Here is a 57,671-nt window from a genome sequence, read left to right as displayed (position 1 = left end):
TGCTGCCGGACCGTGATTGGGTCCGGCTGCAGAATATCTGCGGCGAGTAAGCCGGTTACTTGGTGCCGAACATCCGGTCGCCGGCATCGCCCAACCCAGGCATGATATACCCTTTTGAGTTTAACTCGCGATCCAACGACGCTGTGACAATCTTTACGTCAGGATGTGCCTCTTTCATGCGGGCAACGCCTTCGGGCGCGGCCAGCAGGCAGAGGAAACGGATATCGGTCGCCCCGGCTTCTTTCAGCAAATCAATCGCCGCAGCCGAGCTGTTGCCGGTTGCCAGCATCGGATCAACCGCGATGACCAGCCGATCCTTCAGACCTTCAGGCGCTTTGAAGTAGTATTGCACAGGCTTCAGGGTTTCTTCGTCGCGGTACAGCCCGACAAACCCGACACGGGCCGAGGGGACCAGTTCCAGCACCCCGTCCAACATTCCGTTTCCGGCACGCAGGATCGACACCAGAGCCAGTTTTTTACCCGCCAGAATGGGGGCATCCATTTCCTCCATGGGGGTTTCGATGTGCCGGGTGGTCAGCTTCAGCTCACGTGTGACCTCATAGGCCAACAGCAGCGTGATCTCGCGCAACAGCTGGCGGAACACGGCGGTCGAGGTGCCCTTATCCCGCATGAGCGTCAGTTTGTGCTGCACCAGCGGGTGGTCAACGACGGTCAGGTGTTCGCTCATGTTCTCTCCAGTCTTTTCTTGACCCGTTCGCGGGTGCCATCATCGCAGAAGGCCGCATTCAGGGCTGTGTCGTTCAGGGCCGCAAAATCCTCGGCGTCCCAGCCAAAGGCCTGATGCAGCATCTCATATTCGCGCCGCATGGTGGTATGGAAAAACGGCGGATCGTCGGTGGAAACTGTGACGTTTACACCCTGATCGCGCAACCGGGCAATCGGATGTGCCGCAAAATCTGGGAACAGGCCCAGAACCACGTTGGAACCGGGGCAGACTTCAAGCGTGACTTCGCGGTCAACAAGTTCCCGGATCAGATCGTCGTCCTCAATGGCCCGCACGCCGTGGCCGACCCGTTCGACACCGAGGTCCCGAACAGCATCGCGAACGCTTTCGGGGCCGCCGAACTCTCCGGCATGGGTGGTCAAGCGCAGCCCAGCTTCGCGGGCACATTCAAAGGCCCATTTGAAATCGCCCTGCGTCCCGACGCCCTCGTTTCCGCCCATTCCAAATCCGGTGATCCAATTACCAGCGGTTTCCGCCGCGCAAAAAGCGCTTTGTTTTGCCTGCTCGGGTCCGAAATGACGAACACAGGTGACAACGCCGCGCAGGGTGATATCGAACTTGCGCTCGGCCTCGTCCGCCGCGTCCTGAATGGCGTTCAGATAGTCACGCCAGGCGTGCACATCCCCGCCGCCGCAGAAATCTGGGCTGAGGAAGGTTTCCGAGTAGACCACCCCATTCGCAGCGCTTTCCTCTAGAATGGCCAAAGTCAGGCGACGGAAATCCTCGGGCGATTTAAGTACTTCGCAGGCGGCCTCGTAGACGCTGAGAAAGTGGGCGAAGTCGCGGAAGTCATAACTTCCGTCTGATTTAAAGATACCGCTCAGGTCTATGCGTTTTTCATGCGCAAGCTGGCGGATGAAATCAGGCGGCGCTGCACCTTCATGGTGCAGGTGCAACTCGATTTTTGGTAGGTCTGCGACGGTCATAGAAAACTCTTCCCCGGCCCTTGTGCCGGAATGTTCAGATGGTGTGCGATACTTGCGGCGACATCGGCAAAATCGACGGCCCCGATTTGGTCCGTGCCTTGCCCGGCGATCAGAACGGGCACCTGTTCGCGCGTGTGGTCGGTGCCGATCCAACTGGGATCGTTGCCGTGATCGGCGGTCAAAAGCATAAGATCGCCCGGGCGCAGTTTTTTCAGGATCACACCGATTTCGCGGTCGAACCGTTCTAGCGCGCGGGCATAGCCGCTGATATCGCGGCGGTGGCCATAGAGGCTGTCGAATTCAACAAAATTGGCAAAGGTCAGGCTACCCTCTTCGGCCACATCGACCAGATCAGACAGGTGACCCATCAACTCGGCATCCGACCCTTTTCGCAGCGTGTCGATTCCTTGCATCGAAAAGATGTCACCAATCTTGCCCACGGCATGAACCTGACGGCCTGCGTCTTGTGCCCAATTTGTCAGAACTGGCGCGGGGGGTAGGATCGCGAAATCCTTGCGGTTGGTGGTGCGGGTAAATCCCTCTTCAGGTGTACCAACAAACGGCCGTGCGATAACGCGGCCAACTTTCATCTCATGCAATCGCGGGGCGAGCGCTTTGCACATCTCCAGCAGACGGTCGAGGCCAAAGCTCTCTTCATGCGCGGCGATCTGAAACACGCTGTCGGCGGAAGTGTAGCAGATGGGCCAGCCGGTCCGTATATGCTCGGCCCCCAAATCGGCGATAATGGTCGTGCCCGAGGCGTGACAATCACCCAGAATACCGTCTGTTCCAGCCGCCTGTGCCGCAGCCCGGCTTAGGTCGGCAGGGAATGAAGGCGTGGTATCCGGGAAATAATGCCATTCCCACGGCACCGGCAGACCGGCCAGCTCCCAATGGCCCGAAGGTGTATCCTTGCCCAGTGAATGCTCTCTCGCGCACCCCCAGCGCCCAGACGGATCGACCTCCAACCCCGGCGTTTCAGCTCCTGATGCCAACCGCGTTGCCGCCCCCAACCCAAGCGCATCCAAGTTTGGCAGGTGCAGCGCGCCTGAGCGCCCGTCTTCTGCCCGTCCTTCGGCGCAAGCTTGTGCAATATGGGCAAGTGTGTTTGCACCCGTGTCCGGCACATCGCCATTGAAAAACCGATCAGCATCCGGCGCGCCGCCGATGCCAACCGAGTCCATTACCACAAGAAACGCGCGGGTCACGGCGTAATCCTTTCGTGGACAAGGATGGGCTCTGCCGGGGCATCGGCGCCTACCGTGATCGCGCCGAGAACGGTCTCCGCGGCCTGCCGCGCGGCATCCTCCCGGGACGCGTGGATTACTGCTAACGGCGCACCCTTCTCGACTTTGTCGCCTAGCCGGACGATGTCAGACAGACCCACGGCCGGGTCGATGACGTCGTTTTCAACCTGCCGCCCGCCGCCCAGCGCAACTACCGCCAGGCCCAGCGCTTCGCCGTTAATCGCAGTGATGTGTCCGTTGGTCGGTGCCGGAACTTCAAGGATCACGCTGGCCTCTGGCAAGTACCGGGACCAGTTTTCAACAAACTGCAGCGGCGCGCCTACGGCTGCCATCATACGCCCAAAGTGTTCCGCCGCGCGACCGTCGCGGATGACATCCGTGATCTTGTCGCGCCCTTCTTCGGCGGTTGCGAACATCCCGGCATCCGCCAGCAGAACCCCGCCCAACTCGGCCGAGATTTCGGCCAGCGGGGCATAGGGGTCTTGCGTCATGACCTTCATCACCTCGGCCACTTCCAACGCATTGCCCAGCGCAGGCGCCAAAGGTTGGTGCATATCGGTGATGACCGCCGAGGTCCGGCAACCTGCTGCATTCGCAGTTTCCGACAGGGCCTTTGCCAGTTTGCGCGCATCTTCCAGCGTCTTCATGAACGCACCGCTGCCGACCTTGACGTCCAGCACCAAAGCCTCGGGGCTGGCGGCCAGTTTCTTGGACAGGATCGACGCTGTGATCAGGTCCAGGCTTTCAACGGTCGCCGTCACATCACGGATCGCATAAAGGCGTTTGTCTGCCGGGGCGATCTGCCCCGTGGCCCCGACAATGGCCGCGCCGGTTTCGCGCAAAATCTGCGTCAGGCGGTCCTGACCGATCTGGGTGCTGACACCGGGAATGGCCTCAAGCTTGTCCAGGGTACCGCCAGTATGCCCCAGACCTCGGCCCGAGATCATGGGGACATAAGCCCCCAACTCGGCCAGTGCAGGGGCGAGCACAAGGCTTACGCTATCCCCCACCCCACCGGTCGAGTGTTTGTCGATTACCGGGCCATCGAAATCCCAGCTGAGCACATCACCGCTGTCGCGCATAGCGATCGTCAGATCGGCGCGCCCTTTGGTGCCCAATCCACCCATGCAGACGGCCATGGCAAAAGCGCCCGCTTGGGCGTCGCTGACACCACCATCGGCCAACCCTTGCGCGAACCAGTTCAGCTCATCTCCGGTCGGCACCTCGTTCCGGCGCAGTTTTGCAATGATCGAACGGGCGTCCATTGGATCAGACGTCCTCCATGTGCGAGGCGTCGAAAGCGCCCGGCAGCAATTGTCCAATCGTGGTTACAAACTCGGCGCCATCCACGGTCGCCAGCGTCACCTTGACGTCCCGCTTGCCAAATTCGGCCAGCTTTTGCCGGCAACCGCCACAAGGCGGAACCGGTTGCGGACTTGAGGCAACAACATAGACCTCGGACAATTCCTGTTCGCCCGCAGCGACCATCGCAGCGATTGCCCCGGCCTCGGCACATGTGCCTTCGGGATAGGCCACGTTTTCCACGTTGCAACCCGCGTGGACCTCGCCGGATGCGGACCGGATCGCCGCCCCAACCTTGAAGTTGGAATAAGGCGCATAGGCTTTTTCCCGAACAGACAGTGCTGCATCTTTCAAAGTCATGGCGATTCCCCGTTTTTGATCAACTGGTCAGAAAATCATACCCTAAAGGAAAGAGCGCAGGGAGTTGAACCCCCGCGCGCAAGATTCCTGGGCTAAAATCCTCTTAGCCCAGCTTGGTATTGAAGATCCCCGGAAGCGTAACCTCAAGCAATTCGACATCATCGGAAGGATCGGACAGTTTGGTGCGCATACCGGGCGGGATCACGAACGCATCCCCTTGTTCCAAACGGAACGGATCGCGCCCTTCACCTTTCAGAGTTACCTCGCCCGTCATGACGAAGGTAAAATGGATATCCGTGTCATGCGTTGCCCAGATCGGTTCACCCTGCCCTTTTCGTACGACCTGCACGCCTGCAACACCTTTGGTATTCTCGGCAATCGTCGTGTCGCGACAGATGTATCCTGGCAGGCGAAATGGTCCCCACGCTGATTTCTCGGCTTTGTTATAAACAAAACGCTGCCCTTGCCATTCGCGGTCCGGGCGGAAATTCGGCGTAGGCAGGTCCATCTCGTGGTCGATTTCGGTGACATGTTCGGCGGGAACACCGATTTCGATCACCTGAACATTATTCGAGGCTTCAAGAACCCGGTGGCGGATTTCTGGGGGTTGGATAAAGCAATCCCCAGCTGTCAGGCGCATTTTGTCGCCCTGATCCTCGTAGACGACGTCGACCCAACCATGGATGCAGAAAATCAGTTGAAACCCGACCTTGTGGAAATGCACCATATCCGGCACCGGGCCCCCATCGGGTATACGGATATGGCTGGCGATGATCGATCCACCTAGCCGATCCGGCACAAGATCGCGGTAATGCATCCCTGCCCGCCCGATGATCCATGGGGCCTGATCCTTGAGCCTGCGCACCACGAAGGAATGCACCGTTTCGGGCATCACCATCGGAGGGTTCATTTCATCAATCTCAACCCGCGTGCCGTTGGGCGCGACCAAAGTACGCTGCCCATCAGCAAAACCGTCAGGATCGTCTGTCAGGATACGGATCGTACCAGCGGCCTCGGGCGCGTCCTTCTCGACCCGAAGGCGCAACCCGTGGCCGGAAAACACGGCAACACGCGGATCGTCGGCGGGATAGATCATATCCATCTTCATACCGAGCACTTTTGTGTAGAACGGGATGTCGTCGCGCAGCTCGCCTGTCGGCAGACGGATTTCAGCGCGTGTCTGGCAGTTGTTTCTGGTTGAGGTCATTCAGCGTCTCTTCGGCATCGGATTTTGGCCATCCGATCAGAACAGAAGCCAAAATGCCAATCGAAAAGAACATCTCAAGCGTTTCTTCCAAAACAAAGAGCCGTACTGTCATAAGTGTGGACAGATCTGCCTGGTAAATTCCGGAAACTTCCTCGAGCAGCTGAGCGGTTACCGCCAGCAATCCCGCCAGCACGAAAATCACGAAAAAAGGCGCCCGTCGCTTTACCGCCTGCCAAGCCGCCGGGGCTCCATGCCATAGGGCACCTCCGATCACGATGACGGCCAGAACCACCCGGATCAGCGTCATATCAAGCAAATTATCCAAACCGTTCAGGACCCAATATGGCAGGCTGTCAACTGGATAGATTTCCGCCTCAAGCTCTCTTTCCGCCAGCAACAGACAGACCAGTGCGATGTAAAGACGAGTTATGCCGGGATAGCGCCAGAGCGCAGCCAGGCCCGCGACAAACAGCGCAGCGGCCGAGATCGTTTCGAACAATCCGCCCTCTTCGTTCAGAGCAAGGGCTAGAACCGGCCAGATACCGACGGCGGCAAGGACAAGGATGGCGATCAGCAAAACCGATATGTAAACGGCGCGATCCGGACCAACAACAACCTGGTCCGCCGGGAAGGCGGTCCCGGCCTGAAATTCATCTTTATAGCTCATTTATGGCTTTCAGTGCTCGACAGGTCTAGGTTGGCTCCAAAGTTGCCCGAATGTAAAAGCAATACGACGCTTTTCAACGGGACGTCGGTGAACTTTAGCAAAACTGTTGCAAAATGACGTAGCGTAGCCAAAGCCGGGGAAATAGTTTAACACTAAATCAAATTTTCTGAGGAGTTGAGTCGCCGATGTCGGACACACCCAGCCTGCGGCAGGCCGCGCTTGAATATCACGCCCACCCAAAGCCCGGTAAGCTTGAAATCAAAGCGACCAAACCAATGGCAAACGGCCGCGATCTGGCACGCGCCTATTCACCCGGTGTGGCCGAAGCCAGCCTGGAAATCAAAGCGGATCCTGCAAACGCCGAGCTGTATACCGCACGCGGGAATCTGGTTGCGGTCGTCTCAAACGGGACAGCGGTTCTGGGGCTGGGAAACATTGGCGCGCTTGCATCCAAACCGGTGATGGAAGGCAAGGCCGTCTTGTTCAAGAAATTCGCCGGGATCGATTGTTTCGACATCGAGGTCGATCAACCCGACCCCGAGAAACTGGCGGATATCGTTTGTGCATTGGAGCCGACCTTTGGCGCGATCAACCTTGAAGACATCAAAGCGCCGGACTGTTTCATCGTCGAAAAGCTGTGCCGGGAACGAATGAACATCCCTGTCTTTCATGACGACCAGCACGGCACCGCCATTGTCGTGGGTGCCGCGGCCAAGAATGCGCTGTTCGTTGCGGGCAAGAATTTCGAAGACGTCAAAGTGGTCTCAACCGGTGGCGGCGCAGCGGGAATTGCCTGCCTGATGATGCTGGTCAAGCTGGGCGTCAAGCGCGAGAATATCTGGCTGTGCGACATTCACGGGCTTGTTTATGAAGGCCGTGAAGAGGACATGAATCCGCATAAGGACCAATTCGCGCAAAAAACGGACTTGCGGACACTGGACGATGTGATCGGGGATGCAGACTTGTTCCTTGGCCTCAGCGGGCCGAACGTCCTGAAGCCCGAGATGGTTGAGAAAATGGCCAAGCGCCCGATCATCTTCGCGCTGGCCAATCCGAGCCCGGAAATTTTGCCGCAAGCAGCACGTGAAGTCGCGCCGGACGCGATTATTGCCACGGGCCGCAGCGACTTCCCCAATCAGGTCAACAACGTTTTGTGTTTCCCTTTCATCTTCCGAGGCGCGCTGGACGTGGGGGCGACCGAAATCAACGATGAAATGCAGATCGCCTGCGTGGACGGGATCGCTGAGATGGCCCGGGCGACGACCAGCGCCGAGGCGGCAGCGGCCTATAAAGGTGAGCAACTGACTTTTGGCCCCGATTATCTGATCCCCAAACCCTTTGACCCGCGCCTTGTCGGCGTCGTGTCCTCGGCCGTTGCCAAAGCCGCGATGGAAAGCGGTGTGGCCAAGCGCCCGATCACGGACATCGAGGCATACAAAGAGCGGTTGAATCAGTCCGTATTCAAGTCTGCCCTGCTAATGCGCCCTGTCTTTGAGGCTGCGGCCGTGGCCTCGCGCCGGATCGTGTTTGCCGAGGGTGAGGACGAGCGCGTTCTGCGCGCAGCCCAGGCCATTCTCGAAGAAACAACCGAAACCCCGATCTTGATCGGCCGCCCCGAAGTGATCAACGCACGATGCGAGCGGCTGGGGCTGACGGTCCGTCCCGGCAAAGACTTCCAGATTGTGAACCCGCAAGACGACCCGCGTTATTACGACTACTGGAACTCGTATCACGAGATTATGCAGCGCCGCGGTGTCACGCCGGATCTGGCCAAGGCGATCATGCGCACAAACAACACCGCCATTGCGGCCATCATGGTGCAACGTGGTGAGGCAGACAGCATGATCTGCGGTACCTTCGGCGAGTATCGTTGGCACCTGAACTACGTAGAACAGGTTCTGGGCGATGGCGATCTTCACCCGCATGGCGCGCTGTCGCTGATGATCCTCGAGGACGGACCGCTGTTCATTGCCGATACCCATGTTCGGCAGCTGCCAACCCCAGAAGAGCTGGCCGAGTCGACCATTGGCGCCGCGCGTCATGTTCGGCGTTTCGGGATCGAGCCTAAAATCGCCTTCTGTTCTCAGTCGCAGTTTGGCAATCAGGCTGAAGGATCGGGCAAAAGGTTGCGGGCGGCACTGGATATCCTCGACGCCGAGCCGCGCGATTTCACATATGAAGGTGAAATGAATCTGGATCTGGCCCTCGACCCTGAACTGCGTTCGCGGATCTTCCCGAACTCACGCCTGAAAGGAACAGCAAACGTTCTGATCTTTGCCCATGCGGATGCGGCGAGCGGAGTGCGCAATATCCTGAAAATGAAGGCCGATGGCTTGGAGGTCGGCCCGATCCTGATGGGCATGGGCAACAAGGCGCATATCGTGACACCGTCGATCACAGCGCGCGGATTGCTGAATATGGCGGCGATCGCGGGTACACCCGTAGCGCATTACGGTTAATAAACCTGAGCACAGTATTCAGGGCGCCAGTATCGGCGCCCTGTTTGATTCACAGCAGGCAATAATTTGCACGCCAAAATATTCAACTTTGCAAAAGTGCATTATTGATCGCAAAAAGTCAGCAAAAAGGCGATGATTTGCAACAATTTGCAGGCCAGCCTGCGGATTCCTGCAAATTTTTTGCGATAAAGTGACGCTCCGTCACAGCGCTCGCTTGTGCGGTGCCCCCTGGCCACATAACACATTTCTCAAGGAGATTTAGGAGGAGTTCACTGTGGCATATCAGGACATTTACGAAGGTTGGAAATCGGATCCAGAGGCTTTTTGGATGAACGCTGCAAAGGCAATTGACTGGGTTCAACCGCCGACCAAAGCCCTGTTTGACGATAACGCCCCTTTGTATGAGTGGTTCAGCGATGCCAAAGTGAACACCTGCTGGAACGCGGTCGACCGGCATGTCGAAAATGGTCGCGGCGAACAGGCCGCAATCATCTATGACAGCCCGATCACGCACACCAAGCGCGAGATTTCATATGTCGAACTGCGCAATCGCGTGGCCAATCTGGCCGGGGCATTGCGTGCCAAGGGCGTGGAAAAGGGCGACCGGGTCATCATCTATATGCCAATGATCCCCGAAGCGCTGGAGGCCATGCTCGCCTGCGCCCGTCTGGGGGCCGTGCACTCGGTGGTATTCGGCGGCTTTGCCAGCAATGAGCTGGCTGTCCGGATCGACGACGCCAAACCCAAGGCGATCATCGCCGCATCCTGCGGGATGGAACCGGGTCGCGTCGTGCATTACAAACCCCTGCTGGACGGGGCCATCGACATGGCTAACCACAAGCCCGAATTCTGTGTGGTCTTCCAGCGCGAGCAGGAAGTGGCGCAATTAATTGAAGGGCGCGACTACAACTGGCACGGCTTCCAGTACGGAGTCGAACCGGCCGAATGCGTTCCGGTCGATGGCAATGATCCGGCATACATCCTGTACACCTCGGGCACGACCGGCGCGCCCAAGGGCGTTGTGCGTCCGACCGCAGGCCATTTGGTGGCGCTGAACTGGACGATGAAAAATATCTACGATGTCGATCCGGGCGATGTGTTCTGGGCAGCGTCGGATGTGGGCTGGGTCGTAGGACACTCCTACATTTGTTATGCTCCGTTGATTCACGGCAACACGACGATTGTGTTTGAAGGCAAGCCCGTTGGCACGCCCGACGCAGGCACGTTCTGGCGGGTGATTTCCGAGCATAAGGTCAAAAGCTTTTTCACCGCCCCAACCGCCATCCGCGCCGTCAAACGCGAAGACCCCAAGGGCGAGATGTTGGCGAAGTATGACCTCTCCTGCCTGCGCGCGTTGTATCTGGCGGGCGAGCGGGCTGATCCAGATACGATCGAATGGGCGCAGGACGCGTTGAAAGTGCCGGTGATCGATCACTGGTGGCAGACCGAAACCGGCTGGACCATCGCCGGCAACCCACTGGGGATCGAGGAACTGCCGGTCAAGCTGGGTTCACCCGCCAAACCGATGCCGGGCTATGACGTGCAGATTTTGGACGAAGGCGGTCATCCGATGAAGCCAGGTGAGCTGGGCGCAATTGCGATCAAGCTTCCCCTGCCCCCGGGCACCTTGCCAACGCTATGGAATGCCGAGGATCGGTTCAAAAGTTCATACCTGAACCAATTCCCTGGTTATTACGAGACCGGCGATGCAGGCATGGTGGACGAGGATGGTTACCTTTACATCATGGCGCGCACCGATGACGTGATCAACGTCGCTGGCCACCGCTTGTCGACCGGCGGGATGGAGGAGGTTCTGGCCGCCCACCCCGACGTGGCCGAATGTGCAGTGATTGGTGTGACGGACCAGTTGAAGGGTCAAATGCCGGTGGGGTTCCTATGCCTGAATGCGGGCTGTGACCGCGACCATGGCGAGGTGGTTCAGGATGTGGTCAAACTGGTGCGCGAAAAGATTGGGCCGGTCGCTGCGTTCAAACTAGCCGTGGTGGTAGACCGCCTTCCCAAGACCCGCTCGGGCAAGATCCTGCGTGGAACGATGGTGTCGATTGCGGACGGCAAGGAATACAAGATGCCTGCCACCATTGATGACCCCGCCATTCTGGATGAAATCACTGACGCGTTGAAATCTATTGGCTACGCGCAATAACAGATCAGCGGGCGACGATCCGTCGCCCGCCGCCTGTCTTTCTCTTGCAACCTGAAACAAGCCCCCTACTGTCATCCCAAGACAGCGAGGGCCCATGACACAAACCGATATCTGGCGTCTGAACGCCACCGACCTGACCGCCTTGACCCGCAGCGGTGAGTTGAGCGCGCTGGAGGCTACTCAGAATGCAGTCGACCGAATGCATCAGGCCAACCCAGACCTGAACGCGGTGGTCAAAGACCTGAGCACCGAGGCGTTGGAGCGTGCGCGTGAACTGGATGCGGCCGTGGCGGGCGGTGCACCCGTGGGGCCGTTGCATGGCGTTCCCGTCACTATCAAGATCAACGTCGATCAAAAGGGGTACGCGACCTCGAACGGTGTTGTTGCCCTGAAGAATGTGATCGCGCCCGACGACGCGCCGGTTGTGCGCAATCTGCAGAATGCCGGGGCCATCGTGATCGGGCGGACCAACACGCCCGAATTCTCATTCCGCGCCGATACAGACAACCCGCTGCATGGTCGGACACATAACCCGTGGGGCCGCCATATCTCGCCCGGTGGGTCTTCGGGCGGGGCCGGTGCGGGCGTGATGGCTGGGATCGGCGCGCTGGCGCATGGCAACGACATCGGTGGCAGTCTGCGGTTTCCCGCGGCGGCCAATGGCGCGGTCACGGTTAAACCCGGGTTGGGGCGTGTCCCCGCTTGGAACCCCAGCCAACAAGCCGAACGCGGAATTCTGGCACAATCCATGTCGGTGCAGGGGCTGATTACCCGCTCTGCCGCCGACCTGCATCTGTCCATGCCCAGCTTGGTCGCCGCCGACCCGCGCGATCCGTTTCACGTTTCAATGCCGTGGCGCGGGGAAGCCTTGGAAGGCCCCATAAAAGTGGCCTTCACCAAAAACACCTTCGGCTATGCGCTGCACCCCGAGGTCGACAAGGCGCTGGACACGGCCCGCGATGCGTTGGTCGACGCTGGCTATCTGGTGGAAGAGATCGACCCGCCGGATGTATTCGAGTGCGGTCGGTCTGGGTATCGCGCCTTGATGGGCGAAGTTCTGACCCTGATGCAAAGCGACATCAAGGCAGCAGGATCTGAAACCATCCGCGAAATCTTTGATGTCTATTTCCAAGAGTTCCCACCCATCGTGGACACCGACCTGATCCGGATGCTGGCCAAGCGCAGCCACTACGCCCGCGAGTGGTCACTGTTTATGGAAGACTATGCTTTGGTCTTGTCGCCCTTCCTGCCGCAACCATTCTTCAAGCCGGATCGGGACACCGAAGGTGCCGAAGGGGTGCACGAGGTTCTTGGCTGCGCCGTTTATTCCTATGCGATGAACTTCCTTGGCCTGCCCGCCGCTTGCGTTCCGTCCCGGCTGGCGGATTTGCCCAGCGGCCCGCAGCCGATCAATGTCCAGATCGCTGCCCGCCGCTGGCGCGAAGATATGGCCGTGGATGCCGCCGCTGCAATTGAGGCGCGCGTCGGTCAGATGTGCTTGCCGTTGTGGGAGAAGATGGGCACGTAGTGCGACCCAAAACGAAAATAGACCCCGGGTTTTTGTGCCCGGGGTCCGCTTACTAAAATAAGCCCAGATATCATTAACGAGCGTAGCACCACCTACCCTCGCCAGCGCGTAAACTGCGCTATCGTTCGAAAACGTCGTTTGGTGGCCACTCACTCCCACCGAGACGTGTTCTCCGGGCAAGATCAGATTAGCGGAAAGTTAATGAAGCTCATGTGAACTGCTTCACACAACTTCTAAAAAATTCGTAAGTCCCAAAATTTAGGTGAATTGCTCGGATATCAGGCGCTCTTCCAACCCATGCCCTGGGTCGAATAAAATGCGGTGCTGGATTGCAGGTTCAGAGCGGATCTCAACCCAGTCGATATCAGCGAAAGACACCGAATCTGCATCCGCCATGACCGGGCGCTTGTCCGCATCCAGCACATCAAAACGCACCTTGGCGATCTTGGGCAACAGCGCGCCGCGCCACCGGCGTGGCCTGAATGCAGCAATAGCCGTCAGAGCAAGAACATCTGATCCAATTGGCAGAATCGGGCCGTGAGCCGAGTAGTTGTAGGCGGTCGATCCGGCGGGCGTAGACAGCAGTGCACCATCGCAGACCAGCTCATCCATACGAACACGGCCATCGACGCTTATCCTGAGGCGCGCAGCCTGTGGTCCGGCGCGCAGCAGCGACACCTCGTTGATCGCCAGCGCCTCGTGCATCTTACCTGACTGATCCATCGCACGCATGGCCAGTGGGTTGATGACTTCTTCCTCGGCTTCCCCCAGACGGGCCATAAGGTCCCCCTCGTGGAATTCGTTCATCAGAAAGCCGATTGTGCCGCGATTCATGCCATAAACCGGTGTATCCAGGTGCTGCATGCTGTGCAGCGTATGGAGCATGAACCCGTCACCGCCCAGTGCAACGACCACATCGGCATCCCGCGGTGCCGCGTTTCCATAACGTTTCACCAGCACGTCGCGGGCTGTTTGGGCCACTTTGACGTCGCTGGCGAGGAAAGCGATTCTCTGGATCATTTGTTGCGGTTTCCGGTCTTGCACATTTGGTTCCGAAACAACCATACCTTTCCCCGATAAGCCAGACTTGACGCCACAGCGGGCCAATTCGTCGCTTTAAAGCTTTTGCGCATGTACCGTTTCCGATAGGAAATCCGCAAGATTCTTACCCAGCCATGTGGAGCCCCCATGAACGCCAATCTCCGTGATACCGGATTTTTCACCCAGTCCCTGTCTGACCGTGATCCCGAGCTGTTCGGCTCGATCACATCCGAGCTGGGTCGTCAGCGCGACGAGATCGAGTTGATCGCATCCGAAAACATCGTCTCTGCCGCTGTGATGGAAGCACAAGGCTCGGTGATGACCAACAAATACGCCGAAGGCTATCCCGGTCGTCGCTATTATGGCGGCTGCCAGTACGTGGACATCGCCGAGAATCTGGCCATCGACCGCGCCAAAGAGCTGTTTGGCTGCGGCTTTGCCAACGTGCAGCCGAACTCTGGCTCTCAGGCCAACCAGGGCGTGTTCCAGGCACTGATCCAACCCGGCGACACCATTCTGGGCATGAGCCTGGACGCAGGCGGTCACCTGACCCACGGCGCCCGTCCCAACCAGTCGGGCAAGTGGTTCAATGCGGTGCAGTATGGCGTCCGCAAAGAAGACAACATGCTGGACTATGATCAGGTCGAGGCGCTGGCAAAAGAACACCAACCCAAGCTGATCATCGCCGGAGGCTCGGCCATTCCGCGACAGATCGACTTTGCCCGCATGCGCGAGATCGCCGACATGGTCGGCGCCTACCTGCACGTGGACATGGCGCACTTCGCCGGTCTGGTGGCAGCGGGTGAGCACCCCAGCCCCTTCCCGCATGCGCATGTGGCAACCACCACCACGCACAAAACCCTGCGCGGTCCGCGTGGCGGCATGATCCTGACCAATGATGAAGATATCGCTAAAAAAGTGAATTCGGCGATCTTCCCCGGCATTCAGGGCGGCCCGCTGATGCATGTGATCGCAGCCAAGGCCGTGGCCTTCGGCGAGGCGCTGCAACCCGCGTTCAAGGACTACATCAAGCAGGTTGTGGTGAACGCACAGGCGCTGTCGGACCAGCTGATCAAGGGTGGTCTGGACACGGTGACCCACGGCACCGACACCCATGTGGTGCTGGTCGATCTGCGACCCAAAGGCGTGACCGGCAACATTGTCGACAAGGCTCTGGGCCGGGCGCACATCACCTGCAACAAGAACGGCGTGCCGTTTGATCCGGAAAAACCGACCATCACCTCGGGCATCCGTCTGGGCTCCCCCGCCGGCACCACCCGCGGCTTTGGCGAGATCGAATTCCGCCAAATCGCTGACTGGATCATCGAAGTGGTCGACGGTCTGGCCGCCAATGGCGAAGACGGCAATGGCGCCGTCGAAGCCAAAGTCAAAGCCGAGGTTGCAGAGCTTTGCGCTAAATTCCCGATCTATCCAAACCTGTAATCCACACAGGGATCACAAATCAGAACGGCGTCCAATGGGCGCCGTTTTTTTTGTTGGGAATGCAGTCAGATGTAACCGCGCCAGCGCAGGACAATAACTGCCAAAGCCGCCAGCGCCAGAAATCCCAAAGCGACCGCCCCCAGAAAATTCAGGAACCAGCCCCAGCGGCGATCGGCCAGGTTTATACCGCTCAGATGGGTCTGAACTTCTTCCGATGCCTTGGCCAGTTTCGGAGCGTCCAAAACCAACCGTAACTTGGGGTGCGAGGCCATTTGCTCGGCACCCGCCAGCAACATTGCCTGCTTGTATACGCGGCGCGGCAATCGGCGCTTGGCCTTGCGGACCGAAGCCGTCAGCGTCTGGTCCTTTACACCCAGTTTTTCACGCAGCAATTGCACTGTCTGCGCGATCTGGCTTTGGATATCTGTGGTTTGCGACATGACGTTGCCTCCTGCCTGCGCAATCTAACCTCAGCCCGCAGGGGCGACAATGGGGGCTGGTCGTTTCAAACGCACGCAGGTATCAAACCAGAATGCTGAACACGATCATTCACGGTGAACCGACCTCAAACCCTCCTCTGCTGATTGCGCATGGGCTGTATGGATCAGCCCGAAACTGGGGGGTTATTGCGCGCCGACTATGTGACGAAAGGCAGGTCGTTGCAGTCGATATGCGTAACCACGCCTACAGCGAATGGACAGATCAGCACGGTTATCCCGATTTGGCCGAAGATCTGGCCGAGGTGATCCTGCACCTTGGCGGCAAAGCGGATGTTGTCGGGCATTCGATGGGTGGTAAGGCTGCGATGATGTTGGCGCTGAGCCACGGAGAATTGGTGCACAAGCTGGTTGTGGCGGACATTGCGCCCGTTACTTATTCGCACAGCCAAATCCAATTCATCGAAGCCATGCGAGCCGTGGATTTTTCAACGATTGAAAGACGCTCGGACGCCGAGGGACAGTTGGCAGCGCAGGGCGTCGAAAAAGCTTTGCAGAGCTTTTTCACGCAATCTTTGGACGTCAAAGGGAAGCGTTGGCTTCTAAACCTTGACACGCTGGCGGCCGAGATGCCCAAAATCATGGGCTTTCCGGAAATTGATGCATCCTGGAACGGCCCCGCCCTGTTTTTGTCCGGTGGCGATTCCGATTACGTCCTGCCCGAACATCGCAGCACCATCCGCGCGCATTTTCCCGCCGCACGATTTGCGAAAATCCCCGGCGCAGGCCATTGGCTGCACGCCGAGAAACCTCGTGAGTTTGAAGCCGCTGTCAGGACCTACCTGAACGCCTGATCAGGCTGTGTTCTGGTACAGTTTCTTCGCCACCAACCAGGACACTGGCAAGGCCGCCACACAGCCAGCCGCGGCTGCTGAAACGATTGCAACCGTAGACACCAATCCCGCGCAATAACGCCTGACCCCGCCAGAGCGGTTGCGATCAAAGTATATAGGATGGAGGCAAGGCGTAGCATCGTCAGTTGTCCTTTTGTCAGAAGCCCGATTATCGCTTTAGACAACTGGTCTGCTATACGCCTTGATCTGCGTCAGATTTCAACGGACAGAGGTCAGAAATCAGGCCACTTCGCCGCCACCGTTGACCCAGTCCGGCAACCCACCGATGTTGTAGACCTTTTCATACCCCATATCTTTCAACAGCTTGCCCGCCAGTGCCGCACGACCACCTGCCGCGCAATACAGCACGATTGCGCGGTCCTTGCGCAGCTCGGGGTCATGGGATTTCAGCGCGTCGTCAGCGCGGAATTCAAGCATACCGCGTGGGATATGATGCGCGCCTTGCGCACGGCCGGTTTGCTGCAGCTCGACCGCGTCGCGTACGTCCAGCAATAATGCACCCTGCCCCATCAATTTCTTTGCTGTGTTTGTGTCGATCCGTTCGACGGCAGCGTTTGCTGCCTCCATCATCTGGCCTACGGTTAATGGCATAAAGCGTCCCCTCTGGTGAATTTCACCAGAGGCTAACACGGTAAACCGGGAAAGAGCAGGTCTATAGAGCGATCAGTGCTCGCGGAAGGCGCGCGACATACTGTCTGTCACAGGCTTTGCAATATAGGCCGCAAAGGTGCGTTCCTCGGTCTGGATCATGATCTCGGCGGGCATTCCGGGTGTGGGAACAAATCCACGCACGCGGTCCATCTCATCCGGTTCCAGCGAAATGCGCGCCAGATAAACCTCTTGCGGAATTCCTCCAGAATCTTCCACCAGCGCGTCCGCCGAGACATAGTAGACCTCGCCGCTCAGCACAGGAGTGGTACGCTGGTTAAGCCCGACCAGTCGAACCGTTGCTTGCTGCCCCATCACGACGCTGTCGATTTCCGTTCGGGGGATCTGCGCCTCGATAATCAGGGGGGCATCCGAAGGCAGGATTTCCGCGATAGGCTCACCAGTTTCGATAACACCGCCAGCCGTATGATAGTGCAATCGCACTACGGTTCCCGTAACCGGGGCGCGCACAACCGCACGGTCCAGAACGCTTCGGGCCTGCCGGGATTTTTCGCGCACACTTTCCAGATCAGCCGCAATCACGCTCAATTCATCCAACGCAGCCTCGCGATAGGCTGATCGCGTGCGGGAAATCTGTTCTTCGTATTTCAGAAGCATCTGGTTGATTTCAGCCGTTTCAGCCGTCAACCGCGCCAGTTGGCCCTCGGCCTCGGCCTGCACGCGGCGGATCGTGTTGATGTCGCCCTTACGCACCAACCCTTTTTTGAACAGTGCTTGTTTGGTTTCGAACTCTTCCTGCAAAATTTCCGAACGCCGAACCATACTTTCCAACTGCGCCTCGAACCCGCTTGAGCGAATTTTCAACGCTTCCATGTTGCGTTCCAGCAAAGCGATGTCGTTTAGCAACGTCTTACGGGATACATCAAAGCTTATTTTTTGCCCGTCAAGGATCGCCATCACCTCGACATCGTTCGACGCTTCAATCAGTTCCGGCGAGAACTCAAGCCGATCGCGCTCATTGTTTTCAGCGGACAAGCGCTGGGACATGGCTTGCAGGCGAATTTTGCGGATGAACAGTTCGCGTTCGTTTGACTCGGCCGAAGTCTGGTCGAGGGTCATAAGAACTTGCCCTTTGATAACGGCTTGACCCTCGATGACTTTGATATCTTCGATGATCCCACCTTCGAGGTGCTGAACAATCTTATTGCGACCTGTGGCAACAAAGCTGCCCTGCGCAATGACCGCCGCGGCCAATGGCGCACTAAAGGACCAGATGCCAAACCCGCCAAAGCAGACAACCAGCAAGATCACACCGATGGTAACAAAGCGGTGGATCGACCGCGGCACCTCGGCATACCAAACTGCTGGATCCTTGGGGTCATTGTTTACGGGTACAACTTCGTTCATTTTGGCCCCCCCTGCTGCGACTGAATACCTGGTTTGTTCCCACGCGAGGCGTTCAACTGTTGCAGCACCTGTTCACGGTGACCAAACAGCGCCACACGACCATCTGTCAGCAGCATAATTTTGTCGACAACGCTCAACAGCGTCGGTTTCTGGGTGATCACCACGACGGTAATCTTGCTTTCCTTGGCCTGTTCAATCGCCCGCGACAGCGCCTGATCACCGGCAACGTCTAGGTTCGAGTTCGGCTCGTCCAGAACCACCATGCGCGGATTGCCAAAGAAAGCGCGGGCCAGTGCGATACGCTGCTTTTGCCCGCCCGACAGCGGTGAGCCATCTGCCGCAACCACAGTTTCATACCCTTGTGGCAACGTGGCAATCATGTTGTGCACATCAGCCAGAACAGCGGCGTCGTGGATTTGCTCATCTGTCGCGTCGGCACGCATCCGGCCGATATTGTCTTTGATCGTACCGGGGAACAGCTGAACATCCTGCGGCAAATAACCGATGCTCTCACCAAACTGACGTGGGTCCCAGTTGCGGATATCCATCAGATCCAGACGAACACTGCCGGAGGTCGGCAGGATCGACCCAACCAGCGTTTTGCCCAACGTGGTTTTTCCCGCCCCAGAATTGCCGATAACGGCAAGTGTTTCGCCGGGATTAAGCGAAAAACTGATGCCGTTCAGGACAACACGTTTGGTGCCACCCGGAACATAAAGAAGGCGCTCCACATCCATGCGCCCCTCGGGACGCGGCAGGCGCAACTTTTCAAATTGCAGGGCCGAATTGGACAAAAGGTTCTTGATGCGCCCAAAAGCGGCACGTGTCAGCAGGAATGCATTCCAGCCTTCGATCGACCCTTCGATAGGTGCAAATGCGCGCCCGGCGATGATCGAAGCGGCGATGACCATACCGCCAGTGATCTCGCCCTGCAGCGCCAGATAAGCGCCCCAGCCCAGAATGGCAATTTGTGTCAGCAGGCGTATCGCACGCGAGATGGCCGCGAAGATCACGTTCCTGTCCTGCGCCCGTACTTGCCATGTCAGAGATTGTGCCGTGTCGCGACCCCAGATGCGCACCGCCTCGGGGATCATCGCCAGAGCGTTGATGATCTGGCTGTTACGCGCCATCGAGTCGAGGTGCAGGTTCGCCATTGATTGGGATCTGTTCGCCTCGGCAAATGGCTTGGCAGTCATTTTCTGGTTAATCACCGCGATAATCATCAGCAACAGCGCGGTTACGATAACGATTGATCCCAGCTGCGGATGCACCAGGAAGATCATCAAGATGAACAGCGGCGCAAAGGGAACGTCGAGAAATGAGATCAATGTGCCTGACACCAGAAATCCGCGCACTTGCTGAAGATCGCCCAGCGTCTGGTATTCCCGGCCGTTGCCGTGCAGCGACGCATGTGCTGCCGCACTTAGAACGGGCGCGCCCAATCGCGCGGCAACCTCGACCGCTGTACGCATCAGAATAAAACGGCGCACCGCGTCAAATGCCGCCTGAAAGATCACAGCCCCTGCAACAATGGCGGTCAGCATGATCAGCGTATCCAAAGACCGGCTGGTCAGCACCCGGTCACTGATTTGAAACAGGTAGATCGGGATCGCAAGGATAAGGATGTTGGTCGCGCAGGTCAGAACCAGGACAAATGCCAGATTGCGCCAGATCGCCTTTAGAGAGGTGCGCAGAGTATTTTGGAAATCCTCTGGCGGCGTGCGTTTGTGGAATGTCTGGGGTGGCCCGTTGCCGTCACCTCCGCCCGTTTGTCGGAGTTGCATCGGCTCGTTCGCCTTGGCCTCGATAGTGGCACCTAAGTGTTCACCGCCCTTCGAGCGCGTTTGGGGGGTCACCCGCGCAGTCGTTTCTGTGGCGGTGTTAGGATCGGGGCTTTGGGCTTCTTCGGCCACCCCAGCGTCGCGGCCCTGGGCATTCTGATCTTGATCGGGCTGCGACTGTTCGCGCCGGGGCGAAGCCGCGGCACGAGTTGGTGGTTCCGACCTGGTTTTGGTCGCCTGCTTTTTGGGCTTCACAGCTTTTGCGGCAACCGCATCGTCCTTTTTCGCAGTCATCTTGGGACTGTCCTCTGGATCTGGTACACGCATTTCTTTGTTCAAACGCAAACTTGGCGTCTTAGCTGCTTTTGGTAGGGATTTATCGCTGCCATGCGGCTGCGTGGGCGTGCCAACGCCCTCAATATCAAGCGGGCTGGCATCAGAAGAACGACGCGACGAAAATACAATCGACATTTTATAACTTTCGGAACACTCGTAACAAATACAGTCATTACGCTAACACGAATTGACCAAATCAGGTAGAAATTTCACGCCAGCATCGTTTGCATCGCATCATCGTTGCTAGCATTTTCAGAAGGCGTAAGGTTCGATTGTGCCTGTGCGATAGCGTTTTCGCCAATCCCAGCCGTCTCTTCCATTATTATGGCAATGACTTCATTGGCCAACTCCGAAGCGTCTGGCACTTCGGGGATGTCAATCAGTGCTGCCTGATGCAACAGCAGGTCCGAATATTCGCCGCCCGCTGCCATAATGGTTGAGTCGACACCAGTCTTGGTGATGTTGGCTGCATTCAACAGGGCGTTTCCGGCTCCGTTGACCGCGGCATCAACAGCAGCTGCTGCTTCAAGCGAAATATCGTCTTGATCCTGCAACAATGTGACCTGTTCGACCGAATTGACCTGCAAAAGATCGCCGTCGATCTTCAGTACGCGAAGCAACTCCATGCCGGCGTAGTCCGGATTGGATGTCAAAGCGTCTTCAAAGGCCTCGCGATCAATCTGCTGCAACGGCATAGCCTCGGCATGGGCCATGTCCAATTCTTCCACCGTGTCCTCGCCGGTCGTCGTCAGATTGGCCTGGTTCATAACCAGATTGTCGTCACCCTCTTCCGGCTTGCCGGCGCCATAGACGTCATCGTCCAACAGCGCGATGGTCTGGTGCAGCATATCGACCGAAATCATGTTTCCACCGATCATGATCAGATCGTAGAAATTGCCCAGTTCAACGATGTTTGTAACATTGGTCAGAATGTTGTCACCCAATGTGAACAGGCTGGTCGAAGCCGTGACTTCCGTGTTGATCTTGTCGATATCTGTGGCGTCGATCACCTGCTTGATGAAGTTCGTGACCCACAAATCGCCTTGTATCCACGTGACCGAGACAATCGGATCCGCACCCGGCTCTGCTACATTGTCGTCCTGCCACCACTGTTCGCTGGCTTCGGTCCCGATAAATGACGCCTGAACCACATTGGTGTCACTTTGAACACCGGGTTCACCCTGATCGATGTCGGACACCACCGCCACCTGACTGATCACTGTCAGGTTAACGGACTTGCCGCCCACTGCGATGACGGGCGCGTCGACCCAGGCCACAGTGATGTTAACCTCGTTGACCGCAAGGTTTCCGCCCGCGATAACCGTATGGCCCTCGCCGAACTCATCATCATCCGAGCGATCCCATTCGTCCGGGGTCATGTCTGGCGTATCGTCTTCTTCCTCGTCTTCTGTCTGGTGATGCGCGGGCAGAAGATCGTCCCAATCCGGAATTTCTTCGACCATTTCGCCATTCACAATAACGCCCAGCGCGTCCTCGCCGTGGAACTGGTGAATGGTCACGCCTTCGATTTGAGATATCATCGGCGACTGCATCTGTTCAGCCAGACTTTCGAGGTATTCCAGCGACTTATAGTCTTCAATGTTCAGAGATGGCGTTGCAATTGCGTGCATCGACAACGCGACATCCAGCATCTGCTCGCCTTGCGCAATCTGGATTTCGATATCGCGAAAATCGCCGTGACCGATGACATCGTTGTCGTTCAGGACAATCGCCTGGAACGTGTAGGTCACGGCCGAGCCGATGATGAGTGGTGGGACTTGTGGATCCAGAATTAATACTGCTGTCTGCGCCGTCCCCAACTGAACATCCGGAATATAGGGATCGGGTCCGAAGCTGGGACCGACATATATCTCTGACAACGCAAGCGGCCCATCAGGCACGGGCGGCAAAGGAAGATCGGCAGGAGGAGGCAGAAGTTTATAAGGGAGTGGATCATATTCTCCTGGTGGGAGATCTAATTCAGTAGCGATCCGTATGGATATCGGATCGTCAAGTTCATCCAGTTCGACTTTGCGCCGAAGCGCCGTGAATTCTTCGTACTGATCTCTCAGCCGGGCCTGTTCAATCGTAAGCTCAAAGGTTCCAATAAAATGCGCTATCGTTTCTGTAATACTGTCGAGAGACATATCGGTTTCCTTTTCCCCGCCCCGGCCTAAAATTTCCGCTTTGGGTTTGTTGTGCCGAGGCCACTTGTCGCGGCCTCGGCGGTTTCGTCAGAAGGTCGGGGCCCGATAATTCGGGCCCTGACTGCGACTTACACGTCGGTGTCGTCGCTTGCGAAGCTCGAATTCATCGCACCGCCAACCATCGTGGTGTCGACCGAGTTGCCAAGAACATTGGCACCCATGACGATCGACTGGTTGAAGGCCGAAGTATCGACAACTGCGGCTGCAGATGCATACGACTCGCCGTTGATGATACCGTCGCCACCGTTGTTAGAGCCCCAGGTTCCTGCGTTTCCGCCAGCTCCGCCGTCGCCCGAGTATGCGCCGGCCGAGCTACCGCCCATGCTGTCACCACCCATGGAATCCCCGGACATAACGTCGACAGTGGCCTGGCCGCTTGAGCCGCCCGTTGCCGTTCCGGCACCGCCTGCACCGCCAGCACCGCTAGTAGCAGTACCCGTGGCTTCGTTCATAGCGGACGAATCCGAGTCATTATCGGATGCCGACGCGCCGCCGTACCCGGCGATTGCTTCAGCCAAGCTGTCTGCCGAACCATCGGCTTCGAACACGGAGTCGAGTGCACCTGCACCACCACCGCCGCCAACCGCGTCAGATTGTGCTGTACCGGCGCCATCAGCGTCAGCATCAGCCGCCGAAGAGCCTGTTCCACCTGCACCACCATCACCGTCAGCTGCTGAGCTACCGGTGCCAGTTCCATCGCCGGCACCGCTAGCTGTATTGGTTCCACCGTCGCCACCATCTGCATCCGCATCAGTAGCGTTATCGGCAGCACCAGCAACGTCGCCCGAGGTCTGGTCGACATCCGGGCCAGAAGCGGATTGATCGCCTACACCCTGGCCATCGACATCTGCAGCGGCGTCTCCAGCATTGCCATCACCACCGTTGCCATCACCGGCTGTCGACGAACCGCTACCAGAATCCGCTTGGGAATTACCGGTGTCGGCATCTGCGTCGCCTCTTCCGCTTTCCGAGATTTCCTGTTGGAGGCGCGCAATGGCTTCTTCTACGAGACGCGAGAAGCCGCCTTCTCCGTCACCGCCGGCCGCCGAGGTATCGTTGTCGGATTCACCACTGCCTGTACCGTCAGCAGTATTATCACCCGCATCATTGTCACTGGCGTCGGTGTTGTTGTCGCTGGCGTTGTCAGCAGAGCCGTCTGCATCTGCGTCACCATCGCCACCATCTGCTCCGGAGGCGTCACCATCGTTGTCGGTTTCGCCGTAGCCTTTGGCTTTGGACGCGGACTCGTTGTCACCACCATCGGCTTGTGCATTCGAGTCGCTGTCGGCATCAGCAGTCCCAACTCCCTCTGCGTAAGAGTCTACATAACCACCGTCACCGCCTGCATTGTCTGCATCGTTGTCAGCGTCGGTCGAGTTGTCAGCGTTCGAGTCGCTACCCGCTTCGCCACCATCGCCACCGCCGCTTTCACCATCCGCTTCTGAATTCGAACGCGCTTTACCGGTGTTTTCATTGTCGGCATCGCCAGTATGGCCACCATAACCGCCTTCTGCGTCTGCATCTGCGTTGCCGGTCTGACCGCCTTCGCCGTACGCATCGCTACCGATGGTTTTGCCACCATAGCCGTCGCCACCGCGGCTGTCGCCGCCCATGCCGGAGCTCGCGCCATTTGCTGCGGAACCGATACCTTCCTTAGCGTTGGCTTCACCGCCATTGGCATCGCCATTCTGCTGGAAGTCGCCGTAGTTTCCGACCTCAGCGTTGTCGAGGTCGTCATTGTCTTCAAGGCTTGCCAACTGATTGCTGACAAAAGACATATCGTTTCCTTCGCCATCCAACGAAATGTTGAGGTTCATGTCGTCGCCGGGATCATAGTCAAGATCGCGACCAGCAATTATTACGTCACCCATGCTGGCGTTGTCGCCCAGATCCAGGTCGACTTGATCGTCATCACGCGGGATCCACTCGCCACCACCAAAGTCAATGTTCACAGCATTGCTGTTCGAGTTGTCGTTGCTGTCGTCACCACCGTTTTCATTTGATTGCGACTGTGTTTGATCCTGGTCTTGACCCTGATCCTGATCCTGACCCTGTTCGTTTTCGACCTTGTTCTTTTGCTGTTGTTGCTGGTTCTGTTCGTTGTCGACGCTGTTGTCGTTGGTTTGCTCTTGCTCATTTAGATTTGCGTCAATCTGAGCTTCTTCGACTGTAATATCGGCATCGATATCAACATGGGCCTCTTCGACCTCAACTTCACCGATTGCAGTAATGTCGTTGTACGGTTGGTTGCGTCTACTCATAATAGTTCTCCACTTATGAAGCGCGCTGACCGTCACTCATCTCTAAAACGGTTACTGGCGCAGTTGAATAATAAGAGCCGCACTCATGCGCAAAACGCGCGTGTGCGGTTTCGTTCAGTGAATTTTACCCACCCTCCTTTCTCGGCTTAGCCGACGCCGTGTCTGCGGAAGTAGCTCGCGGAAATGCGCGATTCGCGGACACATCAGGAATTAAGGCTTCAGAATAGAAGCGGGATCATGGTTACAGGCAGAGCGCGTCGTGAATAGCTACCTTAAAGGACTAGAACGCCCAGGGCCTTGATTTCATTACTGTAATGCTCGTGTGATCGAATAGCAGTCGCAGCAATGGCCAATCGCGCGGGTCAAATCTCACAATTTGGGAAACCCATTGTTTTCCACCACTTACGCGAGAGGAAGTACTGCCGACCTAAACGAAAGCATTAGAACTGAATTTTCGGAACGGCGCACATCATTGATAAAACTTGTACTTTCAGCTATAGTCGTGCGCCAATAGCGTAAGTTACTTTAATTCTGTTCTACCAGTACTGGTTACAATTTCGCCGTTATTTTTCGCGGCGTGGGTTAATTAAAAGGGGGCGTGGCAATGGGCATTCCGATTCAGGAAGATGCTGTTCAAAACGATTACAATCCCGAAGAATTCTCGATCAATTTCGTCGGCAAAGAACTCTTCTATTCAAATCAAACGATCCATGGTGTCCGATCCGAATTTGGCGTGATCACGCGCCGGATCGAAACAATTGACGCGCTGTCTGCGCCCAGCGGCTCGGACGTTGGGGCCGGAAAGGTCGTCGTCGTCGACCAGATGATGCTGGACGACCTGTTGAACCGACCGCAGGCCTATATGGAAGTCGCGGGATCAGGCAGCTTGGCCTTTGCTTACCGCAAGGAAGAATCTGCCCGGCTTGCATTCGAAAAGTGGGATCGCAGCAAATTCGGCGACATCGGATACCTTCCGATGAACGTCGCGCCAGATGTATGGCGATCTATTTTGCGCCTGCTGTTGCATGAAGAACTGTACCTGCCGTGTTTTCTTGCGGATTGCGTGCCACATTCACCCACGCCGTCGAATGGTGCGCCAGCAGCGACTTCAAAGCCCAGCGACCTCCACCCGACATACTCCAAGCTGACACGCCGGGAAAAGCAGGTGCTGAAACTGGTGTCGAAAGGTCAAAGCAACAAGATCATCGCATCGAACCTGGGCATCACCGAACACACGGTCAAACTTCATATGCACAACGTGGCGGGTAAGATCGGTGTCAGCAACCGGACTGCAGCCGCGCAATTCTATTTTGAGGTTGCGCCGGACGAAGCGCGAGAACTGCCGGTTGACTGACGATTTCGAAGCCCGATTTGACCGCCTAATCCTGCTGGTCGGCAAGTTGAACTACATGTGGACCAACACGGAAAGCCTGTTGATTCACCTAATCGCCGGGTTGACCCGCACCAACAAGGATACCTCAGTCATCATCTTTCTGACGCTGAACACGACCCGCGCCAGAATTGATCTGGTCGAGCGGCTGGCCAAGATGGAGGGCCGCCCGCCAGACATTCGTGACCCGATCCTTGAGCACACGAAGCGTCTCAGCAAGCTTTCGGGAATTCGGAACAGGTACAACCATTGCATCTATTCCTTCGACCCAGACAGCGGCAATCCGAAGACAATACTGATGCGCATTGCGGACCGGAAGACGGACATCAAACTGGGCCGCCAGGATACGGTTGACGAAGGTGCGATGAAAGAAATCGAAAAGGTCGTCGACCAACTTTCAGTGGCGAACCGGGAAATGTGGAAACTGATCAACGATCTTGGGTTTCCGGCTTAGCAATGCGCTGGTGCGGGCGGTGGGACTCGAACCCACACGGGCATACGCCCTTCAGATTTTAAGTCTGATATGTCTACCATTCCATCACGCCCGCTCAGCGTGCCAGGCCTCTGTTGAACCTCAGGAACTCAGTAAGGCCATCAGATCACGAATTCAATGCGTTTCACCTGGGAAAATTCGGCATCAAAACGTCGCGGTATCCCCCGCATTTCCCCTGCCCGTCCATCGCCGCGGCACTTCAATCACTTTCTCTTGGGTTGCATGACGCTTGCTTAACCTCCACTTGGAGTTAAACTATGCTGTAGAGCAGAAAAGCGATTGAGTTAAGTCGTGAGCACCGAGCAAAAGTCCTTTGAAGATCGTATCGCCCAAATCAATAAACGCACGGAAGAAACAGCCCGGAAAAATCCCAGACCCAAAACCGATAACATCTGGAAACGCCTCGCCTATCCAGGGGCATTCTTGGGCGCATTTACGCTTGGCTCCATGGTGGTTTTTCTGACCCGTTTCATTCAGTTTCAAATGGTGGGCGTGCCGGAAGCAGGCAAAGTGAACACGCAGGACTTTATCGGCATCGCGATGGCCAGTCTGGCGGGTATGGTCATTTCGATGTTTCTCAGGGACAAGCAAAAAGAGTTCGCAAGTGCCAGCACAGTTGGGGTCTTGTTGACAACTTTCACGGTCCACAATCTGGTTTGGGCCTACCCCGTTCAATTCGAACGAATGTACAGTGAGGACTGGGTTGAGTTCATGCAAAAGATTACCGAGCCCTCCAGCCTATACATCTTTGGCATCACTATCGGATTAACCTAAATATCGGGGGCCGTTGGATCGCTGCCAACTGCAGCGGAAAAGTGAGTCGCGCACCATTCGAAACAGAATTTTGATATCGCCCAATCAGCCACCAAATAGCAGCTAGAGCATGCGCGCAGATAGCGCCTCAATCTGACAGAGACAGAATCGATCTGTTCGTGCAGTCATTCCGGTACCTTACTGCATCTTAGATATTGGAGAGTTAGTGGTGCCCCCACACCGCGATGAATACTTGTGTCTTAGTGGTTCGCCATATACCGTATTCTCTTTAATATAATCACCTTACCTAATATTAGCTGTATCAAAACGTCTCATCTTAGGTCATATTAATCCACATATAGTGGGTGGACAGAAGGGTGGATAGATGCCACGGACTATCAACCGCCTTACCTCGCTGACCGTGAATGCTGCCAAGCCTGGAAAGTACAATGATGGCGCTGGTTTGTGGTTGCACAAGCGGCGTGACGGTGGAGGACAATGGTTCCTGCGGTTCACCCATCATGGCCGTCGTCGTGAGATGGGACTAGGGGCGCTCCAGCATGTCACCTTGAAAGAGGCTCGGGAAGATGCTGACCAAGCACGATCTTTGGTGCGGCAGGGTATCGACCCAATCAAAGATAGGCAAAACAGAGAGCGTGAAGCAATCAAGAACATGCATTGCCTACGCGACGTGGCACTTGATGCATTGGAAAGCCGCAAAGCAGAACTCAAAGATGAGGGAAAGGCGGGCCGGTGGCTTAGCCCTCTTGAACTTCATGTTCTGCCGAAGCTCGGAAAGATGCCAATCGCCGAGATAGATCAGATCGACATTCGCGATACCTTGCGACCTATTTGGCACAAGAAAGCGGATACTGCACGCAAGGCTCTCAACCGGCTTTCAATCAGTTTTCGTCACGCAGCAGCATTGGGTTTGGACGTTGACCTTCAGGCTCCCGAAAAGGCTAAGGCTTTACTTGGCAAACAGATGCACACGCCCACGCACGTTCCGTCCCTGCCCTGGCAAGATGTACCTGCTTTCTACGCCTCTATTGATGACGGTTCGGTTACACATCTCGCGCTGCGACTGCTTATCTTGACGGGCGTCAGGACTAAGCCCCTGCGCTTCATGCGCTACGAACACATTTCTGATGACATATGGACAATACCTGCTGAATTGATGAAGGGACGAAAGGGAAGTACTTCGGCGTTTCGCGTACCCTTGTCCGATGCCGCATTGGCCGTACTCGATCAGGTCAGTCCATTCGAGCGGGATGGCTATGTTTTTCCAAGTGTGCGAAAGGGCGTGATTTCCGATGCGACGATGTCTCGCCTGATGGAGCGTCGCCAAATGATCGCTCGTCCGCATGGTTTTCGTTCGAGCTTTCGAGATTGGATCGCCGAGACGACTGATACGCCCTACGAAGTCGCAGAGACCTGCCTTGGGCACGTTATCGGCGGGCGAGTTGAAAGGTCGTATCGCAGAACTGACTATTTGGATAGTAGGCGAACCGTACACGATCTGTGGTCGGACTATGTCACAAGCTTTCAAGCGACTGGAACAAAGCAGTGATCGTCAAGGTACATCATCAAAAGCATGAACCAACTAGCTCGTCCGAAATATCCAAACTGGAAAAATCGTACCAAAACGGCGATGTCGTTGCCTTGCTGCAAATCATTAGGTTGGGACGAGAAGGTGTTTGCGACCTACCTGAGTGGGCGTACATACCAATTGAGAATGTTTTCTTTGATATCCTGACAAAAGATACCTTGGGAAAAGTGGGAAAGGGTAACGGACCCTTTGGAGATTTCCGCAAACATCTGAAGAAGACTGTCAGGGCATCCGCTTACAGCTATATCAGGGCGTGGCAAAGCGACCCTACTCGTTACTCAAACATGCCACGTCATACAATCCAGCTTTGGTTCGATGGTGTGATTAACTGGCCTATCCCAGGTTACCTCGAAGCACTCAGGCTCGCAAACAACGCTCTCAAAGGAACGAAGTACCAGGCTCATTCAACAACTATCCGGAAAGCCTCAATAGGTATGCAAATCGAGGCCACTCAGAGCCGCCAATCAATAGAATTCGAACTGGGTTTGAGAGGTCCAATCGGCATTTTTGGCCCTCCATCAGATCGCCTGCCAAAACACGTGGCAGAATTGCTGTCAAAACATCAGGCACCCTCCAAGCAGTAAACGGGTGCACCAATCTCAGTGAATGAACTTAGTTCACTAAAAAATGTACCGTTTAACATAGGGTTTTGAGGACCAGCATTCGAATTAGCTTTGTGATGTTCTTGCTCCAACACGCACTAAGGAGCACCATCATGAAGTATCTTTCTTTTAGACAATTGCGCCAAAATCTCGGTGGCCGCAGCAGGTCATCCATCTATCGCGATATCAAATCCGGGCGGCTTCCAATGCCAATGAAAGTCGGTAGCCGCCTATACTGGGACGAGGCGGAGGTTCGGGCTGCGATTGAATTGCATCGCCTGCCACAAGTCTGACACTGGCAAAGTCCGTCAAAATTGCATGCTCCTCGCCTGTTCCCGCAATTGTACGTAAGTTCACTGAACTCGAGCGCGATCATTTCTCAACTGCCACATTCACTAGGTTGCTCCAATGAGCTGTTACTTCAAATCCCATCAGTGCAATGCTTTTCAAGACCAGCTCGGATACAAGCTTCCCGTTCACGCAAACGAGCTTGGACAGTTGAATGATCAAGTCTCTCGTGCAAAGAAAGCGAAAAAACGCGCAAAAAAACTTCTCGCCCGCGTATTGAAACATGCGTCTGAAGGCGGTGTGAAATATCGAAAGGCGTGTCGAGAATACCTCGGTTCTTTCGCCGCCCGTCTCACCGCAGTTATTGATGTGAACATCTCAAGACCGTTTCGCCACCGCCTCAGCTTATATCAGTGCTTTGTCATCGCAGAGGGATTGGACCTATCCGGTAAACTCATCGACACTGCTAAGATCAGTCGCAGAAAACGGTCTACTCCAGGCAAATTCCGGTTCGTTTGGGCCTTCGGCATCAGGTCGGCGGCAGCTCAGAAATTGCTCGCTGATTGTATCCGAGCTCTTGTGCCGCAAAAGGTCGATCAACCGAACTGGTTATTCACGGATCGCGGCGTGCCGAAAGCAATTTGTCGGCTACTGCACATCATCGAACAAGGAAACACTTGGGTAGCAGAAATCGACATCAGCGAATTCTTTCCAAGCGTATCCCAAAAGGCTCTCCTGCCATTGTTGCCGACACCTCAATCGGTAACAAAGGAAGTGGCATTCGCCACGAACGTGCACCTCATCTACCCCGATGGGAAGCCTATCATTGGTAAGCACGTATCATCAATCCGTCAGGGAGTGCCCCAAGGGGCCCGGACCTCTGCGGCGATCGCGCTATGGATTATGACATTCCTCGAACCCGAGTTGTCTGATCAGGTGCATCTGATCGTCTATGCGGACAACCTGTTCTTGGTTGGTCCGACACGGCAGGAGGTAGAGGCTGCGGCGAAGCCCTTGGCCGAGGCGGTAGCCTCGCTCCCTGGCGGAACTTACTCGACGAAGCAACCCGTTGTGTCGAGCGCGGAGAAGAGCATCTACGCGCTCGGGCACGAAATTCGTCTTTGCAATGGGCAAGTTTATGACTGGCCCAATCAATCAAACCAGCAGGCATACGAAACGACCATCGCTCGGGGATTAAAGAGAGCCACCGACCTCTACGCGAAACACGTCGAAACCGGGGAGGATAGTTGGCTTGCCTACGTTCTTGCCGAACTGGCAGGCCTCCGGCGGTACGTGAATATGTGGATTAAATTGTTTAAGGACAGTCCTTATGACGGCCTTCTTGAGCTCATGGACCCGGCTCACGACATCTCCATTTTTATGACCCAGCGCGGCATCAGCGACTTTGACCTCAAGGGTTGGGAAAACGGCAAAGTCAAAGTGCTCCACAACCCGTCAAATCGGCTGCTGGAATGGTCGCAGTGAACGTCAGCACCGGAGCCGCCAACCTATTGGTTTTGGGAGAAAAGCGTTAGCGACTGGCCCAAAACCAACCCAAGTTCACCGGACCAAACTGCAAGTGCCTTTGAAGGCAGAAAAATCCACAAATTTCGGTGAACTTGAGTTCATTTATTCTGCCCAAACGTGGTCCAACTTGGCTTGCATGTCGCGCAGGAAATTGCGTTCCCACTAAGTCAGTTTGGACGAAACTAAGGCCAGTTCTATTTGCGCCACTGCGCTTCGACGGAGTTAGTGAACTTGAGTTCACTAATTGCAAATCAGTGCTGTCCGCGTGGATTGTCGCGCGCATGCGGTAGCAGTTCGTAGCTTTCCAGTTTCGCCATATCCAAAAAGTACTGTGGTTTCCGTCGAGGGGCGGACCGAAGCCATTCTGCCAGTTCAGACTGCGCCAGCTTTAACCACTCAGGAAACTCCTCGGGGCTGGCGTGATCGCCACGAATAAATCCGTAAAGCGCTTCGATGTATATCACTCGCCCAACCCAAGGAACCTTGTACACCTCTTCGCCGCGTTTCTGGTTCAAGCGCTCTTCCAGCAGTTTGCAGGCAGCTTCGAGCAGTTTCTCATCTCCAGGAAACCGTTCATCGGCAAGGAACCAGTTGGCTATTTCCCCACGCCGGTCGTTGTTGTCCTTTCCGTGATACGCTCCAAGACCCATGTTGCAAATCGTGCAGCACGGCACCAAAAGGCACTCTCCAAATTGGTTCCGGATTGCTTTCTTGGTGACTAAACCACCATCTGCAAATCGATGGAGTACATACACAGGCGGCTGGTGGTCATACTTGTTGTCATTTGGTATGCCGCAGTAGATGCAGCGATTTCCATCTACCGTCTGGTAAACCCGAGCAAACCGTTTTTCCGCTTTGTAACGGTTGTATTTCTCCTTTACGCGCGCCATTGGCTATCCAAGTCAATCGCTTGGGGAAACTCTCTGCTTAATTCTAACTCGACACATCACTTACGATTTGAATGCGGTTTGATTATGGCACCAAAGCCTGCTGACTAAACTCAGTGAATTCAAAGTGTGTATCTGGTGCACTCAAGTTCACTGACCTACGCCAAAGCCCACTTGCAATCCATCGGCACAGCGCTTACGCGCCCTCAGATTGGCGGGGCGGCGCGTTCCGTAATCAACTTTCGGGCTGTGACCCTTTCGCGATGGATCATGTAAAGCCCCGCGCCAATGATGATCGCTATGCCGGTCAGGGTCAGAGTGTTAGGGAAATCGCGAAAGACCAGATAGCCCAACAAGGTGGCCACCGGCAATTCGAGATATTGCAGTGGCGCTAGCGTGGCCGAGGGCGCAATCGATAACGCATAAGTCATCATCATATGGCTCAGAGTGGCGAAAAATCCGACCCCTAAAAGCCATAGCCACGCGATGCCTTCAGGCCAAACCGGATCAAGCAGCTCAGACCCTGTACCTTGGGCCAGCAGCAAAGCGGGCAGACAGAACAGGCTGGCGATCAGGCCGGTGTAAAACTGAAGAGTGACAGGATGCAACCGCCGCGACAGCCCACGTGTTACGAGAATGTAGAACGCGAAGCCAACCGCGGTGCCCAGCGGGAACAGCGCCACAGCGCCAAAGACTTCAAAACTAGGCTGGATCACGAACAAGACGCCGACGAAGCCCACGATCGCCGCTCCGACGCGGCGAGGACCAACATCTTCGCCCAGGTAAAACTTGCCGACCAGTAGCACGATGAATGGGGCGACGAATACGATAGCCAGCGCATCGGCCAGCGGCATTACGCGGATCGCGGCAATGAAGCAAAAAGTCGAGACGAGTAAAAGCAACGCGCGAAATAGAAGCGCCAGCCATTGCCCTTTTGCGATCCGCATAGAGAGCCCCATGATCCAGACAAACGGCGCCATCAGTACGCATTGAACGACAAAGCGCGCAGCCGTGACCTGTCCGACCGGAACGCTGCTCGATGCCAGCTTGGCCGCCACATCGAGCAAGGGGGCCGTCACGCAAAACCCCAGCATCAACGCAACACCGGCAAGGATGCGGTCGTTGGAGGGGGTGGAAGAGTTCACGCTTGTCATGAGCCCCGCATAAGTGCCGTAGCCTGCACGCGTCTATTCTCTTTGCGACGCATGTTTCAGCGTCATAGAATTCAACCAGTTGTCTCGGGCTGAATTTGGTGCACTCAAGTTCACTCGGCTTGTATACTGCCACTTTTGTATTTCGCGACAAGTCGCTTAATCCTATCCGCCATCATCTTTTCATAGTGCTCTACTTGTTGACGCCCTTTATCAGTCGACTTCCAATACTCGAAGAGTTCATCGTGTGTTGTTCCACGCGCCATCGGTCTGCGTTTTTCGTGAGGATTGTCAGCGAGAAATGCATCAATGATCGCATCGTCCCTCTGGATATCTTTGTCTGCGTCGAATAGGGCAGCGGCAGGTTCGTGCGGCGTCATTGTCTGCTGGGTTTCTGACTTTGTCCCAAGTGCATCTCTGGCCGCTTTCAATGACAGTGTTATCTCGTTGAGTGGGGTTGGGTCAGTCCACTTAGCCCAGGCTCGGTCTTCCTGACGACGTACCGCGGATAGGTAAAGGCTTCGAGGAATTGCAAGACGCTTGCGAAGCTGCGCTAAGCGGGCCCTACCAGCGTTAGCCATCAAGTAACTCCACGCGGCTCTGTAGTTCATCGAGTTCTCGATGCAGTTCTTCAGTTTCAAATGCCTTTCGAGCAGCCTCCACCGTTCGTAGCAGTGCATCTGCCTCGTCAGTGGTGATATTGCCGCTCGAAACGGCTTTGAGGACAGCATTCACAGCATTCAATATGTCGCCAGGCTCTTCGATCTTCGGGAAGGTAACGTTCAGTGGGCGACATTTACGCGGAGGCAGAACACGGTCCAGGCAGAGCCGGATCGCCGTCATATCCCCTGCCTTCGCCAATTCGATAGCCTTTTTGGTGATGGCCGCAGCGTCGTTATCCATCAAAGCCTCGGCAGCGAGAGTGGCCTTGTTGCGCGCGCCTTTTGGCCGCCCTTTAGGATTTCCGCTTTTCCCTTTAAGGAATTTGCCAGCCTGAGAAGGCGGCGCCTGTTTCGAACCTGTTTTATCAGGCTGCGGTTCTAATTTCGGTACGGTCACAGCTAACGGCTTTCATTACAGATAAAGGTCAGCTTAGTTTACCTAAAATTAGTCAAATCGTATAGCTGAAATTGACCTTGAGACATCAATCATTCGAATTTCTTGAATGGCAGTATTTGGCAAGAGCCGTTGCGTCTGCCAATGCGCTTTGAGCACTCGTCAGTGAACTTGAGTTCACTCACCCCGATGCGCTTGCATTGATCACAGCATTAAAAGCAGCCATTCATCCAACCCGCAGCGAATTACCGCTTCGAGCCCAGAGCGGACTTGATCCTGTAACCTTAGTGCTGCAAGCGCATCAGGCCGCACTCAGCCCGAAGCGGACACGCTCATTGGTAGCGTTGTTTGAAAAGCTGACAATCACTTTCACTTTCAATTGTTACCGGTCTTGAGCTGGATTTTCTTTTGTCCTGCGCTCACGAAACCATTCCCGAATTTGCAGGTCTTTTTTGTTGGCGGCGATTTTTGGTATACCAAACACCAAATACCTGATACATCATCCTCGTGAGATTGCGAATCGGCCCGTTGGGAGAGGTCGGTTCGGTACCCTGAGGAGGATCAGAATGAAGAAGTTTCTCGCCACCGTATCCGTGGCGGCAATGGCCCTGACAGGCGCTGTGGCCAATGCTGACGAATACCCGTCCAAGACCATTGAAGTCGTGACCCACGCCGGCAATGGCGGCGGCACGGACGTCACCACCCGGATGATGATGCTCCGCGCCCGCCGTGAGCTGAAAACCGACATGGTCGTGGTCAACAAGAAAGGTGGCGGTGGCGCTGTTGCCATGGACCACTATCTCGAAGTTCCTGCCGACGGTTACACCATCCTGACCTTCACCATCGGCCACGCGGCCACCGTGGCCAAGGGCAAGACTAAGATGACGCTGGACGATATCCGTCCGATCGCCCGCGGCACCGACGACCCGCAGATCCTGATGGTCCGCTGTGGCGCCTATGACAACGCCGAAGCCTTTGTCGCGGCTCAGAAAGAAGCGCCGATTTCCTACGGTACCACCCACCTGGGCAATATCGACGACGTCTCGGCCTTCATGTTCACCAAGAAGGGCGGCATGCAGACCCCGAAGATCGTTCCGTTTGACGGCGGCGGTGAACTGGCAACCCAGTTGGTGGCCGGTGCGGTTGACGCAGCCGTGCTGAACCTGGCCGAGGCCGGGTCTCAGATCGACGCAGGCGATGTCTGCCCGATCGTGGTTCTGGCCGATGAGCGCATGTCCGGCCTGCCGGATACCGCCACCGCCAAGGAACTGGGCATCGATGTCAGCTTCTCGACCGTGCGCGGCTTTGTGGTTCACAAGGACACGCCCGATGATGTTGCCGCCATGATCGAGGACGCACTGATGAATTCGATGAACCACGGTGTCTACCAGGGCTTCCTGGACAGCGTTGGGCTCGACAGCACTTCGGTCGTCGGATCGGAGGCCTGGGGCAACCAGATCACCACTATGGTCACCGACATGGAAGCGGCTCTGAAAGAGCTCGGCTTCATCGAGTAACCTGACCATTTGCGGCGCGGCGGTTCCGGTCGCTGCGCCCTCTTTCCCTTTCGAGATCTGACATGCAGACCCCCACCGAAAACCCCGTTTCGCAGCGCCGCGCGATCTCGCGCATGGCGATTCCGCTGGGCATCATCGCGTTCTGCGCCTGGGCCTGGTGGCTGAGCACCCAGTTCGAGCGGGTTCCCCCGATCCTGAAACGCGGGATGCAGCCATCTGATTTCCCGCAATTGGTGCTCGGCCTGATCATCTTTCTGTCGATCTGGCTGCTGTTCCGCGACCGTTCCGAAGCGCCTGAACGCCTCACCAAGATGGTGCAGATGACGATGGGCCTGCTGATCGGTTTCGTGCTGGTGGGCGAGATCGACCTGTTCCTGGCCCTTAGCCTTTTCGCCGCCTCGCTGGCCGCCCTCTGGGGCGAACGCCGGATCTGGGCGATCGTGCTGGTCGGCCTCATCGCCCCCACCGCCGTGTTCTTCCTGTTCGACGGCATTTTCGAAGTCCGCTTTCCGCGCGGTCTGCTGACCAACTTCTGGTATGAGTAACTGACCCATGGACGCAGCTATCCTCAACGGCCTGATGGCCCTCGCCGATCCGCAGCTCCTGGTGCTGATCTTTGCCGCGACCCTGGGCGGTGTTCTGGTGGGCGCCCTGCCGGGCCTGAACGCCACCACAGGCGTCGCCCTGCTCTTGCCCTTTACCATCACGATGGACCCGATCCCGGCCATCGCGATCCTGACCACGATCTATTGCGCCGCGACCTTTGCCGGGGCAATCACCGCCATTCTCATCAACACGCCGGGGACATCGGCCAGTGCCACCACTTGCCTAGACGGCTATCCCCTGGCCCAAAGGGGAGAGGCAGGCCGCGCGCTGGGGATGGCGGCGGTCTCCTCGACCATCGGCGGCATCATCTCGGTCGTAGCCCTAATGGCGGCCGCCCCGCTGATGGCGCGGGCCGCCTATAACTTTGCCCCGCCGGAATATTTCGCGCTCACCGTGTTCGGCCTGTCGATGCTGGCCACCATCGGGGACGGATCTCCGGTCAAGAATATCGTCTCGGGTGCCTTCGGCGTGCTGCTGGCTACGGTCGGCATCGACCTGCTGACCTCGATCGAACGTTTCACCTTCGGCATGAATGAACTCAGCGAAGGCATTCCGTTTGTGCCGGTGATGATCGGCGTGTTCGGCATCTCGGAACTGCTGATCCAGGCCGACAACCTGCATGTGGAACGCAAGCAGGTGATCATGAAGGCGATCAAGCTACCGAGCCGTGAAGATTACGCCCGTGTCTGGAAGACCATCCTGCGCTCGTCCGGCATCGGCACTTTCATCGGCATACTGCCGGCAGAGGGCGCCACCGTGGCCTCGATGATCGGCTATAACGAGGCCAAACGCTGGTCCAAGAAGCCCGAGGAATTCGGCAAGGGATCACTGGAAGGCATCGCAGGCTCCGAAGCCGCCAACAACTCGGCCACCGGCGGTGCCATGGTGCCAACCCTGGCACTGGGGATCCCCGGCAGCCCAACGGCGGCAGTGATCCTGGCCGGCCTGATGGTCCATGGTTTGCGCCCCGGCCCCACCATGTTCACCGAACAGGCCGATTTCGCATTCGCCATCTTCTGGTCGATGATGCTGGTCAACGTGATCTTCTTCTTCATCGGTCTCTGGGGCGCCAAGATCTTTGCCCGCGTCACCCTGATCCCGATCCAGATCCTGTGGCCCATCGTGTTCATTTTCTCGATCGTTGGCGCCTATGCGCTGGAACAGTCGATGATGGATGTGTGGATTGCCATCGGCTCGGGCATCGTCGGCTTCTTCATGCGCCGCCACGGCTTCTCGGTGGTGCCCATGGCCATCGGCCTGATCCTGGGCGGCATGCTGGAAACCCGCCTGGGCCAGTCCATGGTGATGTTGGACGAACAGTGGTGGCTGATGTTCACCCGTCCGCTGGCCCTCTTCTTTTTTGTCCTGACCGGACTGGCCCTGTTCGGCCCGATGGTCTGGGGACTGCTCTTCAAACAACGCTCGCCCGTCGAGTCGACCGGAGAATAAGCAATGACAAGAGTAAAATCCGTCCGCACGCGCGTCTGGAACTGGAAAGGCAAGACTGTTCCTCCGCAAGGCAATTTCTGCACCAATGCCAGTGATCTGCTGTGGGAGAAAGGCGATGCGATGTCGTCCTTCCGCTTCCACCAGTGGCTGACCTGCGAGATTGAGACCGAAGACGGAACCATCGGGATCGGCAATGCAGCCCTTGCGCCGAGCGTGGTGAAACAGGCGATTGACGAGTGGTTTGCACCTATGGTGATCGGCGAAGATCCGTTTGATTACGCCTATCTCTGGGAAAAGATGTACCGCCGGTCACACGCCTGGGGCCGCAAGGGCATCGGCATGACCGCGATCTCGGCGGTGGACCTCGCGATCTGGGACTTGATGGGCAAGCTGACCGGCAAGCCCGTTTTCAAACTGCTCGGCGGCCGCACCAAGGAAAAGATCCCGGTCTATTACTCCAAGCTCTATTCCGGGCCCATCGAGTCCATGCAGGCCGAGGCCGAAGAAGCCAGCAAGAACAACTACCAGGGATACAAGATGCGCTTTGGCTGGGGCCCCAAGGATGGGCCGGCAGGAATGCGCGAAAATCTCAAGCGGGTCGAAGCGGTGCGCGAAGTCATTGGCTATGACGTGGATCTGATGCTGGAATGCTATCAGGGCTGGAATGTCGATTACACCAAGCGCATGCTGCCCAGGCTGGCCAGATATGAACCCCGCTGGCTGGAAGAGCCGGTGATTGCTGACGACGTCGAAGGCTATCGTGAACTGAACGCCATGAACATCGTGCCCATTTCGGGCGGCGAGCATGAGTTTTCCGTGATCGGCTGCAAAGACCTAATCGAGAAAAAGGCCGTCAGCGTCCTGCAATATGACACCAACCGCGTGGGCGGCATCACCGCGGCGCAGAAAATCAACGCCATTGCCGAAGCCTTTCAGGTGCCGGTCATTCCGCATGCCGGGCAGATGCACAATTACCATCTGACCATGGCCAATGCGAATTGCATGATTTCGGAGTATTTCCCGGTCTTCGATGTCGAAGTAGGTAACGAGCTGTTCTATTACATCTTCGATGGCGACCCGGATGCAGTGGACGGGTTCCTTGATCTGGATGACAACAAGCCTGGTCTGGGGATCGAGATCACCGACAAGTACCTGAGCGATTTCGAGGTGACGGAATGAGCGGCCCCTACACCGGCATCTGGCCCGTTGCGCCAACCCCGTTCAACGAAGACGGCTCACTTGACCTCGAAGGAATGAAAAGGGCATTGGATTGCCTGATCGATCAGGGCGCAGATGGCATCTGTGTGCTGGCCAATTTCTCCGAACAGTTCCTGATTTCGGATGCTGAACGCGAGGTTCTGGCGCGCCTGTCGGTGGAACACGTAGCGGGCCGCGTCCCGGTGATTGTCACCATCAGCCACTACGCGACGCAGATCGCAGTGGAACGCGCACAATTCGCCAAGGATCTGGGTGCCGATGTCGTCATGATGATGCCGCCCTATCACGGCGCGTTGCTCAAAGGCACGCCCGAGCAGAGTTTCGAGCAGTTCGCGGCGGTGGGCGAGGTCGGCATCCCAATCATGGTGCAGGATGCGCCGCTCTCCGGCGTGGACCTGCCGATTTCGCTTCTGGTGCGCATGGCCAGAGAAATCGAGGCGGTCAAGCTGTTCAAGATTGAATGCCCCCGCGCCGCAAACAAGATCCGCGCACTGATCGAACAGGGGGGCGACGCCATCGAAGCCCCCTTTGACGGGGAAGAAGCCATCACGCTGCTGGCCGACCTGGACGCGGGCGCAACCGGATCCATGACCTCGGGCATGATCGTCGATCAGATCAAGCCCGTCCTCAACCACCACCATGCGGGTCGCATCGAAGAGGCGACCGCCGCATATGGTCGCGTGGCCATGGCAATCAACCACGAAAACCGGCAATGTGGCTGGCAGTCATGCAAGGCGGCCATGGTCGAGGGCGGCGTGATCAAATCTGATTTCTGCCGCCACCCGATCCCGCCCTTGCACCCGGCAATCCGCGCCCGCCTGATAGACCTGCTGAGGCCGCTGGATCCGCTGGTTTTGAATTGGGGAAAGTAAATTGAGCGACGCCTGGCTGGATACATTGAAACAGGAAGGCGGGGTGCGCCCCCGCCGGACCCTTGCCGAGGAAGCTGCGGACAATCTGCGTGAGTTCATTCTGCTTGGAAAACTGGCGCCGGGTACCGCGATTCCCGAGCGTGATCTAGCCGAGGCGTTGGGTGTGTCACGCACGCCCTTGCGCGAGGCGCTGCGCCTGCTCGAAATCGAAGGGCTGGTGGAATATTCCGCCACCCGCCGCCCGCGTGTGGCCGATCCGTCGCTGCACGAACTGACACAGTATATCTCGGTTCTTGGCGCGCTTGAGGCGCTGGCAGGCGAAACCGCCTGCCACGAGGCCACCATGGCCGAAATTGCTGATATCGTACGGCTGGCCGCACGGATGGCTGAAGGGTCAGACACGCTCAAACCCCTGGACTTTTTTCGCCTCGACATGCAGTTCCACGCCGCCATTGTCGAGGCCAGCCGGAACGAGCCGCTGATCGAAACCCACCGGCAATACAACGCCCGCCTCTGGCGTGCCCGGTTCCTGTCGTCACAACAGGTGGACCGGCGCGACAACACCCTGTCTCAACATGCAGAAATCACCGACGCCCTGCAAAAACGCGACGCCAAGGCCACACGCCGTGCATTGCGAGACCATCTGAAAAGCACGATCGAGAATATCGCCCGTATCCGCTCACAGGACAACGAAGAAGCCCCAGAGGACTGAACATGAAACCCAAAATAGGCATTATCCCCGGTGACCCCAGCGGCATCGGGCCGGAACTGATTGCGCGTCTGCTGGCTGACGAAGGCGTGGCCGAGGCCGCAGATATCCTTCTGATCGGCGATGCGCATGTGTTCCAAGCCGGACAGGCCGTGGCCGGGCAGGACTTCGACATGACTGCAGTTGATGCTGAAACATCGGACTGGACCGAGGTCGAAGCGTTTGCCTTTCACGCCATGGACACGATTTCGGCGGACAAGGTGCAGGTCGCCGAAGTGACCGAGGCCGGGGGCGCATCGGTTCTTCGCACGCTGGATCAGGCACTCGAGTTCGCGCAAACCGGCGTGATCGATGCGATCGTCTTTGGCCCGTTCAACAAGGCGTCCATGCATCTGGCCGGTCTGGGGTATGATGACGAGTTGCATTACATGGCCGAAAAGTTGGGCGTGACCAACTACATATCGGAGCTCAACACGCTGGACGGCATGTGGACCAGCCGCGTCACCAGCCATATCCCGCTACGCGACGTGGCCGACACGATCTCCGAAGAGCGCGTGGCCGAAGCGGTACACCTGATCCACAACACCCTGCGCCGCTCGGGCCTTGAACGCCCCCGGATTTCGGTGGCCGCGATCAACCCGCATGCAGGCGATGGCGGCAATTTCGGCACCGAAGAGATCGACATTCTCGAACCGACTGTGCGCAAACTTGCCCAGGGCCAGATGGCCGTCGATGGCCCGTGGCCCTCTGACACCGTGTTCCTCAAGGCGGTGGCCAAGGAAATCGACGCGGTGGTCACCATGTATCACGACCAGGGCCAGATCGCCCTCAAACTGCTGGGCTTTGATCGCGGCGTCACCGTGCAGGGCGGCTTGCCGATCCCGGTCTCCACCCCCGCACACGGCACCGCCTTTGACATCGCCGGACAGGGCCGCGCTGATGTTGGCGCCACACGTGCCGCTTTCGACATTGCGTGCAACATGGTTACACACTGGGACAAGTAAGATGACATTCACACCACACGGAAAACACCTGATTGCCGGGAACTGGGTCGCCGGAGATGCCACCTTCACCTCTGATCCCGCCCACGGACCCGCGCATGACTTCTCGGTCGGCACGCCTGGCCATGTGGATGCCGCCGTCGAGGCCGCCGAAGAGGCGTTCTGGTCCTTTGGTTATTCCACCCGCGAGGACCGCGCTGCCTTTCTCCACACCATTGCCGACGAGATCGAAGCCCGCGCTGAGGCGATCACCGAGATTGGCACCCAGGAAACCGGCCTGCCCGAGGCGCGCCTGCAGGGCGAGCGCGGCCGCACCACCGGGCAACTGCGCCTCTTCGCCTCGCATATCCTTGCTGGCGACTATCTCGATCAGCGCCATGACGAAGCCTTGCCGGATCGCGCGCCCCTGCCACGCCCGGACCTGAAGATGATCCAGCGCCCCATCGGCCCGGTCGCGGTGTTCGGTGCCTCCAACTTCCCGCTGGCCTTCTCCACAGCCGGCGGCGACACCGCCGCCGCGCTGGCCGCAGGCTGCCCGGTGGTGGTCAAGGGCCACTCCGCCCATCCCGGCACCGGCGAGATCATCGCCGAGGCAATCCATACTGCTATCGCCAAATGTGGCGTGCATCCCGGCGTGTTCTCCCTTGTGCAGGGCGGCAAGCGCGATGTGGGCACCCGCCTAGTGCAGCATCCACTGATCAAGGCGGTCGGATTCACCGGCAGCCTCGCCGGAGGCCGGGCGCTGTTCGACCTCTGCGCGCAGCGCCCCGAGCCGATCCCGTTTTTTGGCGAGCTGGGCTCGGTCAACCCGATGTTCCTGCTGCCCGCCGCCATGGAGGCGCGGGGGGGTGAGATTGGCACCGGCTGGGCCGGATCTCTGACCATGGGCGCGGGGCAGTTCTGCACCAATCCCGGCATTGCCGTGGTGCTGAAAGAGCAGGCCGAGACGCTCGCCGACAGCGCCAGCGCCGCGCTGAAAGAGACCGGCGCCCAGACCATGCTGACCGACGGTATCGCGGCGGCCTATCGCGACGGGCAGGCCCGTGTGTCCAAAGGCACCGGCGTGCGCGAGGTGCTGACCACTATGTGCGACCAGCGCGACACCAAGCCTTTTCTCTACCGGGTCTCCGCTGCCGACTGGCTGGCGGATGAGGCGCTGAGCGAGGAAGTGTTCGGCCCCCTCGGCCTGATCGTCGAGGCCGACGACCTCGACCAGATGCGTGCCGTTGCGACTGCCCTTGAGGGCCAACTCACCTGCACGCTGCACATGGACGACGCCGACCTTAAGGCGGCACAATCGCTAGTGCCGATCCTCGAACGCAAGGCGGGACGCATCCTCGCCAACGGCTTCCCTACCGGGGTCGAGGTCTCCGATACCATGGTCCACGGCGGCCCCTACCCAGCCTCCACCAATTTCGGCGCCACCTCGGTCGGGACTCTGTCGATCAGACGCTTCCTGCGCCCCGTCTGCTACCAGAATATGGCCGACGCCTTGCTGCCTACCGCCTGATCCGGCGTGGTCCGGGCGCTCAGTTTGACACCGATCTCCCAAATCTGCCACTGTATCCTGCGGGAATAGATGGCGGCTTTGGGCGACTCGTGGGACTTTGCAAAGACCGCTTTATGCGCCTTCCAGAAATTCGGAACTGACCAAGCTGCAGGTGCAGCGAACGGTGACTTCGTTGTCCGCAAAGCAATCATACGAACAAATAGCAGCGAATGACTGCATGGGGCCACAAATCTACCAATTGCTGCGCAACGATCAAATGGCTGGTTCTGCGCCATTCCGCCTCTGAACGGTCTCAGGGCAAAGGCGCAACATTTTAGGCACCCGGGGTGCTGACTATCTGCATCTGCGCTTACTGATATTGCCTCGTGCCAACTATAACACCATGAATCCGGCAACAGTCTTTGATTTTTACCCGTCGAGCATCGCGAGCACGGCGTCGCGTTCGGACAGGACCAACAGCAAGGCAAGATCACCCGGTTCCAGCTTTTCCAATATCATCGAGGCAGCTAGAGAGGGCGAAGATGCTCTCAGGACTTGTTGCGCGTCATATCCCTGTTCTAAGGCGGATTTTTTGATCAGGTCCGGGATTTCTCCCAATTCGCGACCTCTTAAATACCCTTCCAGTTCGGCTGCGACGACTACGTCGGGCTGGAAATTTAACGCCGTCGCGGTAACGTCTCGGATATCCTGATCCGACCGATCGCCAGCATGGCTGAGCATAATGAAACGCCGTTTCGCCGGTAGGCTTGACAGCGCATCGCAAACGGCCGAAATCGAGTGCGGGTTATGCGCAAAATCCACAAAAACACGCGCATTATTGTAACTAAACTCGTTGCAGCGTCCGGGGTTGTCCTTGGCGTCGGGTTTGAACCCGGCCAACCCATCCCGAACCCCCTGAACGGGCAAGTCCAGTGCCAAGGCAAGGCACAGGGCCGCCAGCGCGTTCAGGATATTGTATTTCGCAGCGCCGTCCATGGTCAGGGGAACATCGGAAACTGCAATAACTACCTGTTCGGCCGCACCGTCGAAAAAGACGATATCTCCCTCCTGCACATAGGCGCAGCACTTGCCCGCATCACGCGCCTGACGGACAAGGTTGTTCTGCGCATCCAGCGAGAACCACCAGATATTTGCGGATGTATTTTCCGCTTCTGCGCGGACATACAAGTCATCGGCATTCAGTGCCAGCACGCCCCCCTCGGCCAGCGTGCGATGCACGGCGAATTTGGCCTGAGCCAGTTCCGGCACCGTGTTGACCCCGTATTGCCCCAGATGGTCGTTTGCCACATTGGTGACCGCCGCTGCCGTTGCGGCGCGGGTCGGCAGACCCCGGCGCAGGATACCTCCGCGCGCGACTTCCAGACAGGCGACCTCCAGCCTTTTGTCACGCAACAGCATTCGCCCGCCGCCGGGGCCGGAATAATCGCCACGGTCGAGAATGTCGTCTCCCACCCGCACAAATTCGGTCGAGGTCAGCCCGGCAACCTTGCCTGAAGCGCGCGCGATCGCCTCAAGTAAACGGGTTGTGGTTGTTTTGCCGTTGGTTCCGGTAATGAAGGCCACCGGGATATTGTGCAGAGCCGACCAGTCCAAGTCATCGGGGGTAGGCAGCGCATCGACCGGCCAGGTCTGACTGCCAGTACCGTGCCCGATCGACACTTCGTCATCATCGCACAGGATATCCACACCATGCGCTTCTGCTGCCGCAATCAGGGCGATCAGCGCGGGATTGGCTTCCTTCTCCATGACGCTTTTGACATCCGCAACCATCTGATCGAAATCGCCGGGCTCGGATGCCAACAGTTCGGCAGCACAGAAATGCCAGACGGTTTGCACCGCGAAGATCGCGGAATAGAGCTGATCCATCGGTGCTGAAATCGCCAGATTGACGCCACCGGTGAAACTGCGGTGGGTTACGTCCTGATCCTGCCAGCCAAGTGCGTCCAGCACGCGGCGCGCGTGTTTTTCCCACAAAGCAGTGACCTGCGCGGTGCCGGTATCGGTGAAAAACACATCCATCACCGCGCCGGGGCGGTTCCACAACAGTCCCGGCCCGGTCAAGCGTCGGGCATCGTCTACCCGGATATGATCGGCGTACGCGCTTTCAATTGTCAGCGCGTTTTCAAGCTCTTCGATCCGGTCCATTCCGGTACCCCCGCTTAATCCGCGTCTTCGCTGATGTCGCGGGCCAGGCGCACGCCGCGCGCATCCCGGATCAGGTTCTGGTCGCTTTCGAACATGTCCTCGAACGAGGTGTCGATGGGACTTGCCACCGGCGCAGCCTCTGTGACTGGCGCTTCGCTATCGGAGTTGAAATAGATGATCTGCTTCCAGCAGCGCGTTGTGTCATCACCGAAAATCACCAGCAGATCGCCCGGTGCGGCCTGTTCCAACGCTGCAGTCACCGCTTCGACCTCATCCGGGATGATCGTGATCGCGGCATCATCGACGCCGTTGTCGATCAGGGCCTGCCGCATCATTTGCGGTACTTCGTCGTGTCCACGGCCCCGGCGGCGGTCATCTGCCTTGCAGATGAAATGATCAAAATGCCCGGCCAATGCGGCGGCCCCGTCGATGATATCCTCATCGCGCCGGTCGCCGGGCATCGCAACAACGCACAGCCTTCGGCCCTTGACCTCCAACTGATCGGCCAGCGCCGCCATCGCCTTGAGCGCGGCAGGGTTGTGGCCATAGTCGAGGATCACCTTGAAGGGATGCTCGTCATAGACATTCATCCGCCCGGGTGCCTGGAAATAGCTGGTGTCGAAGGTGCGCAGCCCATGGCGGATATTGTCCAGGTCCACTCCGAAACTATAGGCCATCGCGGCGGCGAACATCGCGTTCTGGACGTTGAAAATGGCCTTACCTTCCAATGCCGCCGGGATCAGATGCGACCACAGCACCGGGATATGAAGACCGTTGTCATAAATGGTCAGCATGTCACCATTCATGCCCTTTTCAAGCACAATTGCCTTGCCGCCTGCCTTGATATGTTCCTTGACCAGGCTGTGCCCCGGATTGGTGGTGACATAAAAGATCTGATCCGCAGTGGCATAGTCGGCCATTTTCAAACAGTTGATGTCATCGGCATTCAGAACTGCCGTGTCGGTGGCGCTTTCCACCACCACGCGTTTGACAACGGCCAGTTCCTCAACCGTGTTGATGCCGCCAAGACCCAGATGATCTGCCGAGACGTTCAGGCAGGCCGCTACGTTCGAGCGCTGATAGCCCAGACCCGAGCGCACAAGTCCGCCGCGTGCGGTTTCCATCACCGCAAAATCGACAGCCGGGTCGCGCAGAACGATCTGTGCCGACTTAGGTCCCGTCATGTCGCCCTTGACGCTCAGCTTGCCGTCAACATAAACGCCATCGGTCGAGGTCATGCCAACGGTCTTGCCGCTGGTTTTCATGATGTGCCCCAGCATCCTTGAAGTGGTCGTCTTGCCGTTGGTTCCGGTGATTGCCGCGATGGGAATGCGGGTTTCCTCGGTGGCCGGAAACAGCATGTCGATCACTTTGCCCGCCACGTCGCGCGGCTGACCTTCGGACGGTGCCACGTGCATCCGGAAACCAGGGGCGGCGTTCACCTCGACAATCGCGCCGCCGATATCCTTGTAGGATTTGGTGATGTCGTCGATCAGGAAATCGACGCCGCCCACATCCAGCCCGACGGCCATGATGGCACGCTCGGCCATGTCACGGTTGTCAGGGTGCACCACATCCGTCAGATCAATGGCCGTGCCGCCAGTCGACAGGTTCGCGGTTGATCGCAGATAGAAGACCTCGCCGTCAGGCAGCACAGTTTCTTCCGTCACGCCCGCATTTTCCATCAGGCGGTTGGCCTGATTGTCGATCTCCAGCATGGTCAGCACTTTTTCATGCCCGATGCCACGGCGCGGATCCTCGTTCACGATATCGACCAGTTCGGCAATCGTGTGCGTGCCATCGCCTACCACATGGCCCGGCACGCGCTTGGCTACAGCGACCAGCTTGTTGTTCACCACCAGCATCCGGTGATCGAACCCGGTGATGAAGCTTTCCACCAGAATGGCGCGGCTGCGGGAATGTTCCTTGGCTTCGGCAAAGCCTGCCTCGACCTCTTCATCCGAGTTCAGGTTGATCGAAACACCACGCCCATGATTGGCATCGAGCGGTTTGACCACCACCGGGTGCCCGATCCGTGCGGCGGCGCGCACGGCTTCACGCGCGGAATAGACCATGCGTTGCTGCGGCACAGGCAGGCCCAGATCGTTCAGCAGATTGTGGGTGTCTTCCTTGTCGCAGGAAATCTCGACCGAGATATGCTTGGTCTCAGAGGTTATGGTTGCCTGAATGCGTTTCTGGTATTTGCCGTGCCCGAACTGAACCAGTGACCCAGAATTCAGCCTGATCCAAGGGATGTCACGCTCTTGCGCGGCCTTAACCAATGAGCCGGTTGAGGGACCAAACTCCTTGCGCTGCGCCCGCAGCACAAAGCTACGCAACTCGTCATCCCAGTTGAATTCCGGGTCGAAGTCGTAGTCCACCTGTTCCTTGAGGGATTGCGGCAATAGATGCATCAGCAGCCGCATTGCCAGCTTGCCTGCGTCCAGACCAACATCGCGCTGGCGGTATTCGTAAACCATGTTGTATTGGCCGGGTTTGCCTGTGCCGCGCGTGCGGCCAAAGGTTACATCCGAACCGGCCACGTTCTGCACTTCGATGGCACAATGTTCCAAAACATGACCAAGCCAAGTGCCTTCATCTTCGCGCAATCGGCGGATGAAACCACCGGGTTCGCGGTAGGAACAGCCATGTTCCGCCAGACCGGGAAGGGCCTGGGTCAATGCATCAATAAACTCGGAACCAATTTTGGCCGAAGGCCAATCTTCCAGAACGCCCAGATCAATGACGTGGCGAATGACCGGAAAACTTGCCCAGACATTCGGGCCGACAAAGACATTGGTCGAGATTATTTTCATGAGGCTCCCCGTTGGTTAGCTTATTGTTTCCCCCCGCTGGCGGCCTCATCCTCGGACAGATCCGGCAATGTGCAGAACGCCATATGCTCATCCGGCGGAAAAGCCTGGCGAGCCGTCAGATCATAACGGCACCCTTCACCCAGAACGTCAAGCCGAAGTCCAAGAAGGCTGAGTGCTTCGCCGCGACGGGCATCCCACATCGAAGAATGGGTCAAATGGCTGGCATCCACCACGGTAACCGTTCCGCTGCCGATTACTTCAAAGACGTTATCAGGCCCAATGAAGGCCGCCGTGTCTTCGTCAACGCCCAACCCGATTAGAAAAGGGTTAAAAGATGAAGCGGTTAGCAATCGACCCAGGCGGTTGCGTTGGGTGAAATGCTGATCAATGATGACGGCGTTGGTCAGACCCATACCGGGAGCCAGCGTTATGTTACCTTCGGCTGGACCAGAGTTACTGCTGCCGCCTGCTACCATATGCTCCGACATGATCGAAGCACCAGCCGAGGTTCCTGCAACCGGCACACCTGCCGCGTTTCGGCGCCGGATTTTCTGGGCGACCAGAGTGCCTCCAAGAATCGCTGACAGGCGCAACTGGTTCCCACCGGTCATAAAAATTCCGGTAGCACGATCCAGCATCCCCGCATAATCCGGGTTGTCGCAATCGGCGCGGCGCGAGATAGGCAGGAATTCAACCTTGCCCGCACCAAGCTCGGAAAAGATGCGGTTATAATCCGGCCCGGTCTCTTCCAGCATCGAGGCTGTTGGGATCACGACGATATCAGCGTCGGCACCGCCTGACAGTTCTACGAACTTTCGGTGAATCTGCATTTCCTTGACGCGGTCTTCACCGCCGCCGATCGGAATTATAAACCCGCGCGGGGTTTCTGCATCAACGGGTGCAGGGCACATAACTTAACTACCTTCCGGTGCTATAGCGGGCAGCCACCGGGGACCGCGCGGACGCTCAAACCTGTTCATACATGCCGCGTTGGGCTATCTGACCATCGCGGACATGCCATTCCCCCCGGGCCATCACATGCCGCACAGCAGTGTTTTCGTCAAGAACCACCAAATCCGCGTCCATACCCACGTTCAGACGACCTTTTCGGTGTAGCTTCAGCAAGTCGGCGACATTTGAGGTCAGCGGAGCCAGCGCTTCGGGCATCGGTACCCCTCTATTGGTTAGTTCGCGCAGCGTTTCCGGCAAAGTGTCCGACAAACCAACACCGAACCGTGTCAGATTACCTTCATGGTCAAAGGCGGGCAGGCAGCCACCACCGTCAGAGCTGATGGTGAACCGGTCCGCGTGACCGCCCAAGTCGCGGAATTGAATGTAGGCCTCAGCCGCAGAGATGCCAGGCTCGATATGCCCGCAGGGGAATGCGGTAGCGTCAATAAAACACCCGTGCCGGGCCAGTGCGATGGCCTGTTCAAAGAGTGGCTTGTTACGATTGACATGGGTTGGATTGAAGACACGCGCGGGGATTTCGCAGGTCGCGATAGCTTGTTCCAACATTGACAGCCCTCGCTCGCCATCTCCCATATGGCAATGCACAATCCCCGCCTTGCCAGTCATCAGGCCTGCGACATGCGCTTCGCTTGCGATCCGCAGAAACTCGTCCAATGTCGGTTGGCTCGACCGGTGATCACTGATCGCCAGTTCCCCAACCCCGATGACCGGATCAAGGAACACAATGTCTCCACGGGCTGAACCGGTGAGGGTGGTCAGTGGGACGTGATAGCCACCGGTGTGACACCAGGCTGAAAGTCCTTCTTCGCGCAACCCATAGGCCTGTTGCACCAGCGTCTGCGTGTTGCGGGTCAGATCGTCCGTCCCCAATACTCCAACGACTGAAGTGACACCGGCACGCGTGAAAGAGGACAGGACAAGCGGCGGCACCCGACTGGCTGGTCCGGTTTCACCGCCACCGCCAGTTATATGCGCATGCCCATCAATAAAACCCGGAACAACCGCTGCACCTTCGACGTCAATGATCTCTGCCTGAAGCTGGTCAGGCAATTCGGGTTTTTTGCTGCCGAGGTAAACGATGCGTTCACCCGCGGTGAGAATATGGCCCAAACCAACAGGTTCAGGTGAATAGAGGCGCGCATTCTTGATGAGCTTCAACACATTTCATTTCCGTCAGTAGGAGCGAAGACATTTTTTCTTGCACTAAAAACCAGCAGAAGAACCATCCCCTACAGCGGAAAAAGCACAGATGCCAGACTCAAGCACTAGCGGATGGTGAGAAAAGGAAGCGGATGGAAAATTTGTCCGCTTGGCTGACGTTACCGTACACCCTAGCGCATGTTCACCTTCTGCCGATCAAATTGGAACGCAGCAAAACCACAGCGATAGTTTAAGGGTGGGCTAAAAGGTGGATAGAATCGAAGCATTTTCGATTAAGAAACTGATATATTTTTATTTTTTAAAGATTTAGTGGTGCCCCCACACGGACTCGAACCGCGGACCTACTGATTACAAATCAGTTGCTCTACCAGCTGAGCTATAGGGGCGCTGGGTGTCGATTACTTTCTCTTTTGACGGACTGCAAGCCTCAATTTTCATCCAAACTTAGGGATTTTGAATTTTCCTTGTGACGTGACCGATCACCTTTAGGTGGGGGGCAATATTTGACTGTCCCCAGCACAGCCTGTAACTCGACAGGCAGGTTCAGGAATGCAAGGACAAGAACCAATCATGCAGGTTGCTATCCACGCAGGCGCAGCTTTTACCGATGAAGGGCGGCTGCTCAGATCGTTGCAAACCAATGGAGCCGCTCTGGCCCAAAATAGAGTTTCTTATTTTGGCCCTCGTCGTTACCGGCAAGTATTCAAACCGGCATTCCAAGCACTAAATACACGACCGCCGTTGCCAGATGAGATTGAACGCATCCGGAGCAATCTGCCGATCCAACCAGAGGTAGCGCGAGCCATTTTTTCCAGTGAGGGTTTCATTGGTGAGAAAGATTCGGTGCTCGCGGACGGGCAATTCTATCCCTTCGCGGGCAAACGAGTGTCTGTTCTGGAAGAGGCCTTTAGCGATTGTCAGTTAGAATTGTTTCTGGCGCTCAGGAACCCCGGCAGTTTTATCCCGAAATACCTGATGTCTTTACCGGAACAGGCGCGCGAGGACGTGATCCGCAACAATGATCTTAGTCACCTCAGCTGGGTTGAGATGATCGAAGATGTTCACGACTTTGCCCCCGGGGTGCAGATTACCCTGTGGTGCAATGAGGACATTCCGCTTCTGTGGGGGGACGTTGTGCGCAGCGTCGGCGGGCTTGCTGCGGACGTTGCGATCAAGGATGAATATGACCTGCTGATCTCTTTGCTGACCGAAGAAGGTCAATCACAAGCGCAGGCGATTCTGGACCAGGTTTCGACGCTTTCACAGGCTGAGACCCGTGACGTTCTTGCAGACATTCTGGCGAACCATGCTCAACCGGACAAAATGGAAGAAGAGCTGGACCTGCCCGGCTGGAGCGATGAGATCATCGACGCATTTTCCGAACTGTACGAGCAGGATCTGACCAGGTTGGAAACGATGGCCGGGGTGAAGGTTCTGAAACCCTGACCCCAGGCGCGGCTCACATGCCCAACGCTTCCTTATACATTTCGAGTACCGCCTCTTCTTCGGCGATATCGTCCTTGTCGCGTTTGCGCAGCGCGATGACCTTGCGCATCACTTTTGTGTCGTAACCGCGGGCTTTGGCTTCGGCCATGACCTCTTTCTGTTGTTCCGCCAGATCCTTTTTTTCGGCATCCAGGCGTTCAATCCGCTCCACGAACTGACGCAGCTCGCCCGCTGTCACACGGTAGTTGGCGGCGGCCTGATCTTCGGTCACGTCTTCCATATTTATCTCTCCAAAAGGCTGCGATCTGATGCATTAGCAACGGCAGTTAGCCGGATACATTGCCGCCGCGTGAGCTGCAAGCATCCAATCCTCGATGGGCTTGTGCGCGGTCGGTCGATCCGCTAAGCGCAACCAGGATTTGCGGAAAAATGTGGGGAACCATGTTCGAAATCATCACCTGGGGCGGTGCCGCCCTGTCACTTGCAGGCCTGCTGGGTCTGGTTTGGTGTATCCTGCGTGTGATGAAAGCGCGCAAATCCGGCCTGTCGGACGATGAATTGCGCGCCGCTGTTCAAGGCGTCCTGCCGTGGAATCTGGCGTCGCTTTTTCTTTCGGTGATTGGCCTGATGCTGGTGATCTTGGGAATCTCGTTCAGCTGACACTTCGCCTCAGACCGGCATATTGTCGAACTGCGCCTCGATGACATCTTCGCACAAAGCCGCATCCAGGTGTCGCAGGCGCGATGGCACGTGCATGCCTTCCTGACGCATCCGATCAATCACTTTGGTTACACTGGGCTGAAGCGCAAGCCGGGTCTCAAAACAGGCATTCTGCAGCTTTTGCTCCAGGTGTTCGGCTTCGGAATACAAACTTTTTGCAGACATTTTATTCCTCCCAATTTCTATCACTGTCGCCGATATAGGTAACGGTTTTAAGACCTGGTTATCCTGGCGAACAAACGCGCGGAAAACTGCCTGTCGCCCACCCGGTATCGGCAACCTAAGGCAGAATGATTAAATTCTAATCGGAATTGGATTAACTTGCCTTGACACGCATCAAATCAAAGATTGCCGGTTGCATCATATTCTGAAAAACATATATGATGAGTTGCGCGCTGACGGAGAGCCAAATGACACCAATTGTGAAAGCGTTTTTCGACCCTGACACCAATACGGTCTCGTACCTCGTACAAGAACCCGAGGGGACGGCCTGCGCAATCGTCGACAGCGTTCTGGACTTCGATCACGCCTCGGGCCGAACGAAGACCGACTCGGCGGATCAGATCGTCGCTTATGTTCGCGACAATGAGCTAAGGGTCGAGTGGATTCTGGAAAGCCATGTGCATGCCGACCACCTTTCGGCGGCACCCTATCTGCAACAGGAACTGGGCGGAAAGATCGGTATCGGTGAACAGATCGTGACGATCCAGGAAACTTTCGGGAAAATCTTCAACGAAGGGACCGAGTTTCAGCGCGACGGCAGTCAGTTTGATGCTTTGTTCCGCGATGGCGACAGCTTCCATGTTGGGCAGATGCGTGGCGATGTTTTCCACACGCCCGGCCATACGCCCGCCTGCATGACATATGTGATCGGAGACGCGGCTTTTGTCGGTGACACGCTGTTCATGCCGGATTTCGGCACCGCGCGGTGCGATTTTCCCGGCGGGTCTTCGGAAATGCTGTTCGAGTCGATCCAGAAGATCCTGGCACTACCGGATGAGACACGAATCTTTGTCGGCCATGACTACAAAGCTCCGGGGCGTGATGAATTTGCCTGGGAGACAACAGTCGGAGAGCAAAAAGCCCTGAACGTCCATATCGGCCAAGGCAAATCAATCGAGGAATTTGTCGAGATGCGCGATGCCCGCGACGCAACCCTGCCCATGCCTCGCCTGATCCTGCCGTCTTTGCAGGTTAACATGCGGGCCGGGCAGATGCCGCCTGCGGATGAACAGGGCGACGTGTTCCTGAAGGTGCCGATCAACAAGTTGTGACGCGGACCCATCGGGCGAACTGAGGATAGCGAATGTACATTGAATGGATTTGGGGGCTTGCCGGTGGCTTGCTGATCGGGCTGGGCGCTGCAGTCTACCTTCTGGGCAATGGGCGCATCATGGGCGCCAGTGGGATTCTTGGCGGGCTGGTTGATGGCAGTGACCGCACGTTAGAACGCCTAAGCTTCATCGCAGGCGTCATCGCGACGCCGCTTATTTTGAGCCCCCTGCTCTCTTCTACGCCCATGACCCATCTGACCGACAATTTCACAGTGATCGTCATCGCCGGCCTTTTGGTTGGCGCAGGAACGCGCATTGCCAATGGATGCACCTCGGGGCACGGGGTATGCGGTATCTCTCGATTCTCTGTCAGGGGCATCATCGCGACGTTGATCTATATCGGCGCAGGTGGGGCAACAATTGCCCTGATGCGCCATGTATGGGGACTGATTTGATGCGGGTTCTCATATCGATGCTGGCCGGATCTCTGTTTGGTGCCGGCCTTTTGATTTCGGGCATGACCGATACCACCAAGGTTCAGGGGTGGCTGGATGTGTTTGGAAACTGGGATCCCACTCTGGCATTTGTGATGGGCGGCGCGATCCTGCCGATGCTCATCGCCTGGAGAATGACTGCCCACCGCAGACCGCTGACCGGTGGTCAGTTTCCTAAGATGAGCCCGCCCGAGCTGGACCGCCGCCTGATTATCGGTTCCGTGATGTTTGGTATGGGCTGGGGCTTGTCCGGGCTGTGTCCCGGACCCGCTATCGCGTCCATCACCTATGGCGGCCTTGGCGGCGCTGTGTTTCTGGCTGCGATGATCACGGGAATGTTTGCGGCGCCCGGACTTGGTGCGCAACTGGACAGATCCGCAAACGCGGCCTAAGCAATTGCCATGGAGATTCGACCAATAACCCCCCGCTATGCCGTCTCGCCCCAAATCACGGTCGAGGACGTCCCAGCCATCGCCGCAGCAGGTTTCGTTAAGGTCATCTGCAACCGTCCGAATACGGAAGTTCCACCAACCATGCAGTCGGATGCAATCGGACAGGCTGTCCGGGCGGCCGGGATGGAATATGAGGTTCTGGAACTGACCCACCAAACCATGACGCCTGGCAATGTCGCCCTGCAACGAGAATTGGCTGAAAGCTGCTCTGGCCCCGTCTTAGCCTATTGCGCGTCGGGCACGCGCTGCTCAGTGGTTTGGGCTTTAGGTCAGTGCGACCACATGAGCGCGGACGAGATCCTCGAGGCCACAACCAAAGCCGGATATATGCTGGACAACCTGCGCCCCGCGCTGGAGCATATGCGCGGTTCTGACGGCTAAGGACGTTTGTCACTCAGGTTAGGTTGGGTCGGGAATGTCGTCCAATCCCGTCAGACCTGCCAGTTGCGAAATCTCGGCCGCCATCTGATCCGGGCTGCCTAAGCCCAGATCGCTATCCAATTCGTTTAATGCCACTTCATCTATCGGCACGACCTCATGTGCGGGATCGATTGGCATCGGATCTTTCAGAGTGTCCGGCACTGGCGCGCTGCTTCGTGCCTCCAGAAACTCGGGCATTTCAGCTTGCTCCAGCGCCGCAGCCGAAGCACATTCGTTCAACCGTACTGCGCGCATCCCACCGCATTGCCCCAAACGTCCAATTGCAGCCCGCGTTCGACCAATTGTCAGGATTTCCGCGCGGTCCAGCCGTGATCCGGTCAACGGTAGAACGTCCCCAACTGACAGCCCGGACAGGGTTGCCAATGGCACTGACATCCTGCCGATCACCGTATTCAATTCGGCCCGGACAACCCCCGACGCTTGCTCAAGCTTCGGGCCGGCAGCAACTTGAATTTCATCATCGGCCCCCTGCTCTGTCGGTGTATCGGGCAACAGAACTGTGATCTGCCCCTGTCGCAACCCACCGCCAAGTTCTACCGTCAAGTCAAACACGCGATATGCGTCTTCGACCATGGCCAGCGACAAAGAGCGCAGATCTGCCAACCGCGCCCGGAATTCATAACCGGCAAGACTGGATTGATCGGCGGCTGTATCGACCAGCGCGACAGCCCTGGCCAAAGCGTCTTCGACCAGCGGCGCCACCAATGCGGCATCCGTATCTGTGTACTCCCGTGCCGTTGGCGGGTTCGGCATAACTTCACCAATTGTCTGCACTTGCACGATCGCTGACACGACCCCCATATCCACGCAAATCGCCGCGGACATCCCGTCCGCGTTGCCAAGGCGCAGCAGCATCCAGTTCGCATCAACCTCCTCAGCCAGCGTGTCCTGAGCTTTGAGAGACTGCTTTGCCCCGATCACGGATAACGGCAGCTGGAACCGATCCCCTGCCGTTCGCGCAAAGGCCAGTCGCAGGGCACGAAGAACGGAACGCGGCTTTTCGCCTTGTTCCTCTTGTCCTGCGGAAAGTTTGCGCGCCAAAGCTGTGCTGACAGACTGCGTCATGCCCGATACCGATTTGAGTTTCTGAACCTGGTATCCGGTCTAACCCGAGGCGGGTTACCAATGTCTTTATGCTCGTATCATTGCGCAGCTTGCCGGTGCGCCAGCGGAAGGCGGACGCGAAAGGCCGCACCGCCCTGCCCAGGAAGATAACTGATCTCGCCGCCCAGACGCTGCATGATCTCGCGACAGATCGCCAGCCCCAAACCAGCGCCACCCGCCTTGTCCCCACCGACACGGGCAAACTTTTCGAACACCATCGATTGCGCTTCGGGTGGGATGCCACTGCCGTTATCGGTGAAATCAATGACGAGCTGCCCCCCGACATCATGGGCCGAAATGGTCAGAAGGGGTTCATCCGCGTCGCAATATTTCTGCGCGTTCGAAATCAGATTGATAAAGACCTGCCCCAACCGATCAAGATCAGTGTTCAACGGAATACGCTCGGACGGTCGCGAGCGGCGAATCCTGAGTTTTGGATGTGACCCCGCCAATGCGCTTGAGACCGCCCGATCCAGGATCGAACCAAGGGTATCCCCACCCATATTCAGGCTCACACGACCACTTTCCAGAACGCTCAGGTCCAGCAAATCGTCCAGCAGGCGAGTCAGTCGTAGCGCCTCATCGTGGATAATCGCGGCATAGCGCGTTTGCTCTTCGGCACTCAGACCGTCCGTATCGCGCATGATCTCGGAAAAGGCTCGGATTGAGGTCATCGGCGTCCGAAGTTCATGGCTGACCTGACTAAGGAACCCGTCTTTTTGTTCCGAGATCTGTGTCAGCTTGGTATTCGCCTCCCGCAATTGGCGCGCGGTACGGCTGAGCTCGGCGGATTTGGCCTCAAGCTGGCTGGAATACTCCAACAGTTCCGCCGACTCGTCAGCCACCGCAAGCAAGTCCTCAACCGAAACGGACGATCCACCGACAATCTGCCCGATCATCGCATGGGCCGTGGCCGCGCCGACCGAGCCGCTGAGTTCACGTTCCAGTCTTTCCAAAAAACCCGGCG

General features: G+C 57.2%; 53 protein-coding genes and 2 tRNA genes (2 of these 55 only partly in view). 27 read left to right on the top strand and 28 right to left on the bottom strand.

What is annotated here, in order from left to right:
* Positions 1-50: the 3' portion of a hypothetical protein gene (locus AC2FFP_RS16895; RefSeq protein WP_496881263.1), read on the top strand. Its footprint begins 964 nt before the window's first position; 50 of the gene's 1,014 nt are visible here — the last part of the coding sequence; its start codon lies beyond the left edge, outside the window; its stop codon occupies positions 48-50.
* 5 nt (positions 51-55) lie between these two features.
* Here AC2FFP_RS16895 and upp read toward each other — a convergent pair whose 3' ends face one another.
* The 7 genes from upp to AC2FFP_RS16860 form a co-directional block, all read right to left on the bottom strand.
* Entirely contained in the window at positions 56-688 is a 633-nt protein-coding gene (gene upp / locus AC2FFP_RS16890) for a uracil phosphoribosyltransferase (RefSeq protein ID WP_170443013.1), read from the bottom strand.
* On the bottom strand, positions 685-1,671 hold the full coding sequence (locus tag AC2FFP_RS16885) for an adenosine deaminase (protein ID WP_496881262.1): 987 nt from the start codon (positions 1,669-1,671) through the stop codon (positions 685-687). Before AC2FFP_RS16885 ends, upp begins: the two co-directional genes overlap by 4 nt.
* Positions 1,668-2,879, bottom strand: coding sequence for a phosphopentomutase (locus AC2FFP_RS16880; protein ID WP_496768277.1), 1,212 nt, complete (start codon positions 2,877-2,879; stop codon positions 1,668-1,670). The genes AC2FFP_RS16885 and AC2FFP_RS16880 overlap by 4 nt, the downstream gene beginning before the upstream one ends.
* Positions 2,876-4,183 carry a thymidine phosphorylase gene (locus AC2FFP_RS16875; RefSeq protein WP_496768275.1) on the bottom strand — a complete coding sequence of 436 codons (1,308 nt, stop codon included), beginning with the start codon at positions 4,181-4,183 and terminating at the stop codon, positions 2,876-2,878. Before AC2FFP_RS16875 ends, AC2FFP_RS16880 begins: the two co-directional genes overlap by 4 nt.
* A 4-nt stretch (positions 4,184-4,187) precedes the next feature.
* Positions 4,188-4,580 (bottom strand): cytidine deaminase, encoded by a 393-nt coding sequence (locus AC2FFP_RS16870; protein WP_108860194.1) that lies wholly within the window; start codon positions 4,578-4,580, stop codon positions 4,188-4,190.
* Between the two features lie 103 nt (positions 4,581-4,683).
* Positions 4,684-5,787: a cupin domain-containing protein gene (locus AC2FFP_RS16865; protein WP_496768273.1), complete on the bottom strand. Its 1,104-nt coding sequence runs from the start codon at positions 5,785-5,787 to the stop codon at positions 4,684-4,686.
* Positions 5,750-6,454: a hypothetical protein gene (locus tag AC2FFP_RS16860; protein ID WP_496768271.1), complete on the bottom strand. Its 705-nt coding sequence runs from the start codon at positions 6,452-6,454 to the stop codon at positions 5,750-5,752. Before AC2FFP_RS16860 ends, AC2FFP_RS16865 begins: the two co-directional genes overlap by 38 nt.
* Positions 6,455-6,639: 185 nt before the next feature.
* Here AC2FFP_RS16860 and AC2FFP_RS16855 point away from each other — a divergent pair, with 185 nt between their 5' ends.
* The 3 genes from AC2FFP_RS16855 to AC2FFP_RS16845 all read left to right on the top strand — a co-directional run bounded on the left by AC2FFP_RS16855 (position 6,640) and on the right by AC2FFP_RS16845 (position 12,605).
* A complete protein-coding gene (locus tag AC2FFP_RS16855) occupies positions 6,640-8,913 on the top strand; it encodes an NADP-dependent malic enzyme (RefSeq protein WP_496768269.1) in 2,274 nt (757 codons plus the stop codon).
* A gap of 274 nt (positions 8,914-9,187) precedes the next feature.
* Positions 9,188-11,077 carry a propionate-CoA ligase PrpE gene (prpE, locus tag AC2FFP_RS16850; protein WP_496881261.1) on the top strand — a complete coding sequence of 630 codons (1,890 nt, stop codon included), beginning with the start codon at positions 9,188-9,190 and terminating at the stop codon, positions 11,075-11,077.
* A gap of 94 nt (positions 11,078-11,171) precedes the next feature.
* Complete coding sequence (locus AC2FFP_RS16845) at positions 11,172-12,605, top strand: amidase family protein (RefSeq protein WP_496704960.1); 1,434 nt, start codon at positions 11,172-11,174, stop codon at positions 12,603-12,605.
* A 258-nt stretch (positions 12,606-12,863) separates the two neighbouring features.
* Here the strand turns inward: AC2FFP_RS16845 and AC2FFP_RS16840 are convergent, their stop codons facing one another.
* Entirely contained in the window at positions 12,864-13,625 is a 762-nt protein-coding gene (locus AC2FFP_RS16840; protein ID WP_496768265.1) for an NAD kinase, read from the bottom strand.
* Positions 13,626-13,793: 168 nt separating this feature from the next.
* On the opposite strand from AC2FFP_RS16840, the gene glyA reads away from it, so the two are divergent.
* On the top strand, positions 13,794-15,089 hold the full coding sequence (gene glyA, locus AC2FFP_RS16835; protein ID WP_058274229.1) for a serine hydroxymethyltransferase: 1,296 nt from the start codon (positions 13,794-13,796) through the stop codon (positions 15,087-15,089).
* Positions 15,090-15,154: 65 nt separating this feature from the next.
* On the opposite strand, the gene AC2FFP_RS16830 is transcribed toward glyA, so the two are convergent.
* A complete protein-coding gene (locus AC2FFP_RS16830; RefSeq protein ID WP_496739757.1) occupies positions 15,155-15,529 on the bottom strand; it encodes a hypothetical protein in 375 nt (124 codons plus the stop codon).
* Between the two features lie 92 nt (positions 15,530-15,621).
* Between AC2FFP_RS16830 and AC2FFP_RS16825 the strand changes: the two genes are divergently transcribed.
* Complete coding sequence (locus AC2FFP_RS16825; protein WP_496739758.1) at positions 15,622-16,380, top strand: alpha/beta fold hydrolase; 759 nt, start codon at positions 15,622-15,624, stop codon at positions 16,378-16,380.
* Between the two features lie 279 nt (positions 16,381-16,659).
* Here AC2FFP_RS16825 and AC2FFP_RS16820 read toward each other — a convergent pair whose 3' ends face one another.
* The 5 genes from AC2FFP_RS16820 to AC2FFP_RS16800 all read right to left on the bottom strand — a co-directional run bounded on the left by AC2FFP_RS16820 (position 16,660) and on the right by AC2FFP_RS16800 (position 25,041).
* Positions 16,660-17,031, bottom strand: coding sequence for a rhodanese-like domain-containing protein (locus AC2FFP_RS16820; RefSeq protein ID WP_496739760.1), 372 nt, complete (start codon positions 17,029-17,031; stop codon positions 16,660-16,662).
* A gap of 72 nt (positions 17,032-17,103) precedes the next feature.
* On the bottom strand, positions 17,104-18,456 hold the full coding sequence (locus AC2FFP_RS16815; protein ID WP_496768256.1) for an HlyD family type I secretion periplasmic adaptor subunit: 1,353 nt from the start codon (positions 18,454-18,456) through the stop codon (positions 17,104-17,106).
* On the bottom strand, positions 18,453-20,564 hold the full coding sequence (locus AC2FFP_RS16810; protein ID WP_496881260.1) for a type I secretion system permease/ATPase: 2,112 nt from the start codon (positions 20,562-20,564) through the stop codon (positions 18,453-18,455). Before AC2FFP_RS16810 ends, AC2FFP_RS16815 begins: the two co-directional genes overlap by 4 nt.
* Positions 20,565-20,782: 218 nt before the next feature.
* Positions 20,783-22,720: a type I secretion protein gene (locus tag AC2FFP_RS16805; protein WP_496881259.1), complete on the bottom strand. Its 1,938-nt coding sequence runs from the start codon at positions 22,718-22,720 to the stop codon at positions 20,783-20,785.
* Between the two features lie 128 nt (positions 22,721-22,848).
* Positions 22,849-25,041, bottom strand: a complete 2,193-nt coding sequence (locus AC2FFP_RS16800) for a hypothetical protein (RefSeq protein WP_496768249.1) — start codon at positions 25,039-25,041, stop codon at positions 22,849-22,851.
* Positions 25,042-25,645: 604 nt separating this feature from the next.
* Between AC2FFP_RS16800 and AC2FFP_RS16795 the strand changes: the two genes are divergently transcribed.
* Positions 25,646-26,395 carry a helix-turn-helix transcriptional regulator gene (locus AC2FFP_RS16795; protein WP_496881258.1) on the top strand — a complete coding sequence of 250 codons (750 nt, stop codon included), beginning with the start codon at positions 25,646-25,648 and terminating at the stop codon, positions 26,393-26,395.
* Positions 26,388-26,885 carry a hypothetical protein gene (locus AC2FFP_RS16790; protein WP_108862396.1) on the top strand — a complete coding sequence of 166 codons (498 nt, stop codon included), beginning with the start codon at positions 26,388-26,390 and terminating at the stop codon, positions 26,883-26,885. The genes AC2FFP_RS16795 and AC2FFP_RS16790 overlap by 8 nt, the downstream gene beginning before the upstream one ends.
* A gap of 8 nt (positions 26,886-26,893) precedes the next feature.
* Here the strand turns inward: AC2FFP_RS16790 and AC2FFP_RS16785 are convergent.
* Positions 26,894-26,979: transfer RNA gene (locus tag AC2FFP_RS16785), tRNA-Leu, on the bottom strand.
* A gap of 236 nt (positions 26,980-27,215) precedes the next feature.
* Between AC2FFP_RS16785 and AC2FFP_RS16780 the strand changes: the two genes are divergently transcribed.
* The 5 genes from AC2FFP_RS16780 to AC2FFP_RS16760 all read left to right on the top strand — a co-directional run bounded on the left by AC2FFP_RS16780 (position 27,216) and on the right by AC2FFP_RS16760 (position 31,661).
* Positions 27,216-27,698, top strand: a complete 483-nt coding sequence (locus AC2FFP_RS16780) for a hypothetical protein (protein WP_496768245.1) — start codon at positions 27,216-27,218, stop codon at positions 27,696-27,698.
* A gap of 364 nt (positions 27,699-28,062) precedes the next feature.
* Positions 28,063-29,247, top strand: a complete 1,185-nt coding sequence (locus AC2FFP_RS16775) for a tyrosine-type recombinase/integrase (RefSeq protein WP_496881257.1) — start codon at positions 28,063-28,065, stop codon at positions 29,245-29,247.
* Entirely contained in the window at positions 29,244-29,870 is a 627-nt protein-coding gene (locus tag AC2FFP_RS16770) for a hypothetical protein (protein ID WP_496842038.1), read from the top strand. Before AC2FFP_RS16775 ends, AC2FFP_RS16770 begins: the two co-directional genes overlap by 4 nt.
* A 131-nt stretch (positions 29,871-30,001) precedes the next feature.
* Positions 30,002-30,181 carry a helix-turn-helix transcriptional regulator gene (locus AC2FFP_RS16765; RefSeq protein WP_496842039.1) on the top strand — a complete coding sequence of 60 codons (180 nt, stop codon included), beginning with the start codon at positions 30,002-30,004 and terminating at the stop codon, positions 30,179-30,181.
* A 115-nt stretch (positions 30,182-30,296) separates the two neighbouring features.
* The gene (locus AC2FFP_RS16760) at positions 30,297-31,661 is read left to right on the top strand and encodes a reverse transcriptase domain-containing protein (RefSeq protein WP_496881256.1); all 1,365 of its coding nucleotides are present in this window, start codon (positions 30,297-30,299) and stop codon (positions 31,659-31,661) included.
* Between the two features lie 293 nt (positions 31,662-31,954).
* Here the strand turns inward: AC2FFP_RS16760 and AC2FFP_RS16755 are convergent, their stop codons facing one another.
* From AC2FFP_RS16755 to AC2FFP_RS16740, 4 genes are all read right to left on the bottom strand, one after another.
* The gene (locus tag AC2FFP_RS16755) at positions 31,955-32,593 is read right to left on the bottom strand and encodes a hypothetical protein (RefSeq protein ID WP_496842042.1); all 639 of its coding nucleotides are present in this window, start codon (positions 32,591-32,593) and stop codon (positions 31,955-31,957) included.
* Between the two features lie 203 nt (positions 32,594-32,796).
* Complete coding sequence (locus tag AC2FFP_RS16750; RefSeq protein WP_496842043.1) at positions 32,797-33,744, bottom strand: DMT family transporter; 948 nt, start codon at positions 33,742-33,744, stop codon at positions 32,797-32,799.
* A gap of 110 nt (positions 33,745-33,854) precedes the next feature.
* Entirely contained in the window at positions 33,855-34,121 is a 267-nt protein-coding gene (locus AC2FFP_RS16745) for a hypothetical protein (protein WP_496881255.1), read from the bottom strand.
* 193 nt (positions 34,122-34,314) lie between these two features.
* Entirely contained in the window at positions 34,315-34,800 is a 486-nt protein-coding gene (locus tag AC2FFP_RS16740; RefSeq protein WP_496842045.1) for a DUF5681 domain-containing protein, read from the bottom strand.
* 563 nt (positions 34,801-35,363) lie between these two features.
* Between AC2FFP_RS16740 and AC2FFP_RS16735 the strand changes: the two genes are divergently transcribed.
* The 8 genes from AC2FFP_RS16735 to AC2FFP_RS16700 all read left to right on the top strand — a co-directional run bounded on the left by AC2FFP_RS16735 (position 35,364) and on the right by AC2FFP_RS16700 (position 43,679).
* Positions 35,364-36,314: a Bug family tripartite tricarboxylate transporter substrate binding protein gene (locus AC2FFP_RS16735; protein WP_496842053.1), complete on the top strand. Its 951-nt coding sequence runs from the start codon at positions 35,364-35,366 to the stop codon at positions 36,312-36,314.
* Between the two features lie 62 nt (positions 36,315-36,376).
* Entirely contained in the window at positions 36,377-36,859 is a 483-nt protein-coding gene (locus AC2FFP_RS16730) for a tripartite tricarboxylate transporter TctB family protein (RefSeq protein ID WP_319544653.1), read from the top strand.
* Between the two features lie 7 nt (positions 36,860-36,866).
* Complete coding sequence (locus AC2FFP_RS16725; RefSeq protein ID WP_496842055.1) at positions 36,867-38,369, top strand: tripartite tricarboxylate transporter permease; 1,503 nt, start codon at positions 36,867-36,869, stop codon at positions 38,367-38,369.
* A 3-nt stretch (positions 38,370-38,372) separates the two neighbouring features.
* Complete coding sequence (locus AC2FFP_RS16720; RefSeq protein ID WP_496842056.1) at positions 38,373-39,548, top strand: L-rhamnonate dehydratase; 1,176 nt, start codon at positions 38,373-38,375, stop codon at positions 39,546-39,548.
* Positions 39,545-40,459 (top strand): dihydrodipicolinate synthase family protein, encoded by a 915-nt coding sequence (locus AC2FFP_RS16715; RefSeq protein ID WP_496842057.1) that lies wholly within the window; start codon positions 39,545-39,547, stop codon positions 40,457-40,459. Before AC2FFP_RS16720 ends, AC2FFP_RS16715 begins: the two co-directional genes overlap by 4 nt.
* Position 40,460: 1 nt before the next feature.
* Positions 40,461-41,171: a GntR family transcriptional regulator gene (locus AC2FFP_RS16710; RefSeq protein ID WP_496881254.1), complete on the top strand. Its 711-nt coding sequence runs from the start codon at positions 40,461-40,463 to the stop codon at positions 41,169-41,171.
* 2 nt (positions 41,172-41,173) lie between these two features.
* Complete coding sequence (locus tag AC2FFP_RS16705) at positions 41,174-42,172, top strand: 4-hydroxythreonine-4-phosphate dehydrogenase PdxA (protein ID WP_319544657.1); 999 nt, start codon at positions 41,174-41,176, stop codon at positions 42,170-42,172.
* A gap of 1 nt (position 42,173) precedes the next feature.
* Entirely contained in the window at positions 42,174-43,679 is a 1,506-nt protein-coding gene (locus tag AC2FFP_RS16700) for an aldehyde dehydrogenase (NADP(+)) (RefSeq protein ID WP_496842058.1), read from the top strand.
* Positions 43,680-44,087: 408 nt separating this feature from the next.
* On the opposite strand, the gene AC2FFP_RS16695 is transcribed toward AC2FFP_RS16700, so the two are convergent.
* The 5 genes from AC2FFP_RS16695 to AC2FFP_RS16675 form a co-directional block, all read right to left on the bottom strand.
* On the bottom strand, positions 44,088-45,824 hold the full coding sequence (locus tag AC2FFP_RS16695) for a Mur ligase family protein (protein ID WP_496881253.1): 1,737 nt from the start codon (positions 45,822-45,824) through the stop codon (positions 44,088-44,090).
* Between the two features lie 14 nt (positions 45,825-45,838).
* The gene (cphA, locus tag AC2FFP_RS16690) at positions 45,839-48,640 is read right to left on the bottom strand and encodes a cyanophycin synthetase (protein WP_496842060.1); all 2,802 of its coding nucleotides are present in this window, start codon (positions 48,638-48,640) and stop codon (positions 45,839-45,841) included.
* Between the two features lie 20 nt (positions 48,641-48,660).
* Positions 48,661-49,551, bottom strand: coding sequence for a cyanophycinase (locus AC2FFP_RS16685; RefSeq protein WP_170353282.1), 891 nt, complete (start codon positions 49,549-49,551; stop codon positions 48,661-48,663).
* 55 nt (positions 49,552-49,606) lie between these two features.
* Positions 49,607-50,773 (bottom strand): beta-aspartyl-peptidase, encoded by a 1,167-nt coding sequence (gene iadA / locus AC2FFP_RS16680; RefSeq protein ID WP_496842061.1) that lies wholly within the window; start codon positions 50,771-50,773, stop codon positions 49,607-49,609.
* A gap of 310 nt (positions 50,774-51,083) precedes the next feature.
* A tRNA-Thr gene (locus AC2FFP_RS16675) sits at positions 51,084-51,159 on the bottom strand.
* Between the two features lie 457 nt (positions 51,160-51,616).
* Here AC2FFP_RS16675 and AC2FFP_RS16670 point away from each other — a divergent pair.
* A complete protein-coding gene (locus tag AC2FFP_RS16670) occupies positions 51,617-52,219 on the top strand; it encodes a hypothetical protein (protein WP_496844764.1) in 603 nt (200 codons plus the stop codon).
* A gap of 13 nt (positions 52,220-52,232) precedes the next feature.
* On the opposite strand, the gene AC2FFP_RS16665 is transcribed toward AC2FFP_RS16670, so the two are convergent.
* Positions 52,233-52,499, bottom strand: coding sequence for a DUF2312 domain-containing protein (locus tag AC2FFP_RS16665; protein WP_058272185.1), 267 nt, complete (start codon positions 52,497-52,499; stop codon positions 52,233-52,235).
* A gap of 161 nt (positions 52,500-52,660) precedes the next feature.
* Between AC2FFP_RS16665 and AC2FFP_RS16660 the strand changes: the two genes are divergently transcribed.
* Entirely contained in the window at positions 52,661-52,879 is a 219-nt protein-coding gene (locus tag AC2FFP_RS16660) for a hypothetical protein (RefSeq protein ID WP_170565420.1), read from the top strand.
* Between the two features lie 9 nt (positions 52,880-52,888).
* On the opposite strand, the gene AC2FFP_RS16655 is transcribed toward AC2FFP_RS16660, so the two are convergent.
* A complete protein-coding gene (locus AC2FFP_RS16655; RefSeq protein WP_496726068.1) occupies positions 52,889-53,104 on the bottom strand; it encodes a hypothetical protein in 216 nt (71 codons plus the stop codon).
* Between the two features lie 245 nt (positions 53,105-53,349).
* Between AC2FFP_RS16655 and AC2FFP_RS16650 the strand changes: the two genes are divergently transcribed.
* Genes AC2FFP_RS16650 through AC2FFP_RS16635 form a run of 4 tightly spaced genes read left to right on the top strand, consistent with a single transcriptional unit; the run spans position 53,350 to position 55,540 of the window.
* The gene (locus tag AC2FFP_RS16650; RefSeq protein WP_496768242.1) at positions 53,350-54,213 is read left to right on the top strand and encodes an MBL fold metallo-hydrolase; all 864 of its coding nucleotides are present in this window, start codon (positions 53,350-53,352) and stop codon (positions 54,211-54,213) included.
* Positions 54,214-54,245: 32 nt separating this feature from the next.
* Positions 54,246-54,668 (top strand): YeeE/YedE family protein, encoded by a 423-nt coding sequence (locus tag AC2FFP_RS16645; RefSeq protein ID WP_496768240.1) that lies wholly within the window; start codon positions 54,246-54,248, stop codon positions 54,666-54,668.
* A complete protein-coding gene (locus AC2FFP_RS16640; protein ID WP_496768238.1) occupies positions 54,668-55,099 on the top strand; it encodes a DUF6691 family protein in 432 nt (143 codons plus the stop codon). Before AC2FFP_RS16645 ends, AC2FFP_RS16640 begins: the two co-directional genes overlap by 1 nt.
* Positions 55,100-55,108: 9 nt before the next feature.
* Positions 55,109-55,540, top strand: a complete 432-nt coding sequence (locus AC2FFP_RS16635; protein WP_108861797.1) for a protein tyrosine phosphatase family protein — start codon at positions 55,109-55,111, stop codon at positions 55,538-55,540.
* Positions 55,541-55,558: 18 nt separating this feature from the next.
* Here AC2FFP_RS16635 and AC2FFP_RS16630 read toward each other — a convergent pair whose 3' ends face one another.
* Together AC2FFP_RS16630 and AC2FFP_RS16625 are read right to left on the bottom strand one after the other, a co-directional pair.
* A complete protein-coding gene (locus tag AC2FFP_RS16630) occupies positions 55,559-56,665 on the bottom strand; it encodes a FliM/FliN family flagellar motor C-terminal domain-containing protein (protein ID WP_496768235.1) in 1,107 nt (368 codons plus the stop codon).
* A gap of 77 nt (positions 56,666-56,742) precedes the next feature.
* Positions 56,743-57,671, bottom strand: partial view of an ATP-binding protein gene (locus AC2FFP_RS16625; RefSeq protein ID WP_496881252.1) — the 3' portion only. The gene runs 1,750 nt beyond the window's last position; 929 of the gene's 2,679 nt are visible here — the last part of the coding sequence; its start codon lies off the right edge, out of view; its stop codon occupies positions 56,743-56,745.

The sequence above is a fragment of the Ruegeria sp. YTSC004 genome, assembly GCF_059609805.1.
This window is presented reverse-complemented; position numbering and strand designations above follow the sequence as displayed.

Excerpts from the sequence above, each read along its gene's own strand:
- AC2FFP_RS16875 (WP_496768275.1), bottom strand. The coding sequence starts at position 4,183 with ATGGACGCCCGTTCGATCATTGCAAAACTGCGCCGGAACGAGGTGCCG.
- AC2FFP_RS16865 (WP_496768273.1), bottom strand. The coding sequence starts at position 5,787 with ATGACCTCAACCAGAAACAACTGCCAGACACGCGCTGAAATCCGTCTG.
- AC2FFP_RS16730 (WP_319544653.1), top strand. The coding sequence starts at position 36,377 with ATGCAGACCCCCACCGAAAACCCCGTTTCGCAGCGCCGCGCGATCTCG.
- AC2FFP_RS16855 (WP_496768269.1), top strand. The coding sequence starts at position 6,640 with ATGTCGGACACACCCAGCCTGCGGCAGGCCGCGCTTGAATATCACGCC.
- AC2FFP_RS16630 (WP_496768235.1), bottom strand. The coding sequence starts at position 56,665 with ATGACGCAGTCTGTCAGCACAGCTTTGGCGCGCAAACTTTCCGCAGGA.
- AC2FFP_RS16760 (WP_496881256.1), top strand. The coding sequence starts at position 30,297 with ATGAGCTGTTACTTCAAATCCCATCAGTGCAATGCTTTTCAAGACCAG.
- AC2FFP_RS16885 (WP_496881262.1), bottom strand. The coding sequence starts at position 1,671 with ATGACCGTCGCAGACCTACCAAAAATCGAGTTGCACCTGCACCATGAA.
- AC2FFP_RS16635 (WP_108861797.1), top strand. The coding sequence starts at position 55,109 with ATGGAGATTCGACCAATAACCCCCCGCTATGCCGTCTCGCCCCAAATC.
- AC2FFP_RS16805 (WP_496881259.1), bottom strand. The coding sequence starts at position 22,720 with ATGTCTCTCGACAGTATTACAGAAACGATAGCGCATTTTATTGGAACC.
- AC2FFP_RS16860 (WP_496768271.1), bottom strand. The coding sequence starts at position 6,454 with ATGAGCTATAAAGATGAATTTCAGGCCGGGACCGCCTTCCCGGCGGAC.
- AC2FFP_RS16735 (WP_496842053.1), top strand. The coding sequence starts at position 35,364 with ATGAAGAAGTTTCTCGCCACCGTATCCGTGGCGGCAATGGCCCTGACA.
- AC2FFP_RS16845 (WP_496704960.1), top strand. The coding sequence starts at position 11,172 with ATGACACAAACCGATATCTGGCGTCTGAACGCCACCGACCTGACCGCC.
- AC2FFP_RS16765 (WP_496842039.1), top strand. The coding sequence starts at position 30,002 with ATGAAGTATCTTTCTTTTAGACAATTGCGCCAAAATCTCGGTGGCCGC.
- AC2FFP_RS16665 (WP_058272185.1), bottom strand. The coding sequence starts at position 52,499 with ATGGAAGACGTGACCGAAGATCAGGCCGCCGCCAACTACCGTGTGACA.
- glyA (WP_058274229.1), top strand. The coding sequence starts at position 13,794 with ATGAACGCCAATCTCCGTGATACCGGATTTTTCACCCAGTCCCTGTCT.
- AC2FFP_RS16830 (WP_496739757.1), bottom strand. The coding sequence starts at position 15,529 with ATGTCGCAAACCACAGATATCCAAAGCCAGATCGCGCAGACAGTGCAA.
- AC2FFP_RS16750 (WP_496842043.1), bottom strand. The coding sequence starts at position 33,744 with ATGACAAGCGTGAACTCTTCCACCCCCTCCAACGACCGCATCCTTGCC.
- AC2FFP_RS16640 (WP_496768238.1), top strand. The coding sequence starts at position 54,668 with ATGCGGGTTCTCATATCGATGCTGGCCGGATCTCTGTTTGGTGCCGGC.
- AC2FFP_RS16650 (WP_496768242.1), top strand. The coding sequence starts at position 53,350 with ATGACACCAATTGTGAAAGCGTTTTTCGACCCTGACACCAATACGGTC.
- AC2FFP_RS16820 (WP_496739760.1), bottom strand. The coding sequence starts at position 17,031 with ATGCCATTAACCGTAGGCCAGATGATGGAGGCAGCAAACGCTGCCGTC.
- AC2FFP_RS16705 (WP_319544657.1), top strand. The coding sequence starts at position 41,174 with ATGAAACCCAAAATAGGCATTATCCCCGGTGACCCCAGCGGCATCGGG.
- cphA (WP_496842060.1), bottom strand. The coding sequence starts at position 48,640 with ATGAAAATAATCTCGACCAATGTCTTTGTCGGCCCGAATGTCTGGGCA.
- AC2FFP_RS16840 (WP_496768265.1), bottom strand. The coding sequence starts at position 13,625 with ATGATCCAGAGAATCGCTTTCCTCGCCAGCGACGTCAAAGTGGCCCAA.
- AC2FFP_RS16655 (WP_496726068.1), bottom strand. The coding sequence starts at position 53,104 with ATGTCTGCAAAAAGTTTGTATTCCGAAGCCGAACACCTGGAGCAAAAG.
- AC2FFP_RS16795 (WP_496881258.1), top strand. The coding sequence starts at position 25,646 with ATGGGCATTCCGATTCAGGAAGATGCTGTTCAAAACGATTACAATCCC.
- AC2FFP_RS16825 (WP_496739758.1), top strand. The coding sequence starts at position 15,622 with ATGCTGAACACGATCATTCACGGTGAACCGACCTCAAACCCTCCTCTG.
- AC2FFP_RS16715 (WP_496842057.1), top strand. The coding sequence starts at position 39,545 with ATGAGCGGCCCCTACACCGGCATCTGGCCCGTTGCGCCAACCCCGTTC.
- AC2FFP_RS16700 (WP_496842058.1), top strand. The coding sequence starts at position 42,174 with ATGACATTCACACCACACGGAAAACACCTGATTGCCGGGAACTGGGTC.
- AC2FFP_RS16815 (WP_496768256.1), bottom strand. The coding sequence starts at position 18,456 with ATGAACGAAGTTGTACCCGTAAACAATGACCCCAAGGATCCAGCAGTT.
- AC2FFP_RS16645 (WP_496768240.1), top strand. The coding sequence starts at position 54,246 with ATGTACATTGAATGGATTTGGGGGCTTGCCGGTGGCTTGCTGATCGGG.
- AC2FFP_RS16800 (WP_496768249.1), bottom strand. The coding sequence starts at position 25,041 with ATGAGTAGACGCAACCAACCGTACAACGACATTACTGCAATCGGTGAA.
- AC2FFP_RS16660 (WP_170565420.1), top strand. The coding sequence starts at position 52,661 with ATGTTCGAAATCATCACCTGGGGCGGTGCCGCCCTGTCACTTGCAGGC.
- upp (WP_170443013.1), bottom strand. The coding sequence starts at position 688 with ATGAGCGAACACCTGACCGTCGTTGACCACCCGCTGGTGCAGCACAAA.
- AC2FFP_RS16725 (WP_496842055.1), top strand. The coding sequence starts at position 36,867 with ATGGACGCAGCTATCCTCAACGGCCTGATGGCCCTCGCCGATCCGCAG.
- AC2FFP_RS16745 (WP_496881255.1), bottom strand. The coding sequence starts at position 34,121 with ATGACGCCGCACGAACCTGCCGCTGCCCTATTCGACGCAGACAAAGAT.
- AC2FFP_RS16695 (WP_496881253.1), bottom strand. The coding sequence starts at position 45,824 with ATGGACCGGATCGAAGAGCTTGAAAACGCGCTGACAATTGAAAGCGCG.
- AC2FFP_RS16810 (WP_496881260.1), bottom strand. The coding sequence starts at position 20,564 with ATGCGTGTACCAGATCCAGAGGACAGTCCCAAGATGACTGCGAAAAAG.
- AC2FFP_RS16870 (WP_108860194.1), bottom strand. The coding sequence starts at position 4,580 with ATGACTTTGAAAGATGCAGCACTGTCTGTTCGGGAAAAAGCCTATGCG.
- AC2FFP_RS16720 (WP_496842056.1), top strand. The coding sequence starts at position 38,373 with ATGACAAGAGTAAAATCCGTCCGCACGCGCGTCTGGAACTGGAAAGGC.
- AC2FFP_RS16755 (WP_496842042.1), bottom strand. The coding sequence starts at position 32,593 with ATGGCGCGCGTAAAGGAGAAATACAACCGTTACAAAGCGGAAAAACGG.
- AC2FFP_RS16685 (WP_170353282.1), bottom strand. The coding sequence starts at position 49,551 with ATGTGCCCTGCACCCGTTGATGCAGAAACCCCGCGCGGGTTTATAATT.
- AC2FFP_RS16775 (WP_496881257.1), top strand. The coding sequence starts at position 28,063 with ATGCCACGGACTATCAACCGCCTTACCTCGCTGACCGTGAATGCTGCC.